Consider the following 57,671-nt stretch of genomic DNA (forward strand, 5'->3'; position numbering starts at 1 on the left):
CAGCTCGGCCAGTGTCACCTCATCTTCAGCTAGGCCGAAGCCCGCTAACTCGACCTGCGTGTTGCCCATCCCATTCCGATGCGGCTGTCGGCCGGTCATAAAAGCCACGCGGGTTGGTGTGCAGGAAGGTTCCGTATACATCCGCGCCAGCCGCATACCTTCGGCGGCGAATTGATTGATCGCAGGGGTCTTATATCCACGGATCATGTTCAGGGTTTCACTGCCCAGATCGCCAAAGCCGATATCGTCAATTAAGATATACAGAACATTCGGCGGCTTGCCGTCATTGGCGTCCTGAAATTGGGCCAGTGTAGCGTCGATTTCCTGATCTTCGCGCGCCCATTCTTCGCCGTTCTGCGCTTCGAGAATGTAGTATTCGGCGTCCCTGACGATCGGCCCGCTCTGCGCGCCGACTTGCGTGCCGGTCAACACCGAAATACCTGCGATCAGCGCGGTTGCGAGGGTGTGGCTATTGCGCGGCTCTGTCATGCTATCATCCCGTTTTCTGATCCAAGAACCCTGATCGCCCAGCGGGTCGGAAACTTCCGAAACAGCTTGAACCATCAGATGGTTGTGCAGACAATTGGATGATGCAAAACGCCACCGAACAATGTAACTTGGGGCGTGTAACCGTTACAGATTGTCTGTGAGGCGACCCGCCTATGGCTGAGACCGAAATTGACAGGGAGGAAAAACAAGCCGCTCTGCGTCGCGTTGTTGAAAGCGACGAATTCGGCGGGGCCGAACGCCTGAGGGCTTTCCTGACCTACGTGGTCGAACAGGAACTGGCCGGGCGACCAGACATGATTTTGGGAAAAAGGATCCTGGAAGAGGTGTACCACAAAGGCCCTTGTGCCGATGGTGCGCCAGAAAACGTGGTCAGGGTTGATGCCACCAGATTGCGCCAAAGGTTGGATCTTTACTATGGCACCGAAGGTCGAGAGGACCCGGTGCGCATTTATATCGACAAGGGGGGCTACACCCCTCGTTTCGAACTGAAGTCTATGACGAGCGAGCCGGCCCCTCGGGCTCGTCCCGCATTTCGGGCAAAATGGGTTCTGGGTGGCACTCTTGTTGCAGGGCTTGCGGCAGCGGTCTATTTCAGCTTCTTGCGCACGGACACAACCCCTGAGGCGCTATCGCCTGAAGCACGATCCGCGTTGTTCGAAAATAATCCCACCAACCTGTTGGCCAGAAACATGACCCAAGAGGCGCGGGGCTTGCTGTTTCCTGCGCCCGAACTGGTGCGCGTTTCAGCCGCGCTGGACATGTTTGAAGAGGCAATGCGACTGGACCCGAACTACTATGGCAGCTACGCGGGGGCTTCGCAGGCGTCGACCATTCTTGCCGGGCTGTCCCCCAACGCGGAGATGCGTCAGGCCTATATGCAATCAGCTAATGAATTGGCGGAACGCGCGCTCGAACTGGATTCGACCAAATCCTGGAGCCATTCCGCCAGGGCCTTTTCGCAAATGGTACGTCGCGATTTTGCTTCAGCGCAAACCTCCAGTCGCCGTGCCTTAGAGCTTGAGCCCGATGACCTATACGCGCTTGAAATCGATGCCATAATTTCGGTGTTTTCGGGCGATTTCGAACGGGCGATAGCCAACGCAAACCCAAAACTTCATCAACATCGCCCCGGACGGGGACTGCCTTGGCGCAACACGTTGGGGAATGCGTATTTCCACGCGGGTGAATACCAAAAGTCGATCACTCACCTGACGCAAGCGGTCCGTTCTGGAGGTCCCATAAGCGAGATCAACACCGCCCATCTTATCGCTGCCTATCAGGCATCTGGACAGCATGAAAAAGCTAGGGAAATGGTTGTTGCGTTTCAAACGTCGTGGCCGGAAAGCCGTGTTTCGCAGGTCCTAAAAGCCTTGTTCGAGGACATAGCCGATGCAGAACGTGTTTTGCGACAATTGGCGGCTGCTGGATGGATCGATCCGGTCTCGCGATAAGTCCATTCGATTGTAGTATTGTTTCCTTTTTTGATTGCGTGGGTTGGGCTGGCGAGCGGAGACGTGTCGCGGCCAGTTACGATCACGCGGACTCCGCCTACATGCTTCGGAGCTATGTCGATCGCGCAAACATGGTTTGGGCTTCACATAGGCAACAGCGGGCACACTTTTTTGCCGAAGAACAATAGGGATGACCGAGATCGGTAGAACAACCAGCATCCGCTGCAAACCCAAAGGTTTAACTCCGCCTTTACTTATCGATTTTGCTGATCTTTGTCCCCTTAAGACTAGTTCCCGCCATCAAACCTTCCTGACCGAACACTATTGGAACGATATCTCCTTGAAGGTCATTGGTGCCCATGGAAGCAGACCAGCCTTGATCACCACCAACCAGTGTCGGTCCGGTGCCTGCCTCCCAGCCATTGTTGTTGCGAAAATATTCAAGGGCAGCGTCGTTCATGAAGAACATTGCATATGAGAATTGCTGAACACCCGCCTGAAACCCGTATGAGGCACCCGCAATATTGTAGTAGCCCGTTGTGACCCCATTCTCGCGCATAGCGCCTTCACCGAATTGACCTCCGACGACCAAGCCACCTGCAGTGACTTTCGGAAAAATCAAAATGGCTATCGCTTCTTCGGACAAGTCTCTGGCTTCGGATGAGTTGCTGTACAATTGATCAAGTGCGGCACTTGCCCCATTGTCGATTTCGGACGCGGTCAAACCACTGGTCGTGTCCAAAACAGCCTCGCTTGCAGTTTCAGCGACATCACCTGCCTTTTTGGCCGCGTCGGAAACGCCTTTCGTCACCTTGTCCAGAAGGTTTTCCGCATATGCGGATTGCTCGGTGGGAAACCCTAAAATGCCAACAAACAAAAATGCGGCGAAAAATATGAAACGCAACATCTTATCCTCCCTGTTCATCCGAAGTGACTTGGCAAAAAAGCACTTGCTGTCACAGATAGCACAGCTGACTTCGGATTAGTTCAAGTATCTATCGCGCAGCTTTTCCAGATCCTGATCTGTCAGCCCAAGGCCCTCATGCAGGTAATTGTCGACCGAACCGTAAGTCTCGTTCACACTGCTATAGAAGTTATTCAAATACTCCATTCGAACACCCAACGAGGGCCAGACCGCTTCAGGGGTCATGTTCGTGCCGCGTTCAGCGTTCACTTGATCAGCAATTTTCACGGATGCGTTGCGGGCATCCTTGAGAACGTTGCTCATCATGAAATCTGCCTCGATGTCTTCTTGTGTGACGCCCAACGCGCTCAACACCAAGGCAGTGGCAACACCGGTTCTGTCTTTTCCACCCGAGCAGTGATACAGCACAGCCTCCCCCTCCGGTTGCTCGATCAGGACGTCAAACAAAGCACGAAATTCTTTTGTGTAGTCAGTGGCGATATATCCGAAAGCCTCGAAAAAGAGAGTGTCCGTTTGCGTCTCGGTCGCCGTCCCTGACTTGATGCTTGCACGCATGTCTTCGATCATCTGAGCCTCTTGTTCCATGACCGGGAAATTGTAGCGTTCAGGCCCTTGTCCATCCGGCCACAAAACAGGGTCAGCGGTCGATTCCAACGTGGTTCTTAGATCCACTATGGAAGTAACCCCCAGATCCTCGACAAGAGCCATTCCGTCGGCACCCATACGATCAATTTCACCGGAACGAATAAGTTGCCCGGTTCGAATGCTGCGCCCGTCTTTGGTCTGCAATCCGCCTAAGTCCCTGGTATTGGCCACGCCTTCAATCGGGATGGCGCGATCCTCGGAGGCTTGCGTTTGCTCAGCATCCCCCAACCCGCATAAGGCGAGAGCTACGATTGCCGCGCGTACAATGGTCATTTGTTTCTCCTTCCGGGTGGTCTTAGGGTGATGATGGGAATGACCGTCAAGGGTTTGGTGAACCTCAGGATTGGGTCACGTTTCGACCTTAGAAATCAAACCGAACGCCGACGAAGGCACCGTCAAAGGTCAAATCCGAAATCGCCTGCGAATTACCGATTTTCCAATCGAGATACCGATAGCCCAGCACCAGGTCCCAATTGTTGATCTTATAATTTGCAGCCAAGCTAAGCTGAGTTGTCAGGTCACTTTCTCCGGCACCGATATCCGCATAGTAGGACATCCCCCAACGATCACTGAACTGGCGTGTTCCACGCAGACCGACCACAACGTCCCAGTTGTTGATCTTACCCGACACACGTTGCGAGCCGCCGGAGACTTCGATGTCAACGGTATTGTCTAGGTTCAGGCTTCTTACCCCGCCTAAAACTGTGAAAAGGGTGCCTGGCGCATCAACCAAATCGTATCCAACCGAGCCCGTAAATACGGTCCCTTCGACATCGACATCCGAAGAGGCAGGGATACCCGGACCGACGGCACTATTTTGATCGTTGCTCAGGTTGAGATACAGGGCATCGACAAAGACCGAAAGCTTTGCGCGTCGCGCTTCGACAGCGCCCATCAACCCGAAGTCGAGATTGTCCAGAATGTCGCTGAAACTTACATCGATGCTGTTCCCAGTGGTTGTTTCACCGCTTAATGCGGGCGCCCAGAGATACAGGTAGGCGGTAAAATCCCAGGTCGGGTTATCTGCCTTCGCGGGCAGAGCAAATCCGGCCCAAAACGCGCAGGCAATCGCAGACAAGCGCCATCTCTTTCCGGCGAAAAAGGTACTGTTCATTTTCAGGGCCTTCGTGAAATTTCTAAGTGCGGAGGGGCGCAGAGGTGCAAGCTCTGCGCCCGGCTGAGTGGTTTATTGCCAGCTCATGAACACGTCGCGTGTTTCCTCGCTTTCAGGACGCAAGTTTTCAATACCGCCGTAGGGAATGTCTTTACCAATTTCCGAGTTGGGATATTTGGCCATCATCTTTTGATGTCGCTTGACCATGTCCTGGAACGAGGCACCGGCCCAAAGAGAATACCCAACTAGCGGATGTTCTTCGCGCGGGTCCCTATAGACATTGTAGGTCGGCGCAGCAGCCCCCGGAGCACCCGGCGCAGGCAGATGCATCTTGAATTCCTGTTTGACGATCGACCGCAGCACGGGGCCTTCGTAGACGTAAACATAATCACGCCGCCCATTACCTTCACCCTCCAGCAGCAATGCTGTTTGGTCGACCCCGTCAATCACTCGGTCCCGCGGAATGAATTCTGTCGCCCCGGCAATGCGCGCGATCGTGGTGTAAATATCCGAGACGTGAAAAATGTCCCCTGCAGCGCTGTCAGCTTCGATCACACCGGGCCAGCGAATAAACGCATCCGTGCGCACCCCGCCTTCCAGATGCTGAGTTTTGCCGCCGCGATAGATCAATTGGTTCAGGCCAGAGGTTCCTTCGTAGTGATACATCAGGCCATTGTCGGCCATGATCATGACGATGGTATTGTCGGCCTCACCTGTCTCCTCTAGCTTGGCCAGAACGTCTCCGATCCATTCGTCCAAAAGCTGCAACTTGTCCGCATGAAACCCGCCGTTGCGCGAGAGGGCTTGATCCGGGTAGACAAAGTTCAACGGGTAAAGCGGCCAGTATTGCAGAAAGAATGGCTCATCCAGCGCCGCAACGCGCTCAAGCTGCTCCATAGCTTGCGCCTGATAGCGCTCATTCATCTCTTCATATTTGGCCTGTGTCCACTCTTCGCCCGGGGCCATTTCAACCTCGCGCGCGGGCCCGCCTGCTTCGGCCTCAACCCCTGTCACCAAGCCGTAGGGTTTAAAGCGCTCGTCCAGCAAAAATTGGTTGTTCTGACCCGAGGCATGGTATCCCAACATATTGTTGGCCTGCATTGCCTCGCGGGTCATCAGGCTTAGCTGCACCTGTTGGTGCAGCGGAAAGGCTGCGTAGTCGAAACCCTGATTGTGGGGATAGGCCTCTTCGATATCGCCCTGATGCCACTTGCCAACGTGAGATGTGTTATACCCCACCTCTTTCAGAATCTCGGGAAGCGTCACTTCGCTGGCAGGCAGACCCTCACCAACCAGAGCGACCTTGACCTCTTCAACCCCGGCCCGGATCGGATGCCGACCGGTCAACATAGCTGTACGTGTCGGCGTGCAGGACGGTTCAGTGTACATCCGCATCAGCGACATGCCTTCGCGGGCAAAACCGTTGATATTGGGTGTCTCGATCCCCATCACATAGTTCATCTTTCGCTCGCCCATCTGGCCGAAGCTGATGTCGTCAATCAGAATATACAAAAAATTCGGAGGCTTACCCCCGTTGGCCTCACGAATTTCAGCAAGTTTGGCGTCGATCTCGAGATCCTGCGCGTCCCACTCCTCTCCAAACTGAGCACGCAAAAAGCTGAATTCGCCGTCGTGTACAATGGGGTCGCTTTGCGCAACAACCTGCCCCCCGGTTAGGAATGTAAACGTGGTTGTGGCCAACGCCATATATCTCAAACTAATCGTCACTGCAGGCTCTCCAGTTGGTGGTTACGTCTTGCAACGCCGCCACAAGAAGGTCGTGGCATTGGGCCGATAATGATTGATCGGACTGATGTGCCAGCTCTGTTAGGCGTCGGTACTCGGGCGGGGTGACAAAGGTCACAACCCTTTTGGAACGGGCGTCGGCATTTGGCAGACGTGGTCTGCCCATGCGAGATTTGGAAGCTTGACGCGACACTTGACTTGGCCCCCCTCCAGTTTGTTTTCTTTACCGGTAAACTGTCAGGATGCTGAAATGGACCACATCAAAAATCGGCCAAATCCGCAGGAATTCGATGCCAGCGCCGCTGAAGCGGCCCCTTCTGCGATCGTGCTTGACCTGATGCATCCCAATGATCTTGCCGCGATGACGCCCTGGGAAATGGACTTTCGCCAGCTTGACCCCGGCCCTTTGTCCACACAAATCGCGGTGCGCTCTAGCCCGGCATGTTCTGTTTTGAACATCTCGCTCAGCGGTGCGGTTCACCAACGCGGCGTCTCACCCGACGGGTGGAGCACATTCGGCATTTCCCGCAGAGGTACAATAGATTCCTGGCAAGGATGTGCGCTCGACGACGACGCCTTTCTGACTTTTGGAAACAAAGATGGCTTCGACGGCGTGTCTACGGGACGTTTCTTTGGCAATGTCGTTTCTTTCAACACCCGGCGGTTCCAGAATCTCGCCCAGTGTTGCGGATATTCTATCGCAAGCGAAGGCCCGGCGCTGCGAATACAGATTTCCGATGTTAATGCGCGCAGAATGGATTGGCTGGAACGAGAAATCGCAAATCTGTTGAAACACTCGGATGAGCCATGGAACGAAGATGTTGAAGAAGCTCTGATGATCAAAGTGTTAGCCATCCTGACCAGCAGCGCAATTCATCAAGACAAGAGTTCAGCCCAAACCAGACGCCGCGCCCTTAACCGGGCTTTGGAGATGATGAACGACAATGCGCTGGAGCCCGTTTCCATCGAAGACCTGTGCGCAGCAACCGGCGCGTCATTGCGCACCCTGAACCGCGCTTTCAACGAACGCTTCGGGTATGGTCCAAAAGCATATTATATGCGACTGCGGTTGGACGGTGTTCGCGAAGATCTACTGAACGGGGCTGGAGCGAAATCAATTGCCGATATAGCCAACAAACATGGGTTTTGGCACATGGGGCAATTCGCCCGAGACTATCGGCTGTTTTTTGGCGAATTGCCGTCAGAGACGCAGATGAGACGCGGAGCGTGACGGTCTTCAAGCACCTCGGAATAAATTGTCCTATAAGAGCTTGAACACACGGGCCCGGCGATACCCACCACCCGACATCCAGCCCGCGACGCTCTAAAAGGGACACCATGAACATGTTTCCGGTGGCAAGCACCAACAGGGGAATTCTGTGCGCTTTGAACCTGTCAACTTATTCGTCCGGCTCGGCGGGTGGGGGCAACAGGTTCATCTCGGTTCCGGTCAGTTGGGCGATCAGGCTTTCAAGAGCAAAGTCGCCTGGGTTGGCGCGACTGGCAGCCGCGATGAGTTCTTCAACCTTTTCCTGCTGCCCGGAAACCGCTGCGATGCGGATACGCATGATCCAGGCGTCGACCAGCATGGGGTCCATTTCAACGGCACGAGAAAAGGCCTGATCGGCGGCGGGAAGGTTGCGGGTGGTCAACGCAAAGCCACCCAGTTGCAAATGGGTTTCGGGAAAGTCCAGCCGCGCAGCCATCGCGTTTTGCCACTCGCCAATCGCCGAACGGAACGCGGCCGCAATCTTGTCAGGCAAATGCGCGATGGGTGCATTATAGAGCCCACGCGCCGCCGCGATCCGGACATTGCGGCTGGGATCATCCAGCATGGGCAACACTCGCTGTACCCGCTCATGACCGGGCAGGCTGTGCATGGCTTCGACAGCGGCGGATCGGATCACGGGGTCTGCCGCGTTGACCATATCCGAAATGCGCCCGATCTGTTGGGCGTCGCCGGTCTGGCCGATCAGCCAGATGGCAGTCGCCCGGATCAGTGCCGGGCTGCTGGCACTAAGGGCCAGGTCCACCAGATCGTCCGAGGCCAATGTGGGATTGATCTGCGCCCGCGCCAAAACCTGCCCGAAATGCGGCCCGCGGTTGGAACTGTCTGGGAACCAGTCGCGCAGCCGTGCTGCGGCCCAGTCCGGGGTCTGATCGGTGTGGCAGCTGGTGCAGGCATCCGGCGCGCCAGTCTCGGCGCTCAGATCCGGGCGGGGGATGCGGAAGGAATGATCGGCCCGCCAGTCATTGCCCATATAGACCTGCTCTGTCATGTGACAGGACCTACATTGCGCCCCGGCACTGTCTTCTGGGTGATGGTGATGGGCGGGGCTGTCGAATTCGGCCGGCGGCAGGCTGGGAAAGCGCGGGTTGCCATCGGGGTTATGACACTGTGCGCAGACGGCGTTGCCATCAGCTATGACTTCGGCGCTATGGGCATCGTGGCAATCGGAACACGTGACGCCCTTTTCATGCATTTTCGATTGCAGGAACGACCCGTATACATAGACCTCATCCCGGATCTGACCATCGGGGTAATAGAGGCCGGGCCGCAGCAGCGATAGGTTGTAGGCGTCGTGATAGGCGGTGCCCGGTTCAGGGTTGCCGTCAAAGAACGCCTCGCGTCGGGAATGACATCCGGCGCATTGTTGGATCAGCCCTTGCGGTGTCGACAGGTCAGCCGACAATCCAAAGTTCAAGGGGGGCTCGCCAGCGCTCTGGGCCCATCCCACATGATCACGACCGGGGCCATGGCAGGCCTCGCAGCCGACGCCAATCTCGGCCTGAGTGGTCTGATATGTATCCGAGGCCGGGTCGTATCCGGTGTCGTACCCGGTGGCATGGCAGACGCCACAGCGCGCGTTCCAGCTTTTGTACGGCCCCGTCCAGTGCAGCGCGTCCGAAGGTGGCACGTTCTGATCCGGGTAAAGGTGGAACCATTCGGACTTTTCCGTATCCCAGACCACGTCGAAGCTCTGCAACCGGCCGGGCTCGGTTTCCAGCAAGTATTGCTGCAGAGGTTCGACACCGACAACTGAATGCACTGGGTAGTCGGTTGTCACACCGTCGCGCTCAGTCACGGTAACGTGGTGGGTGCCGTCTGCTTCAATCCGAAACCGCGCGGTCATGTCGCCCAACGTGAAAGTTGTCCCGTTGAAATCCGCGCGGATGTTGTCGGGTACGGCCTCAGTCCAGGCCCCCGCGTGGTGCGAGCCTTTCCAGGCATCAGCCTCGGCGCGGTGGCATTCGGTGCAGGCGTCCGAGCCGACATAATCTGCGCTTTGAGCGATAGCCGGCACAGCAGGGCCAGTAAGGGTTAACAGGGCAGAAATGAGCAGGCGCATCAGAGTCCTTCGGTCGGTCAGGCAGGGCCCGTGGGATTCAGCGCGGGCAAAGGCTGTGCCGCGCGGGTCAGAGTGCCCGAGTGCCGGGCGGCGGACAAGGCCCTTGCAAGCGCAGCCCAGGCTGCCCCCGGCTCGCTGTCTTGCGGGCCATAGGCGGCGGCACCGATATTGGTCAGGGCAAGCTGGACGTCTGTGTGTCGACGCGGGTCGGCACCCTGTGTCATCGCCGCCCATCGGTCCAATGCGCCATAGAGGGTGTGAAGATCCCGTGCCTTGACGGTGTGCATCAGGTCGCGGAACAGGCTGGCCTCTGTCGGGGGCGGTAGGGACGCGTCACGCTTGCGGGCTCTGTGGCGGATCAATCCTATGGCGGCCAGAGTTCCCAGAAGCACGGTTAAAGCCATATAGATCAGAGTCGCCCGGTCGGCATCGGCCACGCGCGGCAAGATCGGGCCATCGACGTTATAGGGGATGGCCTCGACCGACGTGGTTTCGATCTGTCCCGTGTTTGTGTTGAACCAACGCAGCTTGATGACAGGCAGGCTTCTTTGAGCGCCGCTTTCCGCCAAATAAACCGTACGTTCGGAGCGGGTGCCGACGGTCTTTCCCCGATTCTCCCGGTCCTGCACCGTCGAGCTGTCAGGATAGGCCGCCAAACCGGGCAAAGCGCCCGTGGGCGCAAGCGCGGGCAGCAGAATAGCGCTGCTTCCCGTAATTTCAGCAGTGATAGTGCGGGTCAGAGTATCGCCGGGTTCCAGAGCCTCGGCTGATCCCTCGACGGTCTGCGTCAGACTCAGCGCTTCAGCGGCAATGAAAGGGTCAAGCGACTCGGACCCACTAGGCACCGTGGCAGTGAAGCTCTGCGCAGCCAGAGAGAGCGTCGTTTCAACAGGCGCGTTGGTCTCGGGGTCGGCCCATGTAACCGTGATCTCCAGCGACGGAATCCCAAAATTTCCCGCCACCATCGGCGTCACCTTGTAGCGTCTGCTAACACCCGACCAGTTGCTGGCGCCCACACGCTCAGTCACGGGGCCCGACCCGCCTTCAGGCAACGAGATCATCAGGTTCGGCTGATCAAAGGTCGGAAACACCGGAGGGCTGGGCATGTAGGTCGGCACCAAAACGGTCACCCGCATATCCAGCGCCTGACCGGGCACGACGTCCATGGCCGACATTTCGACCCGCGCGACGGGCTCGGTTGGCGTGGCGGCTTCACTGCCGTCGCGGGCGTCTTCCTCGGCCTTGATCTCGGCGTTGGATTTGAAACCTGGAAACGGGTCTTGCGCCGCCGCGACATCGGGTACAATTGATGTGCAAAGAGCCGCTAAGACAGGCCAGAGTTTCATTGCTCGCCCTCCGCAGCCGCCTGCGTCGCTTCCAGCAAGAAGCGACTTTTCAGGAAATCCCCAGTCTCGGTATCAACAGAGTTCATCCATTGTTCGGCGCTCTGCAGCCCGGCGGCGGCGTCCTCTTGCGGCAGGTCAACCTGAAGCTCCTGACCTTTGTTTTCCTCGTTGTCATAGGTCACGTCATCGGCGCGTAGCTCGGTCTGGTCCTGCGTATCCTGCGCCTCTTGCGCGGCTTCGACATACGCGACGATCTGTTTTGCGATCTCCAGATTTTCGGCAGCACCCGGATAGCCCGGGTCGCGCGTCAGAGCGGTTTCGAACGACCGAACCCCGTCACGGTAAGCCCGATTTCGGATGTTTGACAGACCCTGGATCATGGCAGCCTGTGCGGTATCCACACGGTCCAGCACCTGCACGGCTTCGGCATAGCGGCCCGCCCGGTACATGGCCCATCCGCGCCACAGCGGGTCACCGAACAGTTCAGAGGCGCGCGTATAATCCTTGCGATCATAGGCACGCTGCCCCTGCTGGTCAGGCGTCCAGAACCAGTCAGCCAGGCCGTCGGCGCGCGCCTGCCCGGGCGCCATCAGCATAAGTGCAAAGACCGCGGCACCCCAATGCATAGTCCAGCCCCGCCGAAACCACAAAAGCAGCAACAGTGCCGCAGGCCACGCCAGCAGCGGCCCACGATCCAGCCATGGGTCATCAGAGTTTTCCAGCAGACTTTGCCGGTATGAGGCATTCAGCGTCCGGTCCAGACGCCGGATATCGCTGCCATCGGGCTGCACAGCGATCACCCGATTGCCGAGCGCATCAAGCCCTCGGTCGCGCGTGCCTTCGGGCAGCATGGACAGAACCGCAACCGGCATCGGGGCGGTTTCGACTGCACTCACATCCGCCGGATCAAGACCATCGGCAACCAGCAACAACGCACCACCGCCTTCGTCCTCGATCAGGGCTTGAGCGCGGCTCAGGGCTTGTGCAAAATCCGCCCCCTCCTTGGGCATCACGTCTGGCGAAAGCCCTTCGAGATAAGGCAGGATGATCGAGGCATCCTCGGTCATTGGAACCACCACATGCGCGCTGCCTGCATAGGCCACCAACCCCGATCGCCCCCCTGCCCTCAGGTCTAGAAAATCGCGGATCTTTTGCTTGCCGCGTTCCAAACGGCTGGGTGCAATATCGATGGCATCCATCGATTTGGTGACTTTCAGAACCACTGCCACCGGCGCGGATTGCGCCACCAGAGGGTTGGGTTGCCGTGACCAAGTCGGTCCTGCAGCCGCCGCGGCGAGCAACAACAAAGTCAGCGCAACCCCATCTATGGGCCGAATGCGGTGCGCCTGATTGCGTCCGACTTCCATCGCAGCTTGCAGATGCGGCGCGATGCCCTGAGACAGGGTGTTACGCCCGGACCGACGTCGTCGGGTGAGCCACCATAATCCGACGATCACTGGCACCAGCAGCAGCCAGAGCGGCCGTAGAAAATGGAACACCGACATGGCCAGTAGCAGATCGCTCATGCCTGCGCCCTCCCACTACGGTGGCCCAACGACAACCATCCCATCGCGGCGCAACCCAGCAGCGCAGCCAACCCCAGTGGTATCCACGCCAAAGACTGGCGCGGGCGATAGGACAGAGTTTCGACCTGACGCGGGCTTTGTTCGTCGATTCGGGCATAGATGGCGGTCAGGGCGGACTGGTCGGCGGCAAAGAAGTACTGACCACCGGTGCGGCGAGCGATGTCTTCAAGCGTTTTGACATCCACCTTGTCCTCGCCCGAAGCTTCGGGATCGCCAACGCCGATGGTCATGATGGTCACGCGGTTGTCTTTGGCAATCTCGGCTGCGTTCACTGGGTCCATCCGGCTGGAGGTGTCGCTGCCGTCGGACAGCAGGATCAAGACGCGTTCGTCAATCTCACTGGCTTCGAAGGTATGGATCGCCAGCCCGATAGCATCGCCAAGCGCCGTTTGGGGTCCGGCCATGCCAACCTGCGTGCGGTCCAAAAGATCGGTGATCGTCTGCAAATCCTCGGTCAGCGGAGCCTGCAAATACGCCTTGGACCCAAACACGATCAGCGCCACCCGGTCGCCTTCTCGCCCCTGCACAAAAGCGCGTACAACATCCTGAACGGCCGAGAAACGCTGCCGTTTCTCGCCTTGTGCATCCGTGAAATCCACAGTGTCCATCGAGCCAGACACGTCGATGGCAAGGATCATGTCGCGGGCTGATTTTTCGATCTCGACGGGGCGACCGACCCGTTCTGGCCCGGCCAGTGCGATCACGATCAACCCCCAGCAGAACGCTGCCGTGATCACCTGTATCCGCGTTCGGGCCAACACCACAGATCCGGCGCGTGGTTCCTGCCCCAGCGCATGCGAGACCTGACGGAAGAAGGGCACCCGCAGCGCCGTCACGCGTTCTCTGTGCGGTGGCGCGAAACGCCAGATCAACCAGGGCAGTGGCAGAAGCAGAAAAGCCCATGGAAACGCCAGTTGGATCATGAGGCCACCTCGCGCTTATGTGCCTTGATCCAGCGGGCGACGCGCGCGGTCAGATCCGGCGAGGCTCCGGTGTTGCCGCGATAGGGTGCATCAAGCAAAAGCGGGCGCAGAGCGTCATTCCACGATGCACCTTCGGTGCGTTCCAGAAAGGCGATCCAATCCATTCCCTGTAATCCGGCAACCAAGCGCCGATCATAGGCCACCAGCGCCGTGCGACGCAGGATTTCGGCGACCTGCGCGGGGTCATCCGCGGCCTGCGCCAGCTCTGCCAGCGCTGCGCGGCGATAGGCGTTGACGCGGTATCGGGAAATCATGTGCCACAGCACAAGTACCGCCGCCGCCGCCAGAAGCGCGCCCACAACGGCCCAGCCGACCGTTTGCGGCATCATCGACACGGGCGGCGGCGGATCTGGCACAACCAGTTGATCCAGCAGGTCGACCAGCGAAGTGCCGGTGGGGATTTCCGTTTCGTTCATTACGGTCCCAGCCCCATCAGATGCCGGATCTGCGGCAGGGTTTCCTCGGCCGCTGTCAGCGGCAGAACGGGCACGCCGAACCTGCGCTGCCAATCCAGAACCTGCGCCACGCGGGCGCTGGCGAATTCTCTCAGCGCCGCATGTTGTATTGAGTCGGATGTTTTGATTTCAGCCTGCAACGCTCCGTCCGAGATGATCAGTGACAGATCGCGAGGCAGGTCCTTGGCGAAGGGATCCGTAATCAGTCCCAAGATCAGGTCGTTGCGCCGTGACAGGCCTGAGACCAACTGTTCGGTTTCTGCATCAATCACATCGAAATCACTAAGCACCACAATCAGATGATCGCGGGGGGCGATCCGGGCAACAGCGCGCAGCACGTCGGTCAGGCGGATCGGATCGGTCTCGGGGGCCTCGGCGTGCAATTGTCCGTTCGCCTCCGCCAGAATGGCCATAAAGCGCGACAGCGTGGCCCGGCTGCGCGCGGGTTTGATTTCGGCGATCTTGTCGTCGGTAAAGACGATGCCGCCCACACGGTCGCCCTGATCGAAAATCCGGTAGGCGGACAGGGCCGCCGCCTCGGCCGCAGTGACCGATTTCATGTTCAGGACCGAGCCAAAGAACATCGACATGCGCTGATCCACCACGATCAGTGTCGGGCGGTCGCGTTCCTCGGTCATGACGCGGATATAGGGCTCACCGGCGCGGGCGGTGACTTTCCAGTCAATCGCGCGGATGTCGTCACCGGGCAGGTAGCCGCGCAGTTCCTCGAAATTCAGCCCGCGCCCGCGCAGGCGCGAGGCGTGGCGGCCATTCAGCACCGAGCGCGCAGGCTGGCGCGGCAGAAACCGCAGCGCCTTGGCGCGCGTCTCAAGCGCCCGCAGATGCGCGATATCAACCCGAACGCGCGGGTCGTCGGTTTCGGCGGGCCGGGGTTTGACGCGCCCCAGCCTGAGGGATGCGTTTCGGTTCAACATCTGCGCCTCACGGCAGTGCGACCTGCATCAGGATCTCGGCAATCACCTGATCGGCGCTGATCCCTTCGCCATGGGCCTCGTAGGTCAGCCCCAGCCGGTGCCGCAGCACATCTGGCGCAATGGCGCGGACATCCTCGGGGTCGACATAATCGCGCCCGCTCAGCCAGGCATGGGTGCGGCTGCATTTATCCAGCGCGATCGAGGCGCGCGGGCTTGCGCCGACCTCGATCCAGCGGCGCAGATCGTCGCCATAGGCCTCGGGCGTCCGGGTGGCCTGCACCAGATCGGCGAAATAGCGGTCGATAGCGTCCGAGACATGGATTCCGCCGATCTGGGACCGGGCGTCAAAGATCGCCTGTTGCGGGATTGGGGCGGGTTTTTCGCCTTTTGCTTTGCTCTGGGCGGCGATCTCTTCAGCGCGGACCAGCCGCACGACCTCAACCTCATCCTCGACCGGAGGGTAAGTGATGAGCACATGCATCAAAAACCGGTCCAATTGCGCCTCAGGCAGGGCATAGGTGCCTTCCTGCTCCACCGGGTTCTGGGTCGCCATGACCATGAACAATGGGGCCATCTTGTGCGTGGTCCCGCCCACCGTGACTTGCCGTTCCTCCATTGCCTCAAGCAAGGCGGCCTGCACCTTGGCAGGGGCACGGTTGATCTCGTCGGCCAGCACGATATTGGCAAAGATAGGCCCGGCCTCGAACCGGAATTCGCCGCCCTTTTCGGTCTGGTAGTAGACATCCGTGCCAGTCACGTCCGAGGGCAACAGATCGGGTGTGAACTGGATGCGACTGAAATCGCTTTCCAGGTTCTTCGCCATCGCCTTGATCGCGCGGGTCTTGGCAAGCCCCGGCAAACCTTCGACCAGCAGATTGCCATTGGCCAGCAAACCAATCAACAGGCGCTCGATGACGTCGCGCTGACCAATTATGGCCTGACCCATGCGTTCGCGCAGGGCGTCGATATGCGCGCGGGGGTTGGGAGTGTCGCTCATTCCGGCCATACCTTCGCCCAATCCTCTTTCATGTCGATGATCACCCATCCACGTGCGTCGGCCTCATCCAATCCGCGGACCAGCCTACCGATGTGGCTGTCGCGGTCGTAGGCGTATTCGCGGTCGGCATCGGTGTGATGAACGATCACGCCTAGGGCAGGTCTTTCGCCAGCGGTGGCATATTCCAGCATTTGGAAATCACCGTCCGAGTTGCCACCCACAAAGATCGGACGCTGCCCGATATGCGAGTCGATCCCAACAGGCTTGCCTGCCTTGTCATCCACAAAAGCAATTCCGGGGCCCTTGATAATTTTGGGCACACCTTCAACTACCTCATAGCTGGTCGGCGTGACCGAGCCTACGATCCGGTTGATCGGGATTCCGTAGGTTTCGCTGGCAAAGGCGCGCATGAAGTGGATGCCGCCACCCGACACGATCCACGTCTGAAACCCTTCGGCCTCGAGGTAATCCAGCAGTTCCAGCATGGGCGCATAGATCATCTCGTTGTATGGCCGGTTCGTGTCCGGGTGTCGGGCGGTGGCGATCCAGTCTGCGACATCGGCCTGAAACGCATCGACGGATATATCCGAATGCGAGACGTTCAGGATTTCCATTAAACCAGCCTCTCCCCGGTCGGCGACGGCGGCCATATCGCCTGCAGCGGCAGCCTTTAGGACATCCGAGGTCAGGATCGACGGGTCCGCCTCAGCCTTTTCCTTCAGGCGGTCGAGTGCGTAGATAAGCTGAAAATAAACCGGCTGTTCACCCCAGAGCGTGCCGTCATTGTCAAAGGTCGCAATGCGGGCCTCTTCGGGGACGAAATCGGAAGAGCTCGGATCGCTCACCCGTTCGACAAAGTCGATAATGGCGGCTTTGGTGGCGGTGTCGTTCCACGACTCCAGCGGATCGGCCAGCGCGGGAAAAGAACCAAACGGCAAGGCAGCCACGGCAAAAACATAGCGTTTCATGAGAAATCTCTTTTGGTGCGAAAATGGCGCGGCATCGCTCCGCGCCATGAAGTTTTGTCCGGTCTAAGCCGTTACTGACTGCCGGCTGTTTGCAGGCTTCTCAGGACCTGATCAATTGAGAAGCTGGCCGGTTCCTGACGTGGCGGGTAGTCCTGAAACGTGCCAAGGAACTGCGCCACAATGGCCTGCGCGGGTACCAGCAGATAGGTCCGGTCCAGACGCCAGCGGGAATAGCCGATGGATTCGTCCTGCGCCCGCTCGAACGGGTCGGAATACAGGTCGATGATCTTGGGTAGACGCAAGAAAGTCAGCGGTTCCTGCCAGACGTCGAACCCATGGGCGCGCTGTTCGGCAAAGACCACTTTCCAGCGGTTGTAACGCAGGTTCACCAGATCGCCGCCATCCGAGAAATAGATGAACTCGCGCCGCGGGCCGACCTCAGTTTCCCCTCGGAAATACGGCATGAAGTCATAGCCATCCAGATGGACGGGCTCGTTTTCTTCGCCAAAGGGGGCCTCGGTGAGCATGCGCTCCTTCATGTCAGGATCGCCCAGCGCGGACATGAAGGTCGGGAACCAGTCCAAATGGCTGATGATCTGGTTTGACTTGCGACCGGGCTCAATAACGCCGGGCCATTTGATCATCATTGGAACGCGATAACCGCCTTCCCAGTTGTCGTTCTTTTCACCTCGGAACGGCGTAGTGCCACCATCGGGCCACGAGAACACCTCGGCCCCGTTGTCGGTTGAATACATTACGACGGTGTTGTCGGCGATGCCAAGCTCATCCAGCTTGTCCAGCATCTGGCCGACCATGCCGTCATGTTCGACCATGCCATCAGGATAGACGCCCAGCCCGGTCACGCCCTGACTTTCTTCCTTGAGATGCGTGTGGATATGCATCCGCGTGGTGTTGTACCACAGGAAGAACGGCTTACCCTGATCATGGGCGCGCTGCATGAAGTCCAGTGCCCCGGCTGTGACTTCCTCATCTATGGTCTCCATCCGTTTGCGGGTCAGCGGGCCGGTATCCTCGACCGAACCGTCCGCTGATGACCGGATCACACCGCGCGGGCCGAACTGTTCGCGGAAGGCCGGATCTTTGGGATAATCCTCGTTTTCAGGCTCTTCTTCGGCGTTCAGGTGATAGAGGTTGCCGAAGAACTCATCAAATCCGTGGTTGGTGGGCAGGTGTTCGTCCAGATCACCCAGATGGTTCTTGCCATATTGCCCGGTCATATACCCCTTGGAGCGCATGTATTCGGCAATGCTGGGATCTTTCGGCGACATGCCTTCCTTGGCCCCCGGCAGACCCACTTTCAGCAGACCTGTGCGAAACCCTGACTGACCCGTGACGAAGGCCGCACGCCCTGCGGTACAGGACTGTTCCCCGTAGCTGTGCGTGAACAACATCCCTTCATTGGCAATCCGGTCGATATTGGGGGTTTCATACCCCATCATGCCCTGATTATAGGCGCTGATGTTCCAATACCCGATATCGTCGCCCCAGATGACCAGGAAATTCGGTGTGTCGTTCGCGCCCTGGGCCAACACCGGCGCGCCCAGAGCGGCCAGCGCCAGAACCCCACCGCTGAGCGGACGGGCGGCCCGTTTGACTAATTGTCGGAATAAAAGCAATGTTTGTCTCCCTGAACTCGAAATAACCGGGGGTAGTGCCTTCGGCTTGTGGACATGGATACGATGTCACGCCCCCCGGCTGCCCAAGACGCCTCGGGCTGTGTGATGACAACTTACATCCTGTCCACGCGTATCAAGTGATAGCACATTTCACTTGTCATTTCACGCCAGAGCCGTGCAAAAATTTATATACCTCAATAATTTGCTCCGTCTCCAAAGTAATACATAGATAAAATCAGCATTAACGATGTCAAAACTAAAAACCGCCACCACGACCGCAGCCGGGATGGGACATTTGCCGGACCGGCTGCAAAGCTGCGCCGGACCGGCAGCGGTTGAGCGAGTCTTTGAACGAGCCAACATTCCGATTGATGTGCTGAACGATCGGTTTGTGCGAATCCCGCTATCGGCAATGGTCGGTGTTTTTGCCGAGGCTGAACGCGTGTCGGGCCACCCGTTTTTCGGATTGCATGTCGGGCTTGGCATGTCCGGGGCGGAAATTGGTCCGTGGTTCGAATTTGCCGGTCAGGCCCCTACGTTGCGTCAAGGGATTCATCGTCTTGCGCGGGCCATGCCCCTGTTCCAGAACGGCCCCCGCGTTTGGTTGGTTGAAATGCGCAGCGGCGGAATCATGCGCTATTTCGTCCCGCGCGGTGATGACGTCCCCATCTGCGCCCACAGCGACCACAACATCCCATTGATGCTGGGATTTGTCCGACGCTTCCTTGGTCCTAGCTGGCGACCGCGGTGGATCGAAATTGACTACCCCGACCGAGGCCAAGGGGATGAATTACGCGATTTGTTGCAGTGTCAGCCGCTTTACGGCCGCTCGGCGCTGTCCCTGCCGCTGACCGCTATTGAGTTGGATACGCCGCCATTGCAACACAGCATGGCTGAGGCGTCTATGTGCTGGGCGGATGTTCAGGCAAAAATGACAGCGCCCGGCAGCGACTTCATCATCGCGTTGGAGGCCTGCATCCTGCTGGATATGTTTGAAGGCACCCCTGAACTGGACTCCGTTGCACGTCGCATGAGCATGAGTAAACGCACTCTTCAGCGGCGCCTGACGCTTGAAGGGCAGTCCTTTCGAAAACTGCTGAGCAAGGTCCGTCATCGCCGCGCCTTAAGCTTGTTGCGCGATACGGATTTGGGCTTGACCGAGATCGCCCACAGGCTGGGGTATAGCGACATGGCCAACTTTACCCGAGCGTTCAAAACTTGGGTGGGATACGCGCCATCCATTGCCCCGCGCGCCAAGGCAACTACGGGCACCAATTCATAAACGACAATGGTCAGTCGGGGCAGTCGGCGCGGCTGATACAATTGATACAACATGCGACACAACCCGGACACTTGGACCACATAGCTTACCGCTATTGAACGGCAGATCGGCTCAGTGGCGGCCTGGTTGTGCATGCACCCGCAGGAGGATGGCGGGAAGTTGCCCTCTGATCCCATTTTGCCAGCTGGATTGGAGAGGAACGCTTCGTGATTTGGATTTCGCATAAGGCAAAGGACGGCGACACGCTGGCCTCCATCGTAAAGCAATATAAAATCAAGGATCAAAACGCGATCCTGAAATATTCCAAGAACAAGAAAGTCTCGGTGCGTCTGAAGAAAGGTGAAGCGCTCAAAAAAGGGGAAGTCGTCTGGGTTCTTAACCCGAAAACAAAGGCTTATGTGGTCTCGGACGGTAAGCGCAATGTTCTGCTGGATGAACGCGGTTACAAAGCTACGGTCAAAGAGGTCCATCGCGTAATGGACCGCGCGCTGGAACATCAGCGGATCAATTTCTACGCTGCCTGTGATCGTCACAATGCCCAGATCGAGATCAACAACCAACAGCGCTATGTCTACACGTTCATCAACGCGGTAAGCCGCGCCGAAGATCCGCGCCCCTACTACACCAAAGCAGCGGCGGCCTACAAAACATTGGCCAAAACCGTCAGCGGGCGCGACTACAAGGGGTTCAAGAAAGCCCTGGTCGCCTGCGACGCGGCTGTCGTGAATTACAACAATGCCGTCATCGCATGGGTTCATGGCCTGATTGATGCCACGGCGAAAAAGATCAAACAGGCGGGATATGTGCGAGCGGCGGGTGAATTCGCGACCTGCGCACTTATTCTGACCGCCTGCCCTCCGGCCGGGTTGGGCGCAGGGATCGTTCTGAACGCCACAGCCGCCACCGTTACAGGGTTGGCCTTTGACGGCTACGACGCCATTGGCCGTGAAATCGCAGGCGAAAAGCAGATGTCGACAAAAGAAATCAGCGAAAGAATGGTGAAGAATGCGATCACCGGGGCTGCTGCAGGGTTGATCGTGGGTGGGGTAGTCAAGCTTGCGCGCCCCCATATCACAACCAGTGCCCTTAGCCCGGCCTTTTTGAAAACGTGGTCGGAACGCGCGGCACCCAGACTCGTGCCCAAGGGCATAATCAACGCCGAATTGAAGATAGCGGCCAAGGTTCTAGAAAAACGCGGCGGGCAGCTTGGCCTTGAAGTCTATATCCGTTCGGTCGCGCCCGAGCGTCTGCTGCCTCTGGCATTGCGCCGTTTTGCAACCCAGCTTGGAACGTCAGCAATGCTGAAGGTTCTTAGCAAAATGGAACTTGAGAAACTGCTTCTGCCATGGCTCAAAAGCGGCCCCAAAGAGCTTATGGGCGAGGACAACGTCAAATTGGGCAAGGCTGCGGCGAAATTCTTAATGGACGCTGGCCTGGGTAGTTCGTTAATGGAAACCTTGCTCAAACGGAACATGGATAAGTTCCGCGAAATCCTGCGCGTGCTGATCATCAAGGAAATGGAAAAAGCGGAGAAAGCCGCGGCGTGATATTCGTACGTCCGTGACAAACCACTTAGGCTTGGCGACCAGCCCAAAGCGGGCTGGATGCATCACATCAGAACGGAAACGTAGTTTTCGACACTGGCTTTGTGCAGGCAATAGGCCAGCAACAGAAAGAAAACAGATGCAGGAACAGCTAGTTCCAGCCCTTTCCGAATGGACTTAGAAGAGCCGTCTCCGGTCGTTTTCAACCCCGGAATAGAAGACTTCCATTCGACCGGAAACAGCTCTGTCAGATATTTGTTCAGCTTAACCATGCTCAACTCTTTAACAACTACACCTGCAATTTACCGGGGGCCAAATTAACCCAATGTTAATCCGTGAACTTCCCCCGTTTTCGGCTGTTTTTTGATCCAAATCTGCGGATAATTTTTTGAAAACGGCTTGAATTGTTCCGCTTGGCGCGACGATCAGCACCTCAAACATTTCAAATTACCCTCAAATTCCCGCATGCACGATTCAATAAAACTGTCAGCGGGGATTTTTTAGATCGTCAAGCTGAGGCGGCCAGTGCATACTGACCGCCTCATTGGATTTTGCCTTAAACAATTGAGAATACGGAGTCTTCGTCGGTGCCATCCACGTATATCGTGAAGCTTGCCGGGCTTCCGTCTGCCACGTCACCGTCACCGGTCGGGTCGACGCCATCCAAGGCGTCTTCCCCTGCCGCCAAGGTAAAGTCCAAATCAAAGTCATCGACTTCGATTGTTGTCAGCGTCTGGAAGTTGTTGATCCGTAGCTTGTCGTTGTTGTCGACGCCATCAAACGCGAGGTAGAGCGTGTCATAGGTGCCACTGGGCAGAATCGCGACATCTTCGACCGTCTTGTCGGTTGTGGTCATCTGGGTCAGGTCAATCCGCCCGCTGTCGATCAAGACGGGTGGAACGACGCTGGTATCCCAAGCCTCCCAAACCAGATCCAGTGGATCATTGCCCTGTACGCCACCGCCATTGCCGGTCACGTCCAGCTCGAACCCTGTGGTTGTTGCCGAGTTGATGTTGGTGATCTCGATGACCTCGTTGATCTCGATATTCCCGTCGCCCATTCCAAAGCCACCGCCACTGTTCGGGTTCAAGCGATAGTCGCCATCGCCTGCTTCGGTATTGAAAGAGGCCCCCAGATTGTATGAGGTCTGGCCATTGGTCATACCTTCAACAACACTCCCGGAACCACCGTCGAACGTAAGATTGCCGAGGTTAGTAAAGATAAACTCATCTTGCGGCGCACCGGCGCTGACCGCGTCAAAATCGAGGTCCAGCAGGTCCGAGGGCGGATCAAGAAGCATGGTGAACTGGTAGGATCCGGTATTCGAACCAGCACTGTCGTTCAGTACCAGAGTGTACAGATCCTGATCATCCAGCGTTCCGCCGTCTATCGTCCCCGTGACGGTTTGTGTCATCGGATCATAGACCGAGTCGACATAAACCTCGCCGCCCGGCGCATCGGGATCGCTGTCGTACAACATGAAACGCGCGGGGACGGCTGTCACCGACAACGTCGCCTCATCGGCACCTTCAAAATAGTCGAACGTATCCGACGTGGTGTTGTTTGTGTCGGACGAGAATGAGACCGGGGCACCCACTGTGTTGCCTTCGACGTCATTGTCACTGGCTTCATCCGCAACCGGAGAATTGCCCAGATAGGGGCTGTCATCCTTGACGTCAATTGTCACTGTCAGCGCCTTGGAGCCTCCATTTCCGTCCAGCACATAGACGGTGAACATTTCCTGTTCGGTTACGCCGTCCGTGTCATGTTCGGCAGAGCCGGTCAGCGTATACGTCACCGTTCCGTCATTGTTGATCGCCAATGTCCCATAGAGCCCCGCGATCTCGTCGCCAGGGGTATAGTTCATCGCGGTTGATGTGCTGGACAGAAACGGCATGTCATTTGCGTCCGGGTCACTGATGTTCAGGTCAATCGTTTGGACAATGTCTGAATTGCTCCCCGAGTCCGGTATTGTGTTCGGTTCGGGCTGTGTTCCAGTGGACAAGCCACGTTCATAGACCGTCGCCGACCCGTTCGAACCGTTCGGGCCGTCATTCTGACCCTGAACCTCAATCGTGACCGTCGCAGAGTCCGAGGCGCCCTCTCCGTCATAGGCAATGTAGTCGAACTCGATATAGGCGGTTTCGCCAACGCCCAGGCTTTCAAACTCACCATTGGGGTCATAGTCGAAGGTGCCGTCTGCGTTGAAATCGACCAAAATACCGGTGTTGCCCGCAATGGGGTTGCCCATGTCATCCACGCGCGTCAGGGCGCTGCCGATATCTGTAGACAATTCAGCAGCAATCAACGGCGCGTCATCGACATCTGTGTCATTGCCCAACACAGTTGCCATACTGGTTTCACCCGCGTCTTCGCTGATGGTCCGTGTGTCGTCCACAGCGTCGGGCGCCTCATTGCCGGGCAAAACAGTGACGCGGACAACGCCCGTATCTTCACCGCCATTGCCATCGCTGACTGTGTATTCGAACGTATCGATGCCAAAGAAGCCTTCAGCAGCGGTGTAGACCAACTCGCCTGTGCCCGCATCCAGTTGAACTGTGCCACCGGTATCGGTCGTGATCATCAACCCGTCGCCCAGTGAATTGTCCGAGCCACCTGCCGGGCCGGCTTCATCCGCGATGTCTGCAATTCCGATGACTTCAAGGTTATCTTTGTCGGCTGTCGGCCAGATATCCACATCCGTGTCGTTGAACACGACATCAATACTGACATTGTCGGTCGTGTCCTGATCGAACTCGGCCGCATCATCGACCGCGTCCGGGTCATCGTTTTCGCCGACGATCATGACGCTGACCGTTGCCTCGTCCCCGTCCTGGCCGTCGTTGGCCTCGTAGGTGAAGGTGTCGTAGACGATGGCCCCTGCCCCCAACGAATCGAACCCGTTGGTCAGCGTGAAGTCACCATCGGCTGCGTCACTGAGCGTTGGGTCGGTGCCATCGGTGTCTATATACAAAACGCCATGATAGCGGGCGTCATAGGTGAAGGTTCCATTCGTCTTAAAGTCGAACAGCGGGTTCTGAGGATTGCCGGTGATACTGGCCGCCAGGCCATCCCCATCGGTATCCGTATCATTGTCCAGAACACTGTTGCTTGGATTAACCTTTAGAACATCGTCTTCGTTGACAGAGAATAAACCGATGTCGTCCATTGCATTAGGAATAGCCATTATTTTGCCCCCAAAATAAAAACAAAAGCAGTCTTGGCCGCACAAGCTGCCAAGCCGTACAGCGCGCAATTCGCCAAACTCGTGACGCGCAAATTTTGTGACTGTGCCGTTCAACATCTAACGCGATGTCAATAAACTCCAGTAAACGGCACCCTGTTGGCTCTTTAGGTCTAATTACCCAGCCTCGCCCCGAGAGTATCAAAAAATCCATTTCAATTCAAATGATTGCAAGCGCAGGTCGAGTTGACAGGCCTTGCAAATAACGCTTGCTCTATACGTTACAAACCATTCAGGGTTCGAATAGGCCCAATCCGAATACCAAGCCAAATTAGGCGCTTACCCCAAATTCCCTGTATCCGACCATCTGCAATTTCGCGGTGCTTCTCAATCTATCCCTGGTTTAGGACTGCCGAAGATATCGCCTAATTTTTGCCACAATTTTGCCCAATTTTTGCCGAATTTCTCGAATCGATAGCCTCAAATTGATTCGAAACATTACGCATTACTTTATGCCTTTCACACGTCGTGAAATGTCTAGTCAGTATTGCTGTATGCCGTGCCTATTTTTCGCGAATTCAATTCGGAATTCAGCCCCCATATCTGAAGGCTCAACCTTCAGCGTGGCCCGATAGCCTTCGAGGATCGCGGCAATGATCGCAAGACCCATTCCAGTGCCGCCTTCTTCGCGACGCGTTGTGAAGAAGGGCTCGGTTAGCCTGTCCGCGTCGTGTTGTGAAATCCCTTCACCGTTATCCAGAACCCGCAGGACACTATCAGAATAAGACAAGACCACCTCGGTAGCGCCGTGAGACTTCGCATTCTGAGCCATGTGCAGCAAAACAACCCTCCCGTGTTCCTCTGACAACGGCAGCATCAAGTTCTGACCCTCGGCAATTCGGATCTCCAGCCCGTCTACAGCGGGCAGCATGTCAGGCAACAGGCCCGGACCCGATTTCGGGGCTTGCCGCAATTTACTCAGCTCACGCAACTGGCCCAGCAGAGTGTTCATGCGCGCAGCTTCGGTCTGGATATTGTCCAGCAGCCCTGCGCGATCTTCCGGCGACAGGGCAGGTTCGGACAAAAGCTCAGCGGCTCCAGCGATCGAGGTGACTGGGGATTTCAGTTCATGCGTCACGTGATCGGTATAAATCGCAATCTCGCGCGAACGCGCCTGCAACGTATCGGCCATCGACAACATACTTTCACCAAGATCGGCCAGTTCCCGCATCCCGTAATGTGCAAGCGGGTCCGAGACAGGGGTATCCCCCGAAGCAACTCGGCGCGCCTCATCCCGCAGGCCCCGAACCGGACGGGACATCAGCCGGTGCAAAAGCCATCCGATCAATGCAGCACCGCTCAGCGTGAACAGCGCCATTATGATCAGCGCGTCTCGTTCGCGGTACAGAAATTTGCTGAGGTTCAGCGGCGTGCGGGACAGCAGCACAACCCCGATCACACGATTCTGTGCCAGAACGGGATAGGCCACGAACACCCGAAACCCCGTATCCCTACTGATCGAGGTCAGCGGATGGCGGTCAAATTCATCTGCACGCGCCCGCAACGCCGTGCCGACACGACCAGTCAATGCTTGCTGCACTTCGGCCAAATCGGCGAAAGCACGCAACCCCGCCTCGCCGGTGCCCTGCCCCTGATGGTCCAGAAAAATCACCCCGGCCAGTGTGCTCTTGCCCGCAGACCGGGCCAGATCGGCCATGCCCGGCAAAACTGTTTCATGACGCGGATCGGATATCGCCCCGACCTTTGGTCCCTCCGGCAGTGGCGGAAGAACCCGGTCGCGGCGCACGTTTATCTGGGCCCGGATGGGGCGGACCTCGGCGGCCCAAAACTCTTGCATTTCGGGCGCAAGTTCAGGGCCGATCTCGGGTCCGTCCATGGCCTGAAAGCGGGTGCGATAAATCTCGGCGTAGACTGCAGCCTGTTTCAGCAGCACCTGTTCGGTTTCCCGCACAAACTGGTTCGAGGTTAGCTGCACCGTCATCATGGCCGCCAGCGGAATTGAGACCAAAGCCACACAAACCAGCGCGACGACAAACGCCATCGACGGGCGCCATTTTCGGCGGATCGTGCCTATCTGTCGCACGTACATGCGCCCAGCTTGATACCGACGCCGTGGACCGTCTGGATGATATCTGCGCACCCGGCCTGAGACGCTTTGGCCCGAATGTTACGCACGTGGCTATCAATCGTGCGCCCGGACAATTGCGTGCCTGTCCCATACAGTTTTTGGGCCAACGCATTTCGGTCATGCACCTGATCGGGACGCTCGGCCAGAGAATACAGCAACTGAAACTCGGTCGCCGTCAGATCGACCGGCGTGGTCTCGATGCGGCAGGTGTGACCGGCCATGTCCAGCTCCAACCCGCCCGTGCGCAAAGGGCGCGAGGCCGAGCGGCGGCCACGGGACAGAATGGCCTTGATCCGCAGCACCAGTTCACGCGGGCTGAAGGGTTTGGCGACAAAATCATCGGCACCCAGTTGAAAACCCAGAACCCGGTCGATTTCGTCATCCTGCGCGGTCAGGAACAGGATCGGCAGGTCCGATCGCGCCCGAATGGCCTTGCAGCATTCAAACCCATCCATCTGAGGCATCCCGATATCCAGCAGCACCAGATCGATCGGCTCACGTCCGACATGGGTCAGCGCAGCCTGCCCGTTCGCGGCTTCGGTTGTGCGCATACCCGCCCCTTTCAGGGCAATGCGGATCACATCGCGGATCTTGGGATCATCATCAACAATCAGGATATGCGCTTCCATAAGAAGGTTCTGACAAGCGATCCAGGCGATGTCCATATCAACCTGCATGATCAGCGACCTCATACCCGTCGCGCCCGCCGAGGACGCAGACCCAATACGGTCATAGCTACGACCATGACCAGACCCAGAATCGCCTGTGGCTCGGGCGAGGATGATCCGGCGAAGCCCTGCGACGGATAGGCCGCGGCCGTCACACCGGACACCATCGGCAGGGGCACATCAGCTTCGACAGCCTCTTGCCCGCTGTCATTGACGATTTGCTGCGACACGGCCACGAATGAGGTGTTCCGGGTTTGCAGCGAATAGGCCAGCCCAAGACGCGTGATCTCGGCCTCGGCCTGCCCGGCGCGATCCCCGACCGCGATCTGTCGTTCCAGCACGCCGATCCGGTCGCGGGCCCAGATCAGCGGCAGTGCGGCATCGCCCTCGGCTTCGGTCAGTGACAGCTTGACCGGCATCTGCGCGGGGCGCCCCTGCACGAGGCCTTTCAGTGTGATTTCTCCGTCAAAAGCACCGTCGTAGCGCGCCATCATGCGTAGGCCGTTGCCCGCAAACAGATCGGGCAGACGTGCTGGCGTAACATCCCGTACATCCAATCCGCCCCAGTCGATCTGCAAGTCGGTCAGCAGAGGAGACTTGAGGTTTGCAGCCAGGGTCTCTGCCACCTCAAGCGCGTCTTCGTCCAGCGCGACATAGCGGGAATAGCCGCGCCCCTCTTCCGCCATGGCGTCCAGAAGATAGCGGTTCACGGCGTTGCCCACCCCGAACGCATAGATTCGGGCTGGACCGATCTGATCGCGAATGGTTTTCAGGACTCGCGCTTCATTGCCGATATAGCCGTCGGACAGAAAGACCACGATGCGGATCGCGCCCTCGGGCGCGTCGGTCGCAAAGGCAGCGCGAACCGCATTGTCGATCTCGGTCCCGCCCCCCGCAGACAAGCTGCGCACAAAGGTGCGCCCCTTGCGGATATTCGACCGGGTTGCCGGGGTCGATGTGTTCGAAAAATGCCGCGCCGTGTTGGAAAACGGGATGATGCGGAAATGATCCCCCTCCCGCAGCCCTTGCAAGGCAGCATCCATGAAGCGTTTACTGGCCTTCATCGGCTCCCCGCCCATCGAGCCGGAGGTGTCCAGCACAAAGATCAATTCGCGCGGGGTTGCTGTGGCCTCGTCCGGGACCGCCGGGGGTTCGATTAAAACCGACAGGAAGCCACCGCGCTCGTCATGATGGGAAAGGGTTGCCGCCTGCAACTCCGCCCCACCCAGCGTATAGCGCAGCACCAGATCGCGGTTGTCCATGACTTTGCCATCGGCAAACCGGGCCTTCAGGCTGTCTTGGTCCTGAGCAATCTGCAGCGGGTGGGTCGGGCTGTGAAACCCCGACAGCTCAACCCCGGCGGTCAGAGAGACATTCAGCGCGACCCGCTCGGACGTCACAGTATCGGGCAGGTCCAGCCCCGCGACCGGAGGATAGGAGGGGACCGGACTGACGGACCACGTGGCATTTTCCAGCGGAATGTCCTCGGCACTGGCCAGCTCAGGCCGAGGGTTATCCTGCGGGCTTTGATAGCGCGGGCCGACGATCAGAGGGATCACCATCTCATGCTGGCCGTCGATCTTGGGCACCATCTGGACATAGCGCAACGTTACCTCGACCGGACGCCCCGGCATCAGGTTGGCAATCCTCTGCGTGAACATGTTGGGGCGGTGCTGGGTCAACAGCGCAGCGGCCTTGCCCTCAGACGCGGCCTGATCAAACTCTGCCTCGGCCTGTGCTTTTTCACGGATCACGGCGCGTACTAACTCATCGCCCACGCGCATCTCCATCCCGTAAACGGCGGCTTTTTGGTTCAGGGGGAACAGGTATTCAGCCTCGACCGGAACCATCGCTGGGTTCTGGAACGTCTGCCGCAGTTCAACTGTCGCCATATCGCCCTGAATGGTGACATGCAGGGCGCTGTCCAGCAGGGGCAGATCGAAAACCCGGTCGCCAGCATGGGCGACAACGCGCCCGGCCACGTCGGCGGGGTCGGGTTTGGCCGCCGCCACCATCGGCCAGACAAGTAGGATCATCACAGGGAAAAGGGCACGCATTTGGATCTCCTGAGCAAGGGTTACAAATCAAGGGCGGCTAGAACCGCAGCCTCATAGGCGGCGCGGTCCAGATCTGACATGGAATTCGGGGTAATGCGCTGGATCGAGCGCCATTCGCGGGATGAGCCGTTCAGCCAGCTCCAGACGGCTTCGCCCACGCCAGCGGTGCGCTGACCATCGCCCGAGACAAAGCTGACCGCGACCGTCCAGACCTGCCCGTCCGGGCCCGTTGCTTCGTAAACCGAGCTGGGCAGCGGATCGAACCGGGTGCCCAGAAACCGCACTTGGTAGCCCATACCAAGCAGGCAGGTGGCCGGCGAATGTAGGTGGCGAAGTGGGGATGTGGTACGCACCACATTAACCCCCATGGGGCCGAACTGTATTTTGCGCGCCGTGCCGCCATAGGTGGCGAAGTAGGCGCGTTCAACGTCAGAGAGTGCGACCTCTTGCGCGGGATGCCCAAGCAATTGACCCGGCAGCTCGGTCGGGGGCACGGGTGCCGATTGATCGACGGGCGCGCGCGGCGCGCTGATGATTGCCAGAGACAGACCCAACGCCGATACAACCGCTGGGAAATGCAGGACGCGCGGCAAGGAAAACGTCGTGATCCGCGCAGGTCTGGGTCGGGCCGGTTGCGGACGGTACAGCAGCACAACCACCAAGGCGACCAGCGCCAGTGTCCCCAGCCCGATCAGGCTGTGCAACGTGGGGGCCATCGTGTCGATCCCTTGCGCCAAACCGGCCGCCAACAGGGTGATACGCAGGCCATTGCCCAGCACCGTTGCCGCTGCGATCAACAGACCTCCGCCCAGCGCGGGCAAAAACGCCGGACGGCAAAACGTATTCAAGCAGGCCCAAAGGCTGACAAGCTGCAACAGACCCACCGCGCCCGAGCAGGGCAGATCGACCAGAACATCCACGCCGCCCACACGCAGCCTGACACCTTCGCATATCAGGTCCGGAAAAAACGGCGACAGCATTGCGCACGCCACGTGGGCAGACATCACCTGCAACGGAAACCCTGCCACCCGCTCAAGGATCGGTCCAAGCGGCAGGCAGAACAGAAACAGCGCCGCCAACCACATGGGCGACAGCGCAATGCGTCGCTGATCCAGTCGCAGGAAAACGGCCAACGCAAAGACATCCAACGCCAGAGCCAATGCGCTGAGGATATTGATGGCCAGCACCTGCCCCCCCAAGCGAACGCAGGCCGCACCCAGGAAGACGGCAAAGACCCGCCCGCGCCGGTCCGGCCCCTGCGGGCGAGAACTTGTCAGAGACAGAAGCACCAGACCGGCCAGCAGCAGGCCGTACAGCGCGCCATAGGATTGGTAAGACGGATCGCGCCAGCTTTGGATCAGCCACAGGACGGGCTCGATCGCCAATACGGCGGATGCAAGGGCCAACCCGGCCCACAGTAGGTAAGATCGGTTATGTTCCATACCGCCTTGTCACACCTTGATGTGCAAACCAGCGGCGGATGTTGTGCAGGATTTGTGCAGATCAGGCGGGGGTGCCGCCTTGGGTCATGACTAGGCCCGACGCGGGGCGCCAACCCAAACAGGAACTGTTTGATCGACCGCTGTAGCTGCCCGCATGGATTGAACCGCCAAGGTGGCCCAGCTACGCAGTTGCAACAAGACCATTGCACCTCCGATCACAATGGTCGCGCCGATCAGGGGTGAGGCTGCAACCTCGTAACTTTGCGTGCCAGCCACCCAAACGGCGAAACCCAGACGCGTTACTGCGACAGCATCTGTCACGCGGGCCAGTTTGGGCAGAAAATACGTGGAAAGGGCCGTGGCCAGCACGATCATCGCCATATATAGCAGCCCGGTGAACACCGGCAGGGGCATCCCGAAACGTGTCACCTCGATATGGGAGTACAGGACATATCCGGCAGCAAACGCCAGAAACGCAATCGCGTAGAGTCGCCTTTTCTGGCTGTCGATATGTCCAATGATGCGCTTCACAGCAAAGACCCCCTGAACCTTCATGAAGATCTTTGTGCGCCCTGATTTTGCGGATCATCTGACCTAATAAGGGCGGAAATTTGGCTTTATGCCGCGAACCCTGCGAAACCGCTAATAGGATGCCGAGATCATGTCCGCGTAGTTGTCTGCCAGCATTCGCGCATCGGTGCGGTCGAATTTCACCGTCGGCAGGGCTTGCATATCAATCAGCGCCGCGTTGTCGAACAGTTTGGCCAGATCGACATCAAGATTTATCTGCGTCTCCCCTGCCCGCGTCATGTCTGCCGGAACCAGCACCGAGACCTCGCGGGCGTTCTCGGAAAACCCAACATGATAAACCAGCGGAGAAATGGCTCCATCCACATCCAATGCACCCTCGAAGAGAACGAATTTATACCCAACTTCCCAGTTCCACGCCATCTGGCTGTTGGGGTCCAGATCGCCCCGCGCAAGGATCGACCCGTTGGCGTCCGGGTCCACGCCGATCAAAAAGCGCAGTCCCTCGATCCGGCGCAGTGGCACATCGGACAGAGTGATCACATAAGATCTGTCCGCATTGTCGAACCGGGCAAGGTAATAGCTGTCGGGCTCCACGAACTCTTCATCGCCCGAGGTCAAAACCAGATTACTGAGGTAAAACCGAAAATCTCGTACCCGAAACGCGCCGGGTCCAGCGGGGTTGTCATACATGAACTGGTCGAAGGTCAGCGGGGCCCCGTCCATGGTCGCCCGCAGCGTGACGGTGACATCGGTCGTGCGTTTGGGGCCTGGGACGAACACAATCCATCCGATGGCAAGCAACACCAACAGACCGAAACCGGACATGGCTTGCAGGCGGGACATCATGAGCCTCCTTCAAACGGATTGGAAAAGGCAGGGTCGGTCAAAAAAACTTCGTCGGTCAGCGTATGTAGAAAAGCAATGATTGCGTCGATTTCCTCGGGTGTCATGCGCAGGCCCACCGTATCCGACGGGGTGTCAGGGGCGTTATCGGCTTCAAGGATCAACGGGCTGAGCGTGTCGCTGACGACAATGCCGTCATTATAGTGATTCATGACATCTCGCAGCGTCTCGAACCGGCCGTCATGCATATAAGGAGCGGTCACGGCAATATTGCGCAGGGTTGGAACCTTGAAGAACCCTTTGTGAGCAGGGTTTCCCGTGACCGCCATCAAACCAGGTGCCAGCGTGTCCTCTGGGTCGAGCCCATTGTTCGAGAACCCGTCCAGCGCGTCCCGAAACCCCGAGGTCAGGAACTGACTGTGGCAATCAATGCAATTCCCGCCGCGCAGGGACACTTTGGTGTCGGGATGGGCCATGAACAATTTGCGCCCATGTTCTTCTTGCGCGCTCAGCCGCACCTCACCGCGCAGGTATTTGTCGTATTTGGAATTGTCCGAGATCAGCATCCGCATGAAACTGGCCAACGCCCGGGCGATGTTGTCGGCGCTGACTTCGCCATAGGCGCGGCGAAACATGCGACGATAGCTAGACGAGCTGGACAGCTCTGCAACCAGCACGTCGATATCCTGCCCCATCTCTTCGGGGTGCTGGATCGGCATCAGCGCCTGCTCTTCAAGCGAGGTCGCACGGCCATCCCAAAAGAACCTCTCCTGCCCCCAAAGCAGATTGACCAGGCTCATGGCGCTGAACTCCAGCTCACCGCCCGATAAGGCCGGAGATCGGGCACGCCCGTCGGTGAAAGCCATCGCCTGAATGTGGCAAGTGGCGCAGGACACTTCGTTGTTCGCGGATAGAATAGGGTCGTAGAACAGGTGCCGCCCCAAGGCGAAACCTTCCTGAGTCAGCGGGTTATCAGGCGGCACGGCAAACCGCCCGAACACAAACGGCGCCGAGAAGTCGGCGATGGGCGTCGCCACCGGATCGCGGATGAAGTCCCGGATCAGCCACCCCGCCGCGACCAGAATCGCAGCGGCGGCCAGCAGAACGATCACCCGAGGCATGGGCCACCCGATCCGTTAGTGGTGATGCACAAAGCCCGAACCAAACAGACCCTCAACGTTGTCCACGCCCTTGTTGTAGCGTTCCTTGAAATTGACCGTCCCGATACGTTCACCGGTTTCCAGATCATGCACCGAAATCGTGTGCGCGTTCAGAGAAGCGATGAAATCCACATCGGTCGGGTCATTGTCCGCGCCGTTGCCCAGATTGAGCAGATTGTTCTGAATCGCGATCAACTCGCGCCCTGAGGCGGAGGTGAAAAAGATCATGTGATGTGCACCGGGATCGGTCACGATGTCGGGGCCGCTGGACACCAGTTCAGGCAGAGCGCCCAGTTCGTACCGTTTCACCACACCGGGCAAAGCGTGCGAAATGAACAGCTCATCCTCGGTGCCATAGAATTCCAAGGGCACGGCAGTGTCATTGGCGACACCGCTATAGATGACCTCGGGCGCGCCAAAGGTCTTGGCCTTGGCGTCATAGGGGATTTTCCACGTCTCGAACCCGAACATTGTATTGGCCAGAATGGCCGGTTCGATATCGGGGTGAATGCTGGGCCGCGCGAACAGAACCTCGACCGGAGAAGACGGGAAGTTCAGCGGCTTTTCATTCTCGACGGTGATGTTCTGGATAGGCTCTAACGTGTTCAGATCAATGATCGTCAACGCGTTCCCAACACCAGTAGCCAAGTCAGGATGCACGGTCGATGTCACCACCATACGATCCTCGAAAGCCGAAATGCCATGCGGATACATGATATACGGGGCACCTTCGCCGACCTGACTTTTACGGGCTTCGATGATTTTGACCACCGCGTTGGTTTGCGGATCAAACACCCCGACCGAGCCGCCATCATCACCTCCGGTGCCCCCCATGAAGGTAACAAACATGTATTCCTGCCCGTTCGAATTGGCCCACATGATATCTTCGCCCACGATCTGGCCCTGTGTGTCCAGACAGGTGATGCCTTCGATCACCGGCGCACCGCCAGCGTCCCTCGACAAGCCAATCTCGGCCAGACTGCACGCCGGATCGAGCCCGGTGGAATACAGCCTGCCATTCGGGCTGTAGTAAAGGTGATGCAGAGGGTGCTCGATATCGGGTTGCTCAACCTCGCTGAGAATTTCTCCAAAGCGATCAGATTCCGGGTCCAATTCAACAATGGCAACGCTGTGATGGGTATCCAGCGTCGGCAACCCGCGCAGCAACACCATGCCATGGCTTTCTTCACGGGTCTGCGCGTAACTGGCTGAAGTGCTGACGACCAACCCTGCCGCAAACAGAATGGTTGCTCCAAATCCCATGTATTTCATAGCCTTCCCCCTTGTTGCACAGCCCTAAAAAGTTCAGGGTTACATGTATCTTACGTAACGTCATATCACAGTGAGACGCCTGCACCAAACACCCCGGCGCTTTACCGGAAATCAGTATGCGGCAGTAAGGAAGTCATTGTGTTTCAAAACAGTTTGACCACTGCGTGAGCATTCCCCAAGCGTGGCCTGAAACCGCGCCTAGGGATCACCGAAAACCCCGCGCAGAATTCGGCGAATGTCCCGCGCGAACGCCTCGCGCGAAGACGCAACAACCAAAGCGCCCCGTGTGGCGGTTATCAAAATATGCGCCAGATCCTGCGCCCGTTCCGGCGTCGCAGCCAGGTCGTGGCGCAAGATAAATGCCCCCAGCTTCTGGGCATACAGGCTGGGCCAATTTTCGGGCTGGGCGCTTGCGACGGCCAGAGCATCCTCGAGCAGCTCGGACCCGTGCCTGGATTCAGCCAGTTCGACCGAATCTCCGACGACAGAAATCAGCGCCGTTTCCACTACAGCCATCGGCGCGTTTTCAGCCTGATCGAGCAGCGCGAAAACATGCTGGTACAAGGCTTCTGTATAGGCCCTCAGCGCCCAAGCGTAACACGCGTCCTTCGATCCGAATTTCTTATAGATCGACTGGCGAGACAGACCCACCGCGCGCGCAATGTCTTCCATTGACGTTTTGCGAAATCCGTACTGGGCAAAGGCGGTCATGATATCTTGTGGGTTCACGCCGGAAATTGTGTTCGCAGTCGCCAAAAATACCCCACTTCCCGGTCAGGCAGGGCACAAACACAAAGTACCGCCTTTGACCAATCAATCACATTTTTACATTTCTGACACTGTTCGTGAAAAATGACAACTGGCCAGCCGCAGCCAATAGGGAACGCCCTATCCTTGAGAACCACAGCGTTGACGCCACGCTAAGCGTTTTCCGCCAAAATGATCTTCTCGGTCGCGCGAACCAGGTCAGGAAACCGTAATCGTTCGTGGATATATAGGAATACCTGCCTGTGATCTGGCAAGTCGCAGATCAATCGAAATGCAGTGGCTTCCGGTATGTACCCGGTCACCGTTTGTGGCAAAACCGTCACCCAATCACCGGTCCGAACCATCGCAATCAGCGAATGCGTGTTGTGGATGGTCACTCCCGCCCGGTCAATCGCGGCGTGAAACTGCGGCGACTCGATCAGGTCGCACAATGCGTTGCGAATGAATGGAACCGAGGCGATTTGGGCAAGGGTCGGCGGCGCCTCTTGCGCGATCAACGGATGCTCGGCAGAGCAGACCAGCCCGAATCGGTCCCGCAACAGCGGCACCGCGCGAATACCATTCAACGCATGATACCCCGAGGCGATCCCGATATCGGCTCTGCCTTCGACAAGCGCGTCAAGAACCTGCTGCGTATCGGTGTCGCGCAAATCGACTTTCACGCCGGGATACTGCCGCGCAAGATGCGATAACACGCGCGGAAAAATCAAAGCCGCAACCGACGGCACCGAGGCAATGCGCAAGAGCCCCTGCTCGGCGATCGCGGCCTCTTCTATATCCTGTACGACCTGATCGAACTGACGCACCTGTTTCAGCGCCAGTTCAAACACTTGCGCTCCCAATGGGGACAAACGGTTCTTGCGCTCACCTTCAAACAGCTTTCGACCCAGATGGTCCTCAAACTGTTTCAATGTCATCGATACCGCCGACTGGGTGCGCCCCAAGCGATCCGCGGCTTCGGTCAAATTGCCGGTTTGGGCAACGGTGCAGAAACAACGAAGGGTTTCAATCTTGAGTGCCATATTTCAGTTTTCCTGAATTTTTGTTCATTTGTTTGAATTTGACTGATATGCGGCGGAAAAGCCATCTTATGTGCGACTCTTATTTTGCTTTGGGGCGCATTGTGACCAAACTGAACCTGATCGCTGGCGAATGGCTGGCGGGTGAATCTGAAATCGAAAACCGCAACCCTTCGGATCTGAGCGATCTGGTCGGCATCTTCGCGCAGGCCAGCACGGATCAGCTTGAGGCAACACTGGATCAGGCGCGTGTGGCGCAGGCCGAATGGGCCGCTTACCTGCCCGAACGCAAACAGGCCGTTCTGAACGCCATTGGCAATGAATTGATCGCCCGCGCGGAAGAGCTGGGCACGCTCTTGTCCCGCGAAGAGGGCAAACCGCTGGCCGAGGGCAAAGGTGAAGTCTATCGCGCCGGTCAGTTCTTTACCTATTACGCCGCTGAATGCCTGCGCCAGATCGGTGAGAATGCCGATAGCGTTCGACCCGGTGTTGAGATTGACGTGCGACGCGAGGCCGTGGGCACTGTTGCCATCATCAGCCCGTGGAACTTTCCGACCGCGACCGCTTCGTGGAAGATTGCACCAGCGCTGTGCTACGGCAACGCCGTCGTATGGAAGCCTGCGAACATAACCCCGGCCTCGGCCGTAGCCCTGACCGAGATCATTGAACGTCAGGACATCCCCAAGGGCCTGTTCAGCCTGATGATGGGCTCGGGGCGCAGCATCGGGCAGCGTCTGGTGGAAAGCCCCAAGGTGAACGCGATTTCATTCACCGGGTCGGTGCCGGTGGGCAAGGGGATTGCGGCTGCGGCCATCCAGAACCTGACCAAGGTACAGATGGAAATGGGGTCCAAGAACGCGCTGGCCGTGATGGACGATGCCGATCTGGACCTGGCGGTAACACTGGCGCTGGGTGGCGCGTTTGGCGGCACCGGGCAGAAATGCACTGCCTCGTCGCGGCTGGTCGTTCATGCGGGCATCCATGATGCGTTCGTCGAGAAACTGGTCGCCGGTGCACAAGCCATGAAGGTCGGGCACGCGCTGGAAGACGGCACCCAGATGGGGCCGGTTGTCAGCGAGCAGCAGTTGCAGGAAAACCTCGCCTATGTCGATCTGGGCAAGTCTGAGGGCGCTGAGCTAGCTTGTGGCGGCGCGCGGTTGGAGATGCCGCATGACGGGTTCTACATGTCGCCCGGAGTGTTCCTGAACACCACCAACGACATGCGCATCAACCGCGAAGAAATGTTCGCGCCGCTAACCAGCGTCATCAAGGTCGGCAGCTATGATGAGGCGCTGAGCGTCGTCAACGACACCAAATTCGGCCTGACTTCGGGCATCGTGACCCAAAGCCTCGCCCGCGCCACCCATTTCCGCCGCAACGCGCGCACTGGCGTAGTCACGGTGAACTTGCCGACAGCGGGCACCGACTATCACGTACCCTTCGGCGGACGCGGCGACAGCTCATATGGCCCGCGTGAGCAGGGAAAAGCGGCAGCTGAGTTCTACACCACCGTCAAAACCGCCTATATCAGCGCCGGGACGCCGGTCTGATGCGTATCGACGGGCTGCAATATGCCAACTGGTCGGAAAAGATTTTCCGGCAACTGCGCGAAGGTGGCGTGGATGCAATCCACGTCACCATCTCTTATCATGAGAACTTCCGCGAAACCGTCCTGAACTTTGAAAAGTGGAACCGTTGGTTCGAGCAATTCCCCGACCTGATCATGAAGGGTCGTTGGGCCAGCGACATCGACACAGCGCGCGAAACCGGGCGGACGGCGGTATTCTTCGGCTTTCAGAACCCCTCGCCCATCGAAGACGATATCGGTCTGGTCGAAATCCTGCACGATTTGGGCGCCCGGTTCATGCAGTTGACCTATAACAACCAATCCCTGCTGGCCACCGGCTGCTATGAGGCCGAAGATACCGGCGTCACCCGAATGGGCAAGCAGGTGATCAAAGAGATGAACCGCGTCGGCCTTGTCGTGGATATGAGTCACTCGGCTGACCGATCCACAATCGAGGCTGCTGAACTGTCCGAGCGTCCCATCGCCATCACTCACGCCAATCCGCATGACTGGTCGCCTGCACTGCGCAACAAGCGCGACGCAGTGATCCGCGCGGTGACGGAAAATGGCGGGATGCTCGGCTTTTCGGTCTACCCGCATCATCTGAAAGACAAATCCGCCTGCACGCTGGATAGTTTCTGTCAGATGATCGCCCGCACCGCCGACAAATACGGAGTCCAACATCTGGGGATCGGCACTGACCTGTGTCAGGACCAACCCGACAGCGTGGTCGAGTGGATGCGCATCGGGCGCTGGACGAAAGAAATCGACTATGGCGAAGGCTCGGCTTCGGCGCCCGGTTTTCCGCCCATGCCAAACTGGTTTCAGGACAACCGCGATTTTGGGAATATCGAATCCGGACTACGTTCCGTGGGTATGAACGAAGATGAGGTCTCAGGTATCATGGGCGGCAACTGGTATCGTTTCTTTGCTGAAAACTTCGGATCACGCGCATGATCGATCTGCACCGCGATATTGCACGCCGAGACCCCGCGCAGGTCATGCGACTGTCGCGATTGGGGTCGCTGCACCAATGTCGCCTTAGTTTCATGCGGCAATTGACCCGGCGGATGGCCCGCGAGAACTGGCGTTTTACCCGGCCCGTTTTTGACATCGACACGAACGGGGTGGGTCATGCGGTCTATACCGCGCACGGCCCTGAACGCGCTTATTCACTGGTTGCTTTCGCTCATGACCTGCCGCCCGAGCAACGCTCCGACCGCGTGATAGCCGAGGCTTGGGACGCCACATTTACCCTGTTCGATGGCATCCCCACGGCCGACGACATTGACCGCCTGTCTCAAAACGTCCCCTTGCAAGAGGCCGGGCGGATCAGCGAAAGCGAGTTGTCTCTGTCTCGCGCCAACCGTTCGGTCCGGCTTTGGGCGCATGTGGTCGACGCGCTGGCAGCAGGCACACAGCCGGACCCCGAGCAGATCTATCAGGTGGGCTACCTGATGCGCACCACGGCTGTTTATGGATCGGGCAAGTTCGGGGCGGCTGATCGTGAGAAAACTGCCGACCGCCCGGAACTGAGCGCCCCTTTCCAAACCGAGATGCTGTCGGTTTATCTGACCCGCACCTTCGTGCGCGATCTGGTGCAGCACATGGCGCAGGCCAAAGGAGGGGACCAAACTGCCAGTCTGGACCCGACGATTGCGCAATGGCTGGGCATTGGCAATTCGACCGGTCTGGGCATGGCGCCCTTCATCGTCAACCATCCCGTGCTGTTCAACAACTGGATCATGGTGCGAGAAGAGGCCATCGCGCGGGTGCGGTCCGTGCCCCAAGCCACACCTGACCGCATCGCGCAGTTCCGCGCGATTTTCGAACGCAGCAAGCTGTCGGTGTCGTGGTGGCGCTCGGATCATCCCGTTCAAATCGACAAGCTGGCCGTGCTCAGGGCTGATCTGGACACGCTCACCGCCGAACTGGCCCAGCGCGACCTGACCGAAAACCTTCCCTGGGACGCCCTGATCCGCTGGTCCGAAGATCATCTGAGTGAAGAGGGGCAGGAATTGCTCGCCTCGCTGATCCTCGAACCTTACGGCGATCTGGTCGACGGTTTGGTCGATTGCATGGCCGACAGCAACGCCGGGGCGCAGGTGATCGACGGCAATATGAGCGTCGCACAGGTTCGCGCACTGATCCGGCAGAGTTTTGACTGGGCGCTTGATCTTGACTGGAAAGCTCCGGCCAACTGCGCCCGCGCCTGGTACGTGTCCGAAGAAAAGCTGGAACCCCGTCTGGGCGAACGGTTCGAAGAGCCCATCGCGGAGTACGAACAACCCTTGGCCCCGGCCCGCGATGCGGCGACGGCTTACGACGCCCTGTCCCACTGGCCAGACACCACCTCCATTGCCGCGTTTCTGTCGCAGCACCCCGAACATCGCCACACGATCCGGCGCGCGCAGATGGGACAGGTCGCACCCTATGGTGAAATCCGCGACAATACGATCGGCGCGGATGTCATGCCCATCGACATGCTGCGAGCGAAACTCTCGTTCTTCGGTGCCACGCATTTCGATCCCCGCTCGGACCGTTGGGTGCGGATTTGCATGTATGCCGGTGCCCCCTACCCTGAGGATCTGTCCGCAGATACCGCTGATCACTGGGTCTACCAAAGGGCAATGACATGAGCTTTTCATTAAACGAGGTCGAGGCCACCGCCAAACGCGCCACGCGCGGCGCTGGCTATGGCTGGGGCCTGTCCGAAGAGGCCGGAAAGGCCACCCGCTGGCTATGTGCCGCGGGACTGGACGGCGCGCAGATTCTGGCCGATCTGTTGGACCGGGGCTTGGCACATGCGCCGGACCGGCACCGCCCGGCATGTCAGGGCAACGAATGGGGCGGGGATGAAATCCTTTGCCCGCTGGCCACCGGGGCAGCCTTGTCCGACCATATGGGCTCGCTGCGGACGAGCGAAATCACACTGACCAATGTCACCGCCCCTGCCCTGTTGCTGCCATTCGCCGCGAACGTTGCGCGCAATTTGAAAACGCCCGTCACAATCACCGTGGATGGCGTTGAGGTCGTCACAGATGGGCCTTCTCTGGCCGTGAACCCAGCACTGCCCAGCGACGCCGCTTTGGTGAGGGTCGCGCTTGGCGGTACCTTGACCGCACCCGCTGCCTGCGCCTCACGCGCGGTGCCCAATCCGGTCGCATGGGCCGTATTGAACCGTTTTGCCCACCGCACCTATGCCCCCGCGACCGAGGCCTCTCGCCTGCTTGGGGCCGGGTCTGGCCTGTCCGACAACGATTGATGAAAGCGACACGATGGAAACCCGCACTCTGACCCTGACCGAAATCGAAGACCTGGCCTTTCGCGCCCTTGTTGCCGCTGGCACGACCGAAGCCAACGCTCGCCCGCTGGCCGTTGCCACGGCGGCAACCGAAGCGGATGGGGTGGCCAGCCACGGTCTGGCCTATATCCCGATCTATTGCGAACATGTGCAATGCGGAAAGGTCGACGGTGCCGCAAAGCCCGTCTTGGACCGGCCTCGCTCTGGCCTGATCACGGTTGACGCGGCAACAGGGTTTGCACATAGCGCAATTGACATGGGGTTTGACGCCCTCATCCCAGCCGCCAAGGAACAGGGCATCGCGGCCTTGGCCATCCGCAACAGCTATAATTGCGGGGTCCTGGGCTATCACACGCACCGGTTGGCGCAGGCGGGTCTGGTTGGGTTGGGCTTTACCAATGCACCTGCCTCAATCGCGCCATCGGGCGGGTCGAAGCCGGTTATCGGCACCAACCCGTTCTCGGTCGCGGTACCCGGCACAGATGGACAGCCCGCCGTTCTGATCGACCAAAGCGCTAGCACCATCGCCAAGAGCGAGGTCATGAAACATGCCCGCGAAGGCAAACCAATCCCTGTGGGCTGGGCGCTGGACGCGGATGGGAACCCAACCACGGACCCTAATGTCGGGCTCAAGGGCTCGATGGCCCCATCGGGGGGCTACAAAGGAGTGGGCATCGCTTTGCTGACCGAGATCATGGCCGCAGCCCTGACCGGCGCGACGCTCGGCATTCACGCCTCGCCGTTCTCGGGCACAGCTGGGGGGCCACCCAAGACCGGTCAGTTCTTTATCGCCATCGACCCGGCCGCTGCGGCGCAAGACATGTTTGCCGAAAATATCAGTGCATTGGTCGGCGCGATCCATTCTCAGGACAGCGCGCATCTGCCGGGCGACGGACGGCGCGCAAAACGCATTGCCGCCCAAACCGAAGGCGTCGCGGTCAACAAGGCGACCTTGGACAAGATCGAGGCTATCCTGGCCTAACGCTGCGCACCCCCGACGGAACAAAAAAGGGCGCCTTATTGGCGCCCTTTCTCGTTCTCGACCACATTGGGTTATTGGATCAGGCGCAGCTTCTGGATCGAGCCTGCAATCGACACGAAGGAGTCGATGATCTCTTCACCGGTCACTTCATAGTAATGCGACCAGGACGAAGCACAGGTTCTGATCTCGGATGCGGCCTGCTCCGTGGTTTCGAACGCGACGGTATAAACAACGGCACCTTTCGTTTTGGCCAATTCACACTGTTCTTGGAACAGTTGCAGGTTGGTCAGCTGCGACGAGGCGATGGTCGAGTCTTCACTTGGACGCGCAGTCAGCTCCGTCAGGCCGTTTTCCTCTTCCATCTCATCGGCGGGGCGAACCTGCGGGGTGGTTTGTCCATCGGTCATGATCACAATGATCTTCGAGCTGTTCTCGTGATCCCAGCTCAGCGGGCGGTCTGCGAACTCGGAGGGAACTTCCCCGGCTTTGCTGAGATAGGCAAACTCATCCTGACTTGACGGGTCCAGCAGGGCCAGCGCGTATTTCAGGCTGTAGTTGGTGCCGGTTCCATCGAACAGGCGCAGACCGTCGATGAAGGTGTGCAGTTTGGTTTCATCGTTCTGGGCGTATTGGATGCTCATTTCGTCTTCCGGGCACCAACCCCAATTCTGGGTAGTCTCATCATATTCCCAGTTCACGAAATAGGGCGTCTGATCGATCGAACCTGAAGGCAGGCTTGTATTGAGGAAATCCGAATAGGTCATTTCCAAGCAAGACGAGGTATTGTTCGGAATGTTGCCCACATAGCTGTGGAAATCAGAATACTGCAGTTCGATGTCCACGTTATTGAACTTGGTTGGGCCCGAAGCCTCATCATAAACCGTCGTTGTCCGGTCAATGCTGTAATACATCGTCTTCTGCTGCCCGCCCTTGATGGATGCACCCACCAATTCGGCGCTCTCAGGCAGCTGGGACGAGTTGTTGATGATAAAGTCCCGGACATAGTGATAGTACGTGTCGACGTCATCCTTGTTGAACAGATCGGTCTCGTTGTCCGGGAAGCTGTCGATCTTGACGGAAAAATCGGGGTCAGCATTGCCGTCTGTATCAAACCAGAACACGACGTTCGAGATATCCTGCTGCCATTCCGGGAAGAAATCGTCGTCGGTGGTCGTGCCAAACCGCTCGCCGCCCAAGTATTCGAACATCACCGAGCCTGGGTTGGTTTGACCTGCAAACGGGATAACGCTGACCGAGGTCGCGCACTCGGTGCCTGGGTCGTTGTTATGCTCCAGAGTTTTTGTGACAAATGCTTTGGCTGCGGTCTGCATTTGGGTCAGGCGTTGATTGTTCCCCATACTGCCTGAGATGTCCAAAACCATGGAAATCTCGGTGCACGGTGCCGCCTCATGCGCGGCGGAATTCACGCCCAATGAAATCGTCTCAACACCGCTCAACCGCATGAAATTGGTGTCAAAACCAGATGTCAGGCTGGCACGGACAGTGCGGTCCAGATGTTTGTCTTCAACAGAAATCGAACTCGCGTACTCGCCCAAACCGGATGCGGCCAGATGGGCTTCGACAACTTGCGCAGGATCGAGGGTTTGCTCAAGGCTCGCGGCAGAGAGGACAGCGTTGTCCAGAGCCCACTGCAATTTCGCACGGTCGCGCTCATAGTTCATTACATCGACGGCAATACCCGCCGCAGCCAATAATAGAAAAAAGGCAAACAACGCGAAAATCGTCAAACCACCTTCTTCGCGTTTCGCAAACCAACCAACATCCGCAACCGAATTTCGGAGAGTTTTTGAAACGGCTTTCTTCCGTGAATTCAGATTAAACATTTCTTTCTCCAGACATCCTTATTCGCGAATAAGATGCCCAAAGAAGTTGTCTCTATTTTGCCGTAATGTTGCTATTTGGGTTACCGGAGGTGAACCCATTTTTAACTCAAAATGAACGCGCGGGTGACGTGGAAAACACGGAACTGTCACGAATTCGAATAAAAATATTTAAAATCAATATGATATCACACATCCGTGAAAACGGCGCTTTGCACGAGGACCACTGACCGAAAATTAACAGACCGAGTGACCTTGGGTAACCTTGCCACATTCCCTTATTTTTAGGCCTCCGAGTCGCGAGCCTGGAAATTTCATCGCGGACACCTCACGTCAGGCCTTGCCGCCCAACGGTTCCACTCGGCCCACACACACGCCTAAAAATACCGTGAAAATTGGCCTCTCAGTACTCGTCTTCATACGGAAAACCGGACCAGCGCATGGCTTCTTCCTCGGCCCGAGAAAGGTCCAGTTTCTCCATCCCCATGTGCAAATGATCCAGAAGCTTTCCGCACAAAATTGACATATTCAACGCAAAATCCGCGCGGTTGACCGCCGCCGTCACAACATCCTCAGGCGCATTTTCTAGGACATCCACGGTGGCCCGCACATCATGAGAAATAACCCATTCTGCACAGGCCTGCCCCCCGATGACCAAGCTGGAGACACGCTCCAACTCTCGACCGGACCGTTCATCATACCATTGATAAAGCGGCAGGACCGCAGCAATTGCCGCGCCTATGACCGTGCCTTTTTCAATGATGTCCAAAGTTATCCGCATATGCCCCACTCCAAGCTATCAGAATGAGCCAAGATTACTTAAGAAAAGCCGTTTGCCCTAATTGCACCCAACCGACGCAATCTAAGGTCTTTTCCAGCCCGTCGGAATAACGATACGACACTCCAGCCCGCCCAGGCTCGTTGAACGGCCAAGGTCGAGCTTTGCCCCATACGCGTTCAGCAGATCGACCGCAATCGCAAGACCAAGCCCGCTGCCGGCAACCGATGTGTCCAACCGCCCGCCCGAGCGCAGGGCCTCGCGCCGGTTGTCCTCGGGGATGCCGGGCCCATCATCCTCGATTAGAACCTCGACGTTGCCTTTTCTAACCTGCGCCACAACCCGAACAGTCTTCTGACACCATTTAACGGCGTTATCCATCAGGTTGCCCAGAACCTCTTCGATATCCTGAGGGTCCATGCGCACCCATAATCCGGTTTCGCGAGTGACTTGAAATTGTTTGCCTTCCCGTTCGGTCATTCTCGAGAACAAGCGCGCAAGACGGTCGACCGAATTTGAAAGATCCGTACGGGAATGGGTCAGTTCGGCCGTATTCATCGCACGCATCCGCGCCAGTGAGCGGCTGAGCTGCGCATCGATCCGGTCCAGTGCCTCTTGCGCCGTGTCTGTCGTGGCACCTTGTTCGGAAAGACTGGTTAGTTCATTGCGCAATATGGCCGTCGGGGTCTTGAGGGCATGAGCCAGATCAGCGGTCTGCCGTCGGGACCCGAAGACGATGTCCCGGTTGCGTCGCGACAATTGATTAAGGTCTTCAACCAGCGGCGAGACTTCTTCGGGGTAATCATCCGGCTTCAACCCCTCATCCGAGTCCCAGCGATGGGACACATCTGTGCGTAGTTTGCGCAGCGGCCCCAGAATAGCCGACATCAGGAAAAGCGACCCAGCCACCCCGATGAGACCGACAAGCGTAAAGACCGGCAGAAGGTTCCGCTGGGCCGCGCGGCGTTCGCCCATCAATTCCTCGCGGCTTTCAGCCACGCTGACACCCCAGACCGTTCCGTCTTCGTAAGATATTTCCTGGTAGATACTGCGCACGGCCTCATCTTCAGGGCCTTGCGTGTTCCAAAAGGTAGGCGCGTTGGGAAGGCCCCGGGGCTCGGCCAGCGTTTCATCGAACAACGAGGCCGAGGTAAATACCGACCCATCACTACCGGTGACCTGCCAATAGCGCCCGGAAAACGGTGTGCCATATGCCGGGTCGAACATTAGGTTGCCAAGCGCATCGGGATTGTCTGTCGTGACGCTCAACCCTACCACAAGCTGGGTATGGCGATCCCGCAACGCGGTGTCAAACTGGTCCGAGACCCTTGAGTTGATGTAGGAAAACACTGCCAGAGTCCCCACGCCAACCGACACCGCCCCAGAAGCGATCCCCCCCAGCAATGCGCGCTGACGCAGGGAAAGCATCAGTCCGTGTCAATCATATAGCCGCGTCCTCGTACCGTCTTGATTAGGTCCGATCCCAGCTTTTTGCGCAGGCGTGTAATGAAAACCGCAATGGTGTTTGAATCCCGATCGCCGTCATATTCATAGATATGCTCAGAGAGTTCGGTGCGTGAGATCAGCCGTCCGCGATTGTGCGACAGATATGTCAGAACCGCGATTTCCTGCGCGGTCAGGTCCACCGGCACATCCTTGACCGTCACCCGCCCGGTCTTTGTGTCCAACGCCACATCGCCCATTTCGATGACAGCGCTCAGCTGTCCGCTTTGCCGGCGCAATATCGCGCGCACCCGCGCGGCCAGTTCAGGCATATGGAAGGGCTTGATCATATAGTCATCCGCGCCTGCATCCAGCCCGTCGACCCGATCGCTCCACCCATCGCGCGCGGTCAGGATCAGGACCGGCGTCGAAACCCCGGCCTCACGCCATTCCCGCAAAACTGTGATACCATCGCGTTCAGGCAGGCCGATATCGAGAATGATCATATCGTAAGGCTCGGTCGACCCCAGATGCAGGGCCTCCAAGCCGTTTTGAGCGGTGTCCACGACCCGCCCTTCAGCATTCAGCAATCTCTTGATTTGAGCGCTCAGATGCGGCTCATCTTCTGCCAGAAGTACTCTCATAACGCGAATTTACAGCTATTCAGTTGCGTATTCATCTAGTTTTTCTTGCCGCCGCCATTTCCGCCGCCGCCACCGTTGCCGCCGCCACCGCCGTTGCCGCCGCCGTTGCCACCACTGTTGCCGCCGCCATTGTTGCCCGAATTTCCGCGGTTCCCGTTATTGCCATTGTTGCCGTTATTGGACTTGGCCTTGGATGCACCGTTGGACTTGGCCGTTGCAGAATTGCCCGGTGAAGTCTTCGCTGCCTCTTTGATCTGCCGCCCGATACTGGACCCGTTTGAAATAACCGCGCCTGTCTGAGCATCGACGATCACGCTAATGATCCGGCCGTTCGGCTTTTTCACCAGAATGCGGTAGTAAACCTTGTCATCCTTAAATGCGCGGGCATCCACAGGGGTGCCGCCAAAAACTTTCTCAACGCCCTTGATGACTTTCTTCAGGCGAATCGCCCCGCCCACAAGCGTCGCTTGCCGCAATTCGGACTGCTTGAGTTCGCGCACAGCAGAATGCCCTTCTCCGGTCAGGAGAAGGGACGCCACAAATGCCGTCGCCAAAAGCTGTCTCATCACTGTCAACTCGTTCTCGCGCGAAACGGTCTAAAGCCTAATTTACTCTATGTGAACCAGTGATGAACAAACGGTTTTTCGTGTGTTCAGGGTGCATCAGTTCAAATGAGGTCGTGGGGTGATTCTGTCGCGCGTTTGTCGTGCCGGAAAACATGGATGCAAACACATGACCCGTGAGGACTGATATGAAGACCAAAACCAACATCCTGCTGAAAGCTACGGCAGTCGCAGTCGCTTTGGTCGGCTCCACCGCAATCGTGACGACACTTGCTGTCCCTGACGCTGCCTATGCCAAAAATGGCAATGGTGGCGGCAACGGGAATGGTGGCGGCAACGGGAATGGTGGCGATAAAGGCGGCAATGGCAACGCCAACAAAGGTGATGGCGCAAAAGCCAAAGGCAATGCCGGTCGCGGCAAAACTAAGTCCGGCAGCTCCGGGAAAAAATCCGGTGGCGGTTTTTCCCTGAAAGAGCTGTTCAACGGGAACAAGTCGAAAAAGAAATCCGCCCGCGTGGCCAGCACGACGACCTCAACCACCGAGGTAGAGGAATCCGTCCGACCAAAGGGCCGCAAGAAGGGCAACAAGGCTTCGGCTGAATTTGGTGCGCACCCGTCCGAGTTGGGCGCGTTGAACGCCGCCAACGCCAGCGAGACGGCCCTGCAAAACGCATCACCAAATTCACGTGTGGGTCGCATCGCCACCTACCGTGACACGGTTCTGGCCGGTCAGGCACTGAGCGAGGAACTGGAAGAAGCCCAAGAATTCCTGGATGGCTTGGAACCTCCTGCTCGTCCCACCGAAGACATTGAGAACGACCTGACCGATGCTCAGCAACAAGTTGTGGAAGATCAAGCGCTTGTGGATGATCTGACCGAGCAACTTGAAAATGCTCCGGACGAGGAAAAGGAGGCTCTTGAACAAGAGCTTATGGAAGCAGAAGAAGCGCTTGAAGCCTCGCAGATGGCCGCGTCCGAATTTGAAACAGAACTCGCAGACGCCGAGGAATATGAAGAAGCCGTCGAAACGGTCGACACCCTGACGGAACAGGTCGAGGCTCAGCCCGAACTGGAGCGTGAAGCGTTGGAGGCCGCGGCGAACAAACCCGTCACGGATGAGGTCGAAGCGACCGTAAGGGCGATGTTGGGTCTCGACCCGGTTGAGGATCCTATCGAAGAAGAAGAGGTATCCGAAGTCGAATAGGACCCAATCACCGATCTCACTGCCCTTACACTCACGGAGGTATGGGGGGCCGGGCCAGCCATTTCATCCACCTACATGAGCCTTTGGCTGGCCCGGAACAAATTCGTAGAACCTCGCCACGTTCTGCACAGTTTCAGGTATCGCGCACCTTTTCTCACTCTAGCCGCGATAAAAAGCCCGCTCTATTTTGAGCGGGCTTTCCCTTTTCACCGTACCTATTCCGTATGTCTTGTCCTGGTGCGTTCTACTTTGTCGGAACGCTTCTTTTTGCCTCGATAAGCCGCATCTCATCGATGATAGAAGACAGTGTAATGTTAATCGGAGGAAAGCGGTTTCCGCGCGTCTTATCGCACGGTGTTTTTCCGTCACGCTGAACCAAATTCCGGGACCGATTAGCAGCGGTGGTCCGAGGTCCGGCAATCAGGATGGCAGACTTTGTCATGCGTTTCCCCTTTGCATGAATTCGGGTAAATACTCACTTTCGTTAAGAATCGATGCCGCGATTATGCAGACTTCCGTTGAACACACAGCAAATACATTGTTCAGCTTGCGTTAATGTTGTCGCGAAAATCGCAACAAAACCAAATAGGGCGCGCGAATCGCCTCGGGTCAGATCCTTGTGTTTTCGAGCCATTCATCCGTTCTGCACCCCTGCGAACCCAAGCCCGAGTTGACAGTCGACAGCGTCTCGGATAACACCCGCCGCAACATCCGGAAGCGTTTGACCTTCCGGTCCCTTGAGTCGTTCAGGGATCGCCCCCCACCAGCGAGTTTCGCCCGTGGGGGCGTTTGTGCATTTAACCGACGCATCCTATCTAGGAGGCGCCACCAGATAACCGGCTAAGGAGGCCGAAGGCATGTTTGAAAATCTATCCGAACGCCTTTCCGGCGTCTTTGACCGGCTGACCAAACAGGGCGCGCTATCCGAAGAAGACGTGAAAACCGCCCTGCGTGAGGTTCGCGTGGCCCTGCTTGAGGCCGACGTCTCGCTGCCCGTCGCCCGTGCTTTCGTCAAGAAGGTGCAGGAACAGGCGACCGGTCAGGCCGTCACCAAGTCGATCACCCCCGGCCAGCAGGTCGTCAAGATCGTGCATGACGCGCTGGTTGACACGCTGCGCGGTGAAGAAGACCCCGGCAAGCTGAAGATCGACAACCCGCCTGCGCCGATCCTGATGGTCGGTCTGCAAGGCTCGGGTAAGACGACCACGACCGGTAAGCTGGCGAAACGCCTGAAAGAGAAAGAGGGCAAGAAGGTCCTCATGGCCTCGCTGGACGTCTATCGCCCGGCGGCGATGGATCAGCTGGCCGTTCTGGGGACGCAGGTAGGCGTCGACACGCTGCCGATAGTGCCCGGTCAGAAGCCGGTTGATATCGCCAAGCGCGCCAAACAGCAGGCGACGTTGGGCGGCTATGACGTCTACATGCTCGACACCGCGGGCCGCCTGCATATCGACGAAGTCCTGATGGACGAGGTCGAGCAGGTCCGCAACGTGGTTGACCCGCGCGAGACCCTGCTGGTCGTCGACGGCCTGACTGGTCAGGTTGCTGTGGAAGTGGCTGAGGAGTTCGACGCCAAGGTAGGCATCTCGGGCGTGGTCCTGACCCGTATGGACGGTGACGGGCGCGGCGGTGCGGCGCTGTCGATGCGCGCGGTCACTGGCAAGCCCATTCGCTTTGTCGGTCTGGGCGAGAAGATGGACGCGCTTGAGACCTTCGAGCCGGATCGGATCGCCGGACGTATTCTGGGCATGGGTGACATTGTTGCTCTGGTCGAAAAAGCCCAGGAAACGATGGAGATCGAACAGACCGAGCGCATGATGAAGCGCATGGTCAAAGGTCAGTTCAACATGAACGACCTGAAAATGCAGCTGGAGCAGATGATCCAGATGGGCGGTATGCAGGGCATGATGGGTATGATGCCCGGCATGGGTAAAATGGCCAAGCAGATGGATCAGGCCGGTCTGGACGACAAGATCTTGCGCCAGCAGATCGCCATGATCCAGTCGATGACCAAACGTGAGCGTGCCAACCCTCAGCTGTTGCAGGCCAGCCGCAAGAAGCGCATCGCCGCCGGTTCGGGGATGGAGGTCAGCGACCTCAACAAACTGCTCAAGATGCACCGGCAGATGTCGGACATGATGAAAAAGATGGGCAAAATGGGCAAAGGCAAGATGCTGAAACAGGCCATGAAGGGCATGTTCGGCAAAGGCGGCCCCTCGCCCGAAGACATGGCCGCAGGCATGGACCCCAAGGCGCTGGAACAGGCCGCAAAGGCCATGGGCAAAATGCCCGGTGGCATGCCTGGCATAGGCGGCGGCATGGCCCTGCCTCCGGGGCTGAGCGGGTTCGGTAAGAAAAAGTGAACCTGATCGCCGATCATATCCCCCGGCTTGAGACCGAGCGCCTGATCCTGCGCGCGCCGTCCGAAGCTGATTTCGAGGCCGAGGCCGAGTTTTTCGCGTCGGACGCGGCTGCGTTTCTCGGTGGCCGCAAAAGCCCTGATGAGACATGGCGCTTCATTGCGCAGCTTTTGGGCCATTGGGCGATGCGCGGCTATGGCTTTTGGGGTGTCGAGGAAACGAACACCGGGACGTATGTGGGGCATGTCGGCCTATGGTATCCGCACAGCTGGCCCGAACGCGAAGTGGGTTGGACCCTGATGAACCACGCCACCGGCAAAGGCTACGCGACCGAGGCCGCAATGGCCGCGCGCGCTCACGCCTATGACGTATTGGGCTGGGACACCGCGATTTCGCTGATCGACCCCGACAATCACGCCAGCAAGGCCGTGGCCAACCGGCTGGGGGCCACGCTCGACTATCACTATGACCACCCGAAATTCGGCAGGACAGAAGTTTGGCGGCACCCCGCCCCCGCCGATCTGGTGAATGGCGGCATGGAGGCTTACGCATGACCGACCCCGTGACACAGGCTGCCACGCTGCTGAAAGAACATCGCGAAAGCATCGACCGGCTGGACGCGATCCTTGTCTACACGCTGGGCGAGCGGTTCAAGCACACGCAAGCCGTTGGCAAGCTTAAGGCGCAACACGACCTTCCCCCGTCCGATCCCTCGCGCGAGGCTGCGCAGATCGCTCGGCTTGAAGACCTGGCGAAAGAGGCCGATCTGGACCCCGACTTCGCCAAGGCTTTCCTGAATTTCATCATTCAGGAAGTCATCCGACACCACCGGAAACATCAGGAATGACCCGTCGTTTCCACCAAAAAGAATACCCGGTCCGTGACCGGTCACGCCATCTTAAGGAGATACCACCATGGCAATGAAAATTCGTCTCGCCCGCGGCGGCTCGAAAAAGCGTCCCTTCTATCGCATTGTTGCGGCTGACAGCCGTATGCCCCGCGATGGCCGTTTCATCGAGAAACTGGGCACCTACAACCCGCTGCTGCCCAAAGACAGCGAAGAGCGCGTGAAAATGAACATGGAGCGCATCCAGTACTGGCTGGATCAGGGCGCTCAGCCCACCGACCGGATCGCACGTATGCTGGAAGCCGCTGGCGCCCGCGACAAGGCCGAGCGCAACAACCCCAACAAGGGTACTCCGGGCAAGAAAGCCCAGGAACGCGCCGAAGAGAAAGCGGCCAAGGCTGCTGAGGCGGCAGAAGCTGCTGCGGCACCGGCTGAAGAAGCGGCTGCAGAAGAATAAGCAGGCAAGCGCGTGCGGGATCAGACTTTCACCGACGATTTTCGCGCGCAGTTTGACCTGTTGCTGCGACTCCGGCGCGATGTGCGTCGGTTTCGCACCGACGCGATTGACGAGGCAGTGCTGACGCGCTGCCTCGACGCGTTTCGGCTGGCCCCTTCGGTGGGGCTCAGCGAACCCTGGCGCGTGATCCGCGTCGAAAGCCAGCCCGCGCGCGACGCGGCGCTGCGAAATTTTCAAACCGCCAATGCGCAGGCATTGGGCGGGTATTCCGACGAAAAGGCGCAGCTCTACAGCCGCCTGAAACTGTCGGGGATGCAAGAGGCCCCGGTGCAACTGGCCGTGTTCTGCGACGACACCACCGACAAGGGGCAAGGTCTGGGCGCAGGCACGATGCCCGAGATGCGGCGCTATTCCGTGGTCTCGGCCATCACCCTGTTCTGGCTGGCCTTGCGGGCCGAGGGTCTGGGGCTGGGTTGGGTGTCCATTCTGGACCCTGACCAGATGGCGCGCGATCTGGACGTTCCCGAGGATTGGCGCCTGATCGGCTATTTCTGCGTTGGCATGCCGGAAACGCAATCGGACACGCCTGAACTGGAACAGGTCGGCTGGGAATGCCGCAACGACAGCTTGCCGATCGAGGTACGATAGGCGCATGTTTGGACTGTTACGCCTTCCCATCCTGCTGATGATCGCCTTTATTGTGGGCGTGTTCTTCGAACGCTCGAACCAACGCGAGGCGTGCGAAGGCATCGGGCAATGGGATGACGGGCTTTGTGTGACGGATGGGGCAAATGAGTGATCTGATCTGCGTCGGCAGCATTGCGGGATCATATGGCGTGCGCGGTGAGGTGCGGCTGAAAAGCTATTGCGCCATCCCCGAGGATATCGAAGCCTATTCCCCCCTGACTGATGAGGCCGGTGGAGAACGCTATCCACTGATCCTGACCCGGTCGATCAAGAACGGCTTTGCGGCGCGTTTGGGAGGAGTTGAAACCAAAGAACAGGCCGATGCACTGAAAGGTCTGCGACTGTTTGCGCGGCGCGATCAACTGCCCTCGTTACCCGATGATGAGTTCTATCACACTGACCTGATCGGGCTTGAGGTCTATGACACAGGCGGCACCCTGCTGGGCCGTGTGAAGTCTGTGCAAAACCACGGCGCTGCCGACCTGCTGGAACTGCACGGGCCGGGGCTGAAGGCCACCGTTCTGCTGCCCTTCACGCTTGAGGCCGTCCCCACGGTCGATCTGGACCAAGGCCGCATCATCGCCGACCCGCCCGAAGGGCTGATCTGATGCGCCGCGCCCTGCTGCATTTGGGCCTGCACAAGACCGGCACCACTGCGGCGCAATCCTTCCTCTACGACAACCGCGAATTGATCTGGCCGCATTTCGCGCTGGTTCTGCCTTATCGCACGCGCAATTCGGGATTGTCGCGGGCAGCAACTAACCATTCCGTTTATGGCACCGTTGGCACTTTGTCCGAATTCGGCCGCCAGATGTGCGACTTCCTCGACACGCTGGATTTTGGAGAAAAGCGCGGGTTGATCCTCAGCGAGGAAAACTTCGCGGGCCTCCGCCCCAGTCGCAATCTGGAACAGGGCTACGCGGCAGCTTCCGATCTGGCCGCCTGCCTGGTGGATTCGATCCACCAAAGGTTTTCCGGGCAGGAGGTCGAGATCACGCTTTACCTTTCTTTGCGTCAGCGGGGCAGCTGGCTGCGCAGCCTGTGGGCCCATGATTTGCAGCGAATGCGGCAGGTGCAGGATTTCGACACGTTCCGCGACAGCATCGACCATTTGCCCTCGTTGCAAGAGACCGTGGACCAGATACGTGACAAACTGCCCTCCGTCACCGTGACCACGGAATGGCTGGAGGAACTGCAATTGCGTCAATTCGGGCCGGGTGCGCCCTTTGCCGAGTATCTGGACTTGCCCTATGACAAGGCGCAACTGCTGGTTCCGCCGTCCAAATCGAACACTCGACTGCCCGAGAACGTTTTGGCGGAACTGCTGGACCTGAACAGATCACGGCTGGACGAAGCCGCCTTGGTCGCGCAAAAGGCCGCCGTAGTTGAACGGGCGCAGCAGGCGCTGATGGGTGCGACATGACCGAAAAACCGTCGAAATCTCATGGGCGCAAGGCGATCCGCCCGACCCTGAAACCGCGTGAGTTGCTCACCCCAACGCCCGACCTGCACGGAGTGTGGAAGGCTAAGATCATCACTCTGTTCCCTTCAGCTTTTCCCGGTGTGTTGGGCGAGAGCCTGACGGGTAAGGCACTGCAAGAGGGCCTCTGGCAGTTGGAAACCGTCGATCTGCGCCAGTTCGGCGTCGGCAAGCACCGCAATGTGGATGACACGCCCGCCGGCGGCGGCGCGGGCATGGTATTGCGCGCCGATGTACTGGGCGAGGCGATTGAACACACGATGGCGGGGGTGCGCGGTAACTGGCCGCTGATCTACCTCAGCCCGCGTGGCCGCCGGATGGATCAGCTCATGATGCAGAATCTGGCGCGCTGCGACGGTATGACCCTGTTATGTGGCCGGTTCGAAGGCGTCGATGAGAGGGTGCTGGAGCATTACGGCGTACAAGAGGTCAGTCTAGGCGATTTCGTCATGACCGGCGGCGAGATTGCCGCGCAGGCTTTGATCGACGCCACCGTAAGGCTGATCCCCGGCGTATTGGGCAATCAGGCCTCGGCTGAGGAAGAGAGCTTTTCCTCGGGCCTGCTGGAACACCCGCAATACACACGCCCCGCCGACTGGAAGGGCCGCCCGATCCCGGACATTCTGATGTCTGGCCATCACGGGCGCATTGCCAACTGGCGGCATGAGATGTCCGAGCGGATCACACTGGAACGCCGCCCCGACCTGTGGGACGCCTACTCCAAAGCCAAGTCCGAAGACTAGCCGTTCTTCCATCGCGCCCAGATCTCGGGCGGGCCGTTGAAGGTGTTGATGTCCACTGGTCCCTGCACACCGGGTACCAAACCAGTGCCGGTATATTGCCAGAACCGCCAAACCGCCTTGGGATAGACGTTGCGGGGGTGGCCTGCCACTGACCTCAGCCAGAACTCGGTCTTGGGCAGGCGCCCTATGTCGGTGTCGCCGTAGAAATCCACGGTGGTGTAGACAATCGGACGCCGCCCGTAGTGACGTTCGAGAATATCCAGAAACCGCCTTGCCTCGGCCCGGACAGTCGCGCCATCGGGGCGTAGGGTGCAGGTCTTGGAATGCGGCGTCCACTCCATATCCAGAACATGCGGCAGGTCCGATCCTTTAGGGACATTCTGGATGAACCAACGGGCTTGTTCGCGCGCAGGACGACAGAAATAGTAGTAGTGATAAGCCCCCCAAGGCACCCCGGCGGCTTTCGCCCCGCTGCTGTGGCTTGCAAACATCGGATCGGCAACGTCACCACCTTCTGTCGCCTTGATAAAGACAAAGCTGACCCCCGAAGCCTTGGCCTTGTGCCAGTCAATCGGCCCCTGCCAACGCGACACGTCCAGACCGTGCACCGGATAGTGGCCAGGATGGCGCCCCTCCCACGGGTGCGGATCAGCATCGCCAAAAGCAGGGAAAATCACCGAAGGTGAAGTCGTGTCCAAAAACGCGTTGGCCTCAACCTGTTGCGGCGGCGGACTGCTGCGACCGCAGGACAGGATGGCAAAAGCCGCGACGGCAAGCATCAATGCAGTGCGCATGTTATGTTCCTGTATGAAATGACTGCTCTTGTAATTGCCCTCAGAATGCCTGATCGATGGATCAAAGCAATGATGCTGTTTTGAGGCGGCGGAATCCCACCGTTTCCCGGCATTTTAGGCTTGATCCCTGAACATAATGCCCTTAAACGACCGCAATCCGGTGACGCGTCATGCGACTCCGGTGTTTTGGTTTGGACCATATCGTAACGCCCGGCTTTCTTCGGCCTCGGCGCGGCAGAACAAACCGGACCAAGGAACATTCGATCTGACCTCTGGCGGGCTGCATGCAGGACCCGGTGAAGACCAAGAGCTCTCAGCCCGTGCCCAAACTTCGTGGACCAACCACGAGCAGATAGGAGTGAATGCGATGGACCTGATCGCACAGCTTGAGGCGGAACAGATTGCCGCCCTGGGGAAAGACATCCCCGATTTCAAAGCCGGTGACACTATCCGTGTTGGCTTTAAAGTAACCGAAGGGTCGCGTACCCGTGTGCAGAACTACGAAGGCGTCTGCATCGCGCGCAAAGGTGGCAGCGGCATCGCCGGTTCGTTCACCGTCCGCAAAATCTCGTTCGGCGAAGGCGTGGAGCGTGTATTCCCGCTGCACTCGACCAATATCGACAGCATCACCGTTGTCCGCCGTGGCCGCGTCCGTCGCGCCAAACTGTACTATCTGCGCTCGCGTCGTGGTAAATCCGCGCGTATCGCCGAAGTCACCAACTACAAGCCCAAGGCTGGCGCCGAGGCGTAAGGAGCGGAAAGATGAAAAAAGACATCCATCCCGACTACCACTTCATCGACGTCAAACTGACCGATGGCACCGTGATTCAGATGAAATCCACCTGGGGCAGCGAAGGCGACCAGTTGGCGCTGGAGATCGACCCCTCCGTGCACCCCGCATGGACCGGTGGCGGCGCGCGCCTGATGGACGCCGGCGGCCGCGTGTCGAAGTTCAAGAAGAAATACGAAGGTCTGGGCTTCTAAGCCTGACCCGGATCAGATCCGAAAGGCCGTCCCTTGGGGCGGCCTTTTTCTTTGGGCTGGCGCAATCAGATCCAATAGGATAGCGCCACAGGCAGAACCAGAATGGTTGCCAGGGTCGAGACAAGAATGAAACCAGCCACGTCAGGGCCGTATTCCGGCAGATGCTGGTCGACAAACAAATAGGTCGCCACCGAGGACGGCATCAGGCAGCACAGGATCACCGCGCCACGCTCGCCCCCCGTAAACCCAAAGACCCAGACGAGGCTCGTTGAGATGGCAAACGCCATACCAAGATGCAATGCGGTCAGGCTCACCGCACGCCCCAGACTTTGCACCCTTAGGCTGGCTAGTGTATGGCCCAGCGTCAGCAGCATCAGCGGGATCGACAGCCCACCGAGGATGTCAAAGGACTTGGCCACGGGTTG

The 57,671-nt window shown here is 58.3% G+C and carries 54 protein-coding genes (2 of these 54 cut by a window edge); 21 read left to right on the forward strand and 33 right to left on the reverse strand.

Features of this window, described 5'->3' with window-relative positions; genetic code table 11:
- Positions 1-489, reverse strand: the 5' end (the start) of a protein-coding gene (locus AC2FJ6_RS17590) for a sulfatase-like hydrolase/transferase (protein ID WP_480552516.1). It extends 1,209 nt beyond the left edge of the window; only the first 489 of its 1,698 coding nucleotides appear in the window; its start codon is at positions 487-489; the stop codon falls past the left edge of the window.
- A 173-nt stretch (positions 490-662) separates the two neighbouring features.
- On the opposite strand from AC2FJ6_RS17590, the gene AC2FJ6_RS17595 reads away from it, so the two are divergent.
- The gene (locus tag AC2FJ6_RS17595) at positions 663-1,961 is read left to right on the forward strand and encodes a tetratricopeptide repeat protein (protein ID WP_496669616.1); all 1,299 of its coding nucleotides are present in this window, start codon (positions 663-665) and stop codon (positions 1,959-1,961) included.
- A 250-nt stretch (positions 1,962-2,211) separates the two neighbouring features.
- Here AC2FJ6_RS17595 and AC2FJ6_RS17600 read toward each other — a convergent pair whose 3' ends face one another.
- The 4 genes from AC2FJ6_RS17600 to AC2FJ6_RS17615 form a co-directional block, all read right to left on the reverse strand.
- The gene (locus tag AC2FJ6_RS17600) at positions 2,212-2,886 is read right to left on the reverse strand and encodes a lipid-binding SYLF domain-containing protein (RefSeq protein WP_170787231.1); all 675 of its coding nucleotides are present in this window, start codon (positions 2,884-2,886) and stop codon (positions 2,212-2,214) included.
- 57 nt (positions 2,887-2,943) lie between these two features.
- Positions 2,944-3,804 (reverse strand): tyrosine-protein phosphatase, encoded by an 861-nt coding sequence (locus AC2FJ6_RS17605; protein WP_170775051.1) that lies wholly within the window; start codon positions 3,802-3,804, stop codon positions 2,944-2,946.
- An 88-nt stretch (positions 3,805-3,892) separates the two neighbouring features.
- Complete coding sequence (locus AC2FJ6_RS17610; RefSeq protein ID WP_170775053.1) at positions 3,893-4,645, reverse strand: porin family protein; 753 nt, start codon at positions 4,643-4,645, stop codon at positions 3,893-3,895.
- A 72-nt stretch (positions 4,646-4,717) separates the two neighbouring features.
- Complete coding sequence (locus AC2FJ6_RS17615) at positions 4,718-6,373, reverse strand: sulfatase-like hydrolase/transferase (RefSeq protein ID WP_331252140.1); 1,656 nt, start codon at positions 6,371-6,373, stop codon at positions 4,718-4,720.
- A 268-nt stretch (positions 6,374-6,641) separates the two neighbouring features.
- On the opposite strand from AC2FJ6_RS17615, the gene AC2FJ6_RS17620 reads away from it, so the two are divergent.
- Positions 6,642-7,622 (forward strand): helix-turn-helix domain-containing protein, encoded by a 981-nt coding sequence (locus tag AC2FJ6_RS17620; protein WP_170775055.1) that lies wholly within the window; start codon positions 6,642-6,644, stop codon positions 7,620-7,622.
- 169 nt (positions 7,623-7,791) lie between these two features.
- Here the strand turns inward: AC2FJ6_RS17620 and AC2FJ6_RS17625 are convergent, their stop codons facing one another.
- From AC2FJ6_RS17625 to AC2FJ6_RS17665, 9 genes are all read right to left on the reverse strand, one after another.
- Positions 7,792-9,741, reverse strand: coding sequence for a multiheme c-type cytochrome (locus tag AC2FJ6_RS17625; protein ID WP_496669619.1), 1,950 nt, complete (start codon positions 9,739-9,741; stop codon positions 7,792-7,794).
- Positions 9,742-9,758: 17 nt separating this feature from the next.
- The gene (locus tag AC2FJ6_RS17630) at positions 9,759-11,087 is read right to left on the reverse strand and encodes a hypothetical protein (protein WP_496669621.1); all 1,329 of its coding nucleotides are present in this window, start codon (positions 11,085-11,087) and stop codon (positions 9,759-9,761) included.
- Positions 11,084-12,613 (reverse strand): VWA domain-containing protein, encoded by a 1,530-nt coding sequence (locus tag AC2FJ6_RS17635; RefSeq protein ID WP_170775059.1) that lies wholly within the window; start codon positions 12,611-12,613, stop codon positions 11,084-11,086. Before AC2FJ6_RS17635 ends, AC2FJ6_RS17630 begins: the two co-directional genes overlap by 4 nt.
- On the reverse strand, positions 12,610-13,596 hold the full coding sequence (locus AC2FJ6_RS17640) for a VWA domain-containing protein (RefSeq protein ID WP_496669623.1): 987 nt from the start codon (positions 13,594-13,596) through the stop codon (positions 12,610-12,612). Before AC2FJ6_RS17640 ends, AC2FJ6_RS17635 begins: the two co-directional genes overlap by 4 nt.
- Positions 13,593-14,072 (reverse strand): DUF4381 domain-containing protein, encoded by a 480-nt coding sequence (locus AC2FJ6_RS17645; protein WP_480877948.1) that lies wholly within the window; start codon positions 14,070-14,072, stop codon positions 13,593-13,595. Before AC2FJ6_RS17645 ends, AC2FJ6_RS17640 begins: the two co-directional genes overlap by 4 nt.
- Complete coding sequence (locus tag AC2FJ6_RS17650; protein WP_480877950.1) at positions 14,072-15,046, reverse strand: DUF58 domain-containing protein; 975 nt, start codon at positions 15,044-15,046, stop codon at positions 14,072-14,074. Before AC2FJ6_RS17650 ends, AC2FJ6_RS17645 begins: the two co-directional genes overlap by 1 nt.
- A 7-nt stretch (positions 15,047-15,053) precedes the next feature.
- Positions 15,054-16,052, reverse strand: a complete 999-nt coding sequence (locus AC2FJ6_RS17655) for an AAA family ATPase (protein ID WP_480877952.1) — start codon at positions 16,050-16,052, stop codon at positions 15,054-15,056.
- On the reverse strand, positions 16,040-17,011 hold the full coding sequence (locus tag AC2FJ6_RS17660; protein ID WP_170775068.1) for an HAD family hydrolase: 972 nt from the start codon (positions 17,009-17,011) through the stop codon (positions 16,040-16,042). Before AC2FJ6_RS17660 ends, AC2FJ6_RS17655 begins: the two co-directional genes overlap by 13 nt.
- A 71-nt stretch (positions 17,012-17,082) precedes the next feature.
- Positions 17,083-18,648: an arylsulfatase gene (locus tag AC2FJ6_RS17665; protein WP_174819508.1), complete on the reverse strand. Its 1,566-nt coding sequence runs from the start codon at positions 18,646-18,648 to the stop codon at positions 17,083-17,085.
- A 247-nt stretch (positions 18,649-18,895) separates the two neighbouring features.
- Between AC2FJ6_RS17665 and AC2FJ6_RS17670 the strand changes: the two genes are divergently transcribed.
- Both AC2FJ6_RS17670 and AC2FJ6_RS17675 read left to right on the forward strand, forming a co-directional pair.
- Positions 18,896-19,930 carry a helix-turn-helix transcriptional regulator gene (locus tag AC2FJ6_RS17670; protein WP_170775070.1) on the forward strand — a complete coding sequence of 345 codons (1,035 nt, stop codon included), beginning with the start codon at positions 18,896-18,898 and terminating at the stop codon, positions 19,928-19,930.
- Positions 19,931-20,136: 206 nt separating this feature from the next.
- Positions 20,137-21,477, forward strand: coding sequence for a hypothetical protein (locus AC2FJ6_RS17675; RefSeq protein ID WP_496669625.1), 1,341 nt, complete (start codon positions 20,137-20,139; stop codon positions 21,475-21,477).
- A 62-nt stretch (positions 21,478-21,539) separates the two neighbouring features.
- On the opposite strand, the gene AC2FJ6_RS17680 is transcribed toward AC2FJ6_RS17675, so the two are convergent.
- From AC2FJ6_RS17680 to AC2FJ6_RS17735, 12 genes are all read right to left on the reverse strand, one after another.
- The gene (locus AC2FJ6_RS17680; protein ID WP_170775073.1) at positions 21,540-21,746 is read right to left on the reverse strand and encodes a hypothetical protein; all 207 of its coding nucleotides are present in this window, start codon (positions 21,744-21,746) and stop codon (positions 21,540-21,542) included.
- Positions 21,747-22,030: 284 nt separating this feature from the next.
- Positions 22,031-24,661: a cadherin-like domain-containing protein gene (locus tag AC2FJ6_RS17685; protein ID WP_170791473.1), complete on the reverse strand. Its 2,631-nt coding sequence runs from the start codon at positions 24,659-24,661 to the stop codon at positions 22,031-22,033.
- A 538-nt stretch (positions 24,662-25,199) separates the two neighbouring features.
- Positions 25,200-26,768: a histidine kinase dimerization/phospho-acceptor domain-containing protein gene (locus AC2FJ6_RS17690; RefSeq protein ID WP_170775075.1), complete on the reverse strand. Its 1,569-nt coding sequence runs from the start codon at positions 26,766-26,768 to the stop codon at positions 25,200-25,202.
- On the reverse strand, positions 26,750-27,499 hold the full coding sequence (locus AC2FJ6_RS17695) for a response regulator transcription factor (protein WP_331252142.1): 750 nt from the start codon (positions 27,497-27,499) through the stop codon (positions 26,750-26,752). Before AC2FJ6_RS17695 ends, AC2FJ6_RS17690 begins: the two co-directional genes overlap by 19 nt.
- Positions 27,496-29,532, reverse strand: a complete 2,037-nt coding sequence (locus tag AC2FJ6_RS17700) for a VIT and vWA domain-containing protein (RefSeq protein WP_170775076.1) — start codon at positions 29,530-29,532, stop codon at positions 27,496-27,498. The genes AC2FJ6_RS17695 and AC2FJ6_RS17700 overlap by 4 nt, the downstream gene beginning before the upstream one ends.
- A gap of 20 nt (positions 29,533-29,552) precedes the next feature.
- Positions 29,553-30,974 (reverse strand): exosortase T, encoded by a 1,422-nt coding sequence (gene xrtT / locus AC2FJ6_RS17705; protein WP_496669628.1) that lies wholly within the window; start codon positions 30,972-30,974, stop codon positions 29,553-29,555.
- A gap of 90 nt (positions 30,975-31,064) precedes the next feature.
- Positions 31,065-31,505: a hypothetical protein gene (locus AC2FJ6_RS17710; protein WP_170775081.1), complete on the reverse strand. Its 441-nt coding sequence runs from the start codon at positions 31,503-31,505 to the stop codon at positions 31,065-31,067.
- Positions 31,506-31,616: 111 nt separating this feature from the next.
- Positions 31,617-32,348, reverse strand: coding sequence for an MbnP family protein (locus AC2FJ6_RS17715; RefSeq protein WP_170775083.1), 732 nt, complete (start codon positions 32,346-32,348; stop codon positions 31,617-31,619).
- A complete protein-coding gene (locus AC2FJ6_RS17720) occupies positions 32,348-33,469 on the reverse strand; it encodes a cytochrome-c peroxidase (protein ID WP_496669630.1) in 1,122 nt (373 codons plus the stop codon). Before AC2FJ6_RS17720 ends, AC2FJ6_RS17715 begins: the two co-directional genes overlap by 1 nt.
- A gap of 15 nt (positions 33,470-33,484) precedes the next feature.
- Positions 33,485-34,780, reverse strand: coding sequence for a hypothetical protein (locus AC2FJ6_RS17725; RefSeq protein ID WP_170775087.1), 1,296 nt, complete (start codon positions 34,778-34,780; stop codon positions 33,485-33,487).
- A 198-nt stretch (positions 34,781-34,978) separates the two neighbouring features.
- On the reverse strand, positions 34,979-35,491 hold the full coding sequence (locus tag AC2FJ6_RS17730; protein WP_214646857.1) for a TetR/AcrR family transcriptional regulator: 513 nt from the start codon (positions 35,489-35,491) through the stop codon (positions 34,979-34,981).
- A 209-nt stretch (positions 35,492-35,700) separates the two neighbouring features.
- Complete coding sequence (locus AC2FJ6_RS17735; protein WP_170775091.1) at positions 35,701-36,570, reverse strand: LysR family transcriptional regulator; 870 nt, start codon at positions 36,568-36,570, stop codon at positions 35,701-35,703.
- A gap of 68 nt (positions 36,571-36,638) precedes the next feature.
- On the opposite strand from AC2FJ6_RS17735, the gene AC2FJ6_RS17740 reads away from it, so the two are divergent.
- The 5 genes from AC2FJ6_RS17740 to AC2FJ6_RS17760 are packed head-to-tail and all read left to right on the forward strand — an operon-like array spanning position 36,639 to position 42,420.
- A complete protein-coding gene (locus AC2FJ6_RS17740) occupies positions 36,639-38,117 on the forward strand; it encodes an aldehyde dehydrogenase family protein (RefSeq protein WP_174819509.1) in 1,479 nt (492 codons plus the stop codon).
- Positions 38,117-39,091 carry a membrane dipeptidase gene (locus AC2FJ6_RS17745; RefSeq protein ID WP_496669632.1) on the forward strand — a complete coding sequence of 325 codons (975 nt, stop codon included), beginning with the start codon at positions 38,117-38,119 and terminating at the stop codon, positions 39,089-39,091. Before AC2FJ6_RS17740 ends, AC2FJ6_RS17745 begins: the two co-directional genes overlap by 1 nt.
- Positions 39,088-40,773 carry a hypothetical protein gene (locus AC2FJ6_RS17750; RefSeq protein WP_496669634.1) on the forward strand — a complete coding sequence of 562 codons (1,686 nt, stop codon included), beginning with the start codon at positions 39,088-39,090 and terminating at the stop codon, positions 40,771-40,773. Before AC2FJ6_RS17745 ends, AC2FJ6_RS17750 begins: the two co-directional genes overlap by 4 nt.
- Positions 40,770-41,399, forward strand: a complete 630-nt coding sequence (locus AC2FJ6_RS17755; RefSeq protein WP_170775099.1) for a DUF3726 domain-containing protein — start codon at positions 40,770-40,772, stop codon at positions 41,397-41,399. The genes AC2FJ6_RS17750 and AC2FJ6_RS17755 overlap by 4 nt, the downstream gene beginning before the upstream one ends.
- Before the next feature lie 13 nt (positions 41,400-41,412).
- Positions 41,413-42,420 carry an Ldh family oxidoreductase gene (locus AC2FJ6_RS17760; RefSeq protein ID WP_170775101.1) on the forward strand — a complete coding sequence of 336 codons (1,008 nt, stop codon included), beginning with the start codon at positions 41,413-41,415 and terminating at the stop codon, positions 42,418-42,420.
- Positions 42,421-42,491: 71 nt separating this feature from the next.
- Here AC2FJ6_RS17760 and AC2FJ6_RS17765 read toward each other — a convergent pair whose 3' ends face one another.
- The 5 genes from AC2FJ6_RS17765 to AC2FJ6_RS17785 form a co-directional block, all read right to left on the reverse strand.
- On the reverse strand, positions 42,492-44,264 hold the full coding sequence (locus AC2FJ6_RS17765) for a Tad domain-containing protein (protein ID WP_496669637.1): 1,773 nt from the start codon (positions 44,262-44,264) through the stop codon (positions 42,492-42,494).
- Between the two features lie 400 nt (positions 44,265-44,664).
- Positions 44,665-45,042: a hypothetical protein gene (locus AC2FJ6_RS17770; RefSeq protein ID WP_170791446.1), complete on the reverse strand. Its 378-nt coding sequence runs from the start codon at positions 45,040-45,042 to the stop codon at positions 44,665-44,667.
- Between the two features lie 81 nt (positions 45,043-45,123).
- A complete protein-coding gene (locus tag AC2FJ6_RS17775) occupies positions 45,124-46,467 on the reverse strand; it encodes a sensor histidine kinase (RefSeq protein ID WP_480505554.1) in 1,344 nt (447 codons plus the stop codon).
- The gene (locus tag AC2FJ6_RS17780) at positions 46,467-47,126 is read right to left on the reverse strand and encodes a response regulator transcription factor (RefSeq protein ID WP_170787167.1); all 660 of its coding nucleotides are present in this window, start codon (positions 47,124-47,126) and stop codon (positions 46,467-46,469) included. The genes AC2FJ6_RS17775 and AC2FJ6_RS17780 overlap by 1 nt, the downstream gene beginning before the upstream one ends.
- Positions 47,127-47,161: 35 nt before the next feature.
- Entirely contained in the window at positions 47,162-47,692 is a 531-nt protein-coding gene (locus tag AC2FJ6_RS17785) for a PepSY domain-containing protein (protein WP_480877989.1), read from the reverse strand.
- Between the two features lie 185 nt (positions 47,693-47,877).
- On the opposite strand from AC2FJ6_RS17785, the gene AC2FJ6_RS17790 reads away from it, so the two are divergent.
- The 10 genes from AC2FJ6_RS17790 (at position 47,878) to trmD (ending at position 55,468) form a co-directional block, all read left to right on the forward strand.
- Positions 47,878-48,894, forward strand: coding sequence for a hypothetical protein (locus AC2FJ6_RS17790; RefSeq protein WP_170775111.1), 1,017 nt, complete (start codon positions 47,878-47,880; stop codon positions 48,892-48,894).
- 857 nt (positions 48,895-49,751) lie between these two features.
- The gene (ffh, locus tag AC2FJ6_RS17795) at positions 49,752-51,257 is read left to right on the forward strand and encodes a signal recognition particle protein (protein WP_170775113.1); all 1,506 of its coding nucleotides are present in this window, start codon (positions 49,752-49,754) and stop codon (positions 51,255-51,257) included.
- Positions 51,254-51,808, forward strand: coding sequence for a GNAT family N-acetyltransferase (locus tag AC2FJ6_RS17800; RefSeq protein ID WP_170775115.1), 555 nt, complete (start codon positions 51,254-51,256; stop codon positions 51,806-51,808). Before ffh ends, AC2FJ6_RS17800 begins: the two co-directional genes overlap by 4 nt.
- Entirely contained in the window at positions 51,805-52,101 is a 297-nt protein-coding gene (locus tag AC2FJ6_RS17805) for a chorismate mutase (RefSeq protein WP_170775117.1), read from the forward strand. Before AC2FJ6_RS17800 ends, AC2FJ6_RS17805 begins: the two co-directional genes overlap by 4 nt.
- 67 nt (positions 52,102-52,168) lie before the next feature.
- A complete protein-coding gene (gene rpsP / locus AC2FJ6_RS17810; RefSeq protein WP_010437590.1) occupies positions 52,169-52,558 on the forward strand; it encodes a 30S ribosomal protein S16 in 390 nt (129 codons plus the stop codon).
- A 12-nt stretch (positions 52,559-52,570) separates the two neighbouring features.
- Positions 52,571-53,206 carry a 5,6-dimethylbenzimidazole synthase gene (bluB, locus tag AC2FJ6_RS17815; RefSeq protein ID WP_170775125.1) on the forward strand — a complete coding sequence of 212 codons (636 nt, stop codon included), beginning with the start codon at positions 52,571-52,573 and terminating at the stop codon, positions 53,204-53,206.
- Positions 53,207-53,210: 4 nt separating this feature from the next.
- On the forward strand, positions 53,211-53,357 hold the full coding sequence (locus tag AC2FJ6_RS17820; RefSeq protein ID WP_170356104.1) for a hypothetical protein: 147 nt from the start codon (positions 53,211-53,213) through the stop codon (positions 53,355-53,357).
- Complete coding sequence (gene rimM, locus AC2FJ6_RS17825; protein ID WP_170775128.1) at positions 53,350-53,853, forward strand: ribosome maturation factor RimM; 504 nt, start codon at positions 53,350-53,352, stop codon at positions 53,851-53,853. The genes AC2FJ6_RS17820 and rimM overlap by 8 nt, the downstream gene beginning before the upstream one ends.
- Complete coding sequence (locus tag AC2FJ6_RS17830; RefSeq protein WP_496669639.1) at positions 53,853-54,668, forward strand: hypothetical protein; 816 nt, start codon at positions 53,853-53,855, stop codon at positions 54,666-54,668. Before rimM ends, AC2FJ6_RS17830 begins: the two co-directional genes overlap by 1 nt.
- A complete protein-coding gene (gene trmD, locus AC2FJ6_RS17835) occupies positions 54,665-55,468 on the forward strand; it encodes a tRNA (guanosine(37)-N1)-methyltransferase TrmD (protein ID WP_170775132.1) in 804 nt (267 codons plus the stop codon). The genes AC2FJ6_RS17830 and trmD overlap by 4 nt, the downstream gene beginning before the upstream one ends.
- Here trmD and AC2FJ6_RS17840 read toward each other — a convergent pair.
- Positions 55,465-56,262: a glycoside hydrolase family 25 protein gene (locus AC2FJ6_RS17840; protein WP_170775134.1), complete on the reverse strand. Its 798-nt coding sequence runs from the start codon at positions 56,260-56,262 to the stop codon at positions 55,465-55,467. The genes trmD and AC2FJ6_RS17840 overlap by 4 nt on opposite strands.
- 367 nt (positions 56,263-56,629) lie before the next feature.
- Here AC2FJ6_RS17840 and rplS point away from each other — a divergent pair, with 367 nt between their 5' ends.
- Together rplS and rpmE are read left to right on the forward strand one after the other, a co-directional pair.
- Positions 56,630-57,013: a 50S ribosomal protein L19 gene (gene rplS / locus AC2FJ6_RS17845; protein ID WP_170328369.1), complete on the forward strand. Its 384-nt coding sequence runs from the start codon at positions 56,630-56,632 to the stop codon at positions 57,011-57,013.
- Between the two features lie 11 nt (positions 57,014-57,024).
- Positions 57,025-57,246: a 50S ribosomal protein L31 gene (gene rpmE, locus AC2FJ6_RS17850; RefSeq protein ID WP_170775136.1), complete on the forward strand. Its 222-nt coding sequence runs from the start codon at positions 57,025-57,027 to the stop codon at positions 57,244-57,246.
- A 65-nt stretch (positions 57,247-57,311) separates the two neighbouring features.
- On the opposite strand, the gene AC2FJ6_RS17855 is transcribed toward rpmE, so the two are convergent.
- Positions 57,312-57,671, reverse strand: partial view of an AEC family transporter gene (locus AC2FJ6_RS17855; protein ID WP_170775138.1) — the end only. 528 nt of this gene lie beyond the right edge of the window; the window shows 360 of its 888 coding nt (coding positions 529-888); its start codon lies beyond the right edge, outside the window; it ends in the stop codon at positions 57,312-57,314.

This window comes from Ruegeria sp. CDSA089 (assembly GCF_059612205.1).

Coding starts and splice junctions, on each gene's coding strand:
- AC2FJ6_RS17595 (WP_496669616.1), top strand. CDS start 663: ATGGCTGAGACCGAAATTGACAGGGAGGAAAAACAAGCCGCTCTGCGT.
- AC2FJ6_RS17600 (WP_170787231.1), bottom strand. CDS start 2,886: ATGAACAGGGAGGATAAGATGTTGCGTTTCATATTTTTCGCCGCATTT.
- AC2FJ6_RS17605 (WP_170775051.1), bottom strand. CDS start 3,804: ATGACCATTGTACGCGCGGCAATCGTAGCTCTCGCCTTATGCGGGTTG.
- AC2FJ6_RS17610 (WP_170775053.1), bottom strand. CDS start 4,645: ATGAACAGTACCTTTTTCGCCGGAAAGAGATGGCGCTTGTCTGCGATT.
- AC2FJ6_RS17620 (WP_170775055.1), top strand. CDS start 6,642: ATGGACCACATCAAAAATCGGCCAAATCCGCAGGAATTCGATGCCAGC.
- AC2FJ6_RS17625 (WP_496669619.1), bottom strand. CDS start 9,741: ATGCGCCTGCTCATTTCTGCCCTGTTAACCCTTACTGGCCCTGCTGTG.
- AC2FJ6_RS17630 (WP_496669621.1), bottom strand. CDS start 11,087: ATGAAACTCTGGCCTGTCTTAGCGGCTCTTTGCACATCAATTGTACCC.
- AC2FJ6_RS17635 (WP_170775059.1), bottom strand. CDS start 12,613: ATGAGCGATCTGCTACTGGCCATGTCGGTGTTCCATTTTCTACGGCCG.
- AC2FJ6_RS17640 (WP_496669623.1), bottom strand. CDS start 13,596: ATGATCCAACTGGCGTTTCCATGGGCTTTTCTGCTTCTGCCACTGCCC.
- AC2FJ6_RS17645 (WP_480877948.1), bottom strand. CDS start 14,072: ATGAACGAAACGGAAATCCCCACCGGCACTTCGCTGGTCGACCTGCTG.
- AC2FJ6_RS17650 (WP_480877950.1), bottom strand. CDS start 15,046: ATGTTGAACCGAAACGCATCCCTCAGGCTGGGGCGCGTCAAACCCCGG.
- AC2FJ6_RS17655 (WP_480877952.1), bottom strand. CDS start 16,052: ATGGCCGGAATGAGCGACACTCCCAACCCCCGCGCGCATATCGACGCC.
- AC2FJ6_RS17660 (WP_170775068.1), bottom strand. CDS start 17,011: ATGAAACGCTATGTTTTTGCCGTGGCTGCCTTGCCGTTTGGTTCTTTT.
- AC2FJ6_RS17670 (WP_170775070.1), top strand. CDS start 18,896: ATGTCAAAACTAAAAACCGCCACCACGACCGCAGCCGGGATGGGACAT.
- AC2FJ6_RS17680 (WP_170775073.1), bottom strand. CDS start 21,746: ATGGTTAAGCTGAACAAATATCTGACAGAGCTGTTTCCGGTCGAATGG.
- AC2FJ6_RS17685 (WP_170791473.1), bottom strand. CDS start 24,661: ATGGCTATTCCTAATGCAATGGACGACATCGGTTTATTCTCTGTCAAC.
- AC2FJ6_RS17690 (WP_170775075.1), bottom strand. CDS start 26,768: ATGTACGTGCGACAGATAGGCACGATCCGCCGAAAATGGCGCCCGTCG.
- AC2FJ6_RS17695 (WP_331252142.1), bottom strand. CDS start 27,499: ATGAGGTCGCTGATCATGCAGGTTGATATGGACATCGCCTGGATCGCT.
- AC2FJ6_RS17700 (WP_170775076.1), bottom strand. CDS start 29,532: ATGCGTGCCCTTTTCCCTGTGATGATCCTACTTGTCTGGCCGATGGTG.
- xrtT (WP_496669628.1), bottom strand. CDS start 30,974: ATGGAACATAACCGATCTTACCTACTGTGGGCCGGGTTGGCCCTTGCA.
- AC2FJ6_RS17715 (WP_170775083.1), bottom strand. CDS start 32,348: ATGTCCCGCCTGCAAGCCATGTCCGGTTTCGGTCTGTTGGTGTTGCTT.
- AC2FJ6_RS17720 (WP_496669630.1), bottom strand. CDS start 33,469: ATGCCTCGGGTGATCGTTCTGCTGGCCGCCGCTGCGATTCTGGTCGCG.
- AC2FJ6_RS17725 (WP_170775087.1), bottom strand. CDS start 34,780: ATGAAATACATGGGATTTGGAGCAACCATTCTGTTTGCGGCAGGGTTG.
- AC2FJ6_RS17730 (WP_214646857.1), bottom strand. CDS start 35,491: ATGACCGCCTTTGCCCAGTACGGATTTCGCAAAACGTCAATGGAAGAC.
- AC2FJ6_RS17735 (WP_170775091.1), bottom strand. CDS start 36,570: ATGGCACTCAAGATTGAAACCCTTCGTTGTTTCTGCACCGTTGCCCAA.
- AC2FJ6_RS17740 (WP_174819509.1), top strand. CDS start 36,639: ATGTGCGACTCTTATTTTGCTTTGGGGCGCATTGTGACCAAACTGAAC.
- AC2FJ6_RS17745 (WP_496669632.1), top strand. CDS start 38,117: ATGCGTATCGACGGGCTGCAATATGCCAACTGGTCGGAAAAGATTTTC.
- AC2FJ6_RS17750 (WP_496669634.1), top strand. CDS start 39,088: ATGATCGATCTGCACCGCGATATTGCACGCCGAGACCCCGCGCAGGTC.
- AC2FJ6_RS17755 (WP_170775099.1), top strand. CDS start 40,770: ATGAGCTTTTCATTAAACGAGGTCGAGGCCACCGCCAAACGCGCCACG.
- AC2FJ6_RS17760 (WP_170775101.1), top strand. CDS start 41,413: ATGGAAACCCGCACTCTGACCCTGACCGAAATCGAAGACCTGGCCTTT.
- AC2FJ6_RS17765 (WP_496669637.1), bottom strand. CDS start 44,264: ATGTTTAATCTGAATTCACGGAAGAAAGCCGTTTCAAAAACTCTCCGA.
- AC2FJ6_RS17770 (WP_170791446.1), bottom strand. CDS start 45,042: ATGCGGATAACTTTGGACATCATTGAAAAAGGCACGGTCATAGGCGCG.
- AC2FJ6_RS17775 (WP_480505554.1), bottom strand. CDS start 46,467: ATGCTTTCCCTGCGTCAGCGCGCATTGCTGGGGGGGATCGCTTCTGGG.
- AC2FJ6_RS17780 (WP_170787167.1), bottom strand. CDS start 47,126: ATGAGAGTACTTCTGGCAGAAGATGAGCCGCATCTGAGCGCTCAAATC.
- AC2FJ6_RS17785 (WP_480877989.1), bottom strand. CDS start 47,692: ATGAGACAGCTTTTGGCGACGGCATTTGTGGCGTCCCTTCTCCTGACC.
- AC2FJ6_RS17790 (WP_170775111.1), top strand. CDS start 47,878: ATGAAGACCAAAACCAACATCCTGCTGAAAGCTACGGCAGTCGCAGTC.
- ffh (WP_170775113.1), top strand. CDS start 49,752: ATGTTTGAAAATCTATCCGAACGCCTTTCCGGCGTCTTTGACCGGCTG.
- AC2FJ6_RS17805 (WP_170775117.1), top strand. CDS start 51,805: ATGACCGACCCCGTGACACAGGCTGCCACGCTGCTGAAAGAACATCGC.
- rpsP (WP_010437590.1), top strand. CDS start 52,169: ATGGCAATGAAAATTCGTCTCGCCCGCGGCGGCTCGAAAAAGCGTCCC.
- AC2FJ6_RS17820 (WP_170356104.1), top strand. CDS start 53,211: ATGTTTGGACTGTTACGCCTTCCCATCCTGCTGATGATCGCCTTTATT.
- rimM (WP_170775128.1), top strand. CDS start 53,350: ATGAGTGATCTGATCTGCGTCGGCAGCATTGCGGGATCATATGGCGTG.
- AC2FJ6_RS17830 (WP_496669639.1), top strand. CDS start 53,853: ATGCGCCGCGCCCTGCTGCATTTGGGCCTGCACAAGACCGGCACCACT.
- trmD (WP_170775132.1), top strand. CDS start 54,665: ATGACCGAAAAACCGTCGAAATCTCATGGGCGCAAGGCGATCCGCCCG.
- AC2FJ6_RS17840 (WP_170775134.1), bottom strand. CDS start 56,262: ATGCGCACTGCATTGATGCTTGCCGTCGCGGCTTTTGCCATCCTGTCC.
- rplS (WP_170328369.1), top strand. CDS start 56,630: ATGGACCTGATCGCACAGCTTGAGGCGGAACAGATTGCCGCCCTGGGG.
- rpmE (WP_170775136.1), top strand. CDS start 57,025: ATGAAAAAAGACATCCATCCCGACTACCACTTCATCGACGTCAAACTG.